Source organism: Bacteroides ndongoniae, from assembly GCF_900108345.1.
Lineage (GTDB): Bacteria > Bacteroidota > Bacteroidia > Bacteroidales > Bacteroidaceae > Bacteroides > Bacteroides ndongoniae.
The window spans coordinates 461,372-519,042 of the sequence record NZ_FNVV01000014.1 but is presented as its reverse complement, the minus strand read 5'-3'; the positions used below and the strand labels follow the sequence as shown (position 1 = coordinate 519,042).

General features: G+C 46.7%; 45 protein-coding genes and 6 tRNA genes (1 of these 51 cut by a window edge). 32 read left to right on the top strand and 19 right to left on the bottom strand.

Annotation, left to right across the window (positions count from 1 at the left end):
- The 11 genes from BQ5591_RS13100 to BQ5591_RS13050 form a co-directional block, all read left to right on the top strand.
- Positions 1 to 2,075, top strand: the 3' portion of a protein-coding gene (locus BQ5591_RS13100) for an ABC transporter permease (RefSeq protein WP_071149693.1). It extends 232 nt beyond the left edge of the window; 2,075 of the gene's 2,307 nt are visible here — the last part of the coding sequence; its start codon lies off the left edge, out of view; its stop codon occupies positions 2,073 to 2,075.
- Positions 2,076 to 2,201: 126 nt separating this feature from the next.
- Positions 2,202 to 2,879: an ABC transporter ATP-binding protein gene (locus BQ5591_RS13095; protein WP_022163804.1), complete on the top strand. Its 678-nt coding sequence runs from the start codon at positions 2,202 to 2,204 to the stop codon at positions 2,877 to 2,879.
- Positions 2,880 to 2,991: 112 nt separating this feature from the next.
- A complete protein-coding gene (locus BQ5591_RS13090; RefSeq protein ID WP_071149692.1) occupies positions 2,992 to 5,313 on the top strand; it encodes an ABC transporter permease in 2,322 nt (773 codons plus the stop codon).
- 163 nt (positions 5,314 to 5,476) lie between these two features.
- A complete protein-coding gene (locus BQ5591_RS13085) occupies positions 5,477 to 6,604 on the top strand; it encodes a TlpA family protein disulfide reductase (RefSeq protein WP_071149691.1) in 1,128 nt (375 codons plus the stop codon).
- Positions 6,605 to 6,664: 60 nt separating this feature from the next.
- Positions 6,665 to 7,930 carry an Nramp family divalent metal transporter gene (locus BQ5591_RS13080; protein WP_071149690.1) on the top strand — a complete coding sequence of 422 codons (1,266 nt, stop codon included), beginning with the start codon at positions 6,665 to 6,667 and terminating at the stop codon, positions 7,928 to 7,930.
- A gap of 45 nt (positions 7,931 to 7,975) precedes the next feature.
- Positions 7,976 to 8,431, top strand: a complete 456-nt coding sequence (locus tag BQ5591_RS13075; RefSeq protein WP_071149689.1) for a C-GCAxxG-C-C family protein — start codon at positions 7,976 to 7,978, stop codon at positions 8,429 to 8,431.
- A gap of 192 nt (positions 8,432 to 8,623) precedes the next feature.
- Positions 8,624 to 8,824: a winged helix-turn-helix domain-containing protein gene (locus BQ5591_RS13070; protein ID WP_022161699.1), complete on the top strand. Its 201-nt coding sequence runs from the start codon at positions 8,624 to 8,626 to the stop codon at positions 8,822 to 8,824.
- Between the two features lie 858 nt (positions 8,825 to 9,682).
- Positions 9,683 to 11,464, top strand: coding sequence for a translation elongation factor 4 (gene lepA, locus BQ5591_RS13065; RefSeq protein WP_022161698.1), 1,782 nt, complete (start codon positions 9,683 to 9,685; stop codon positions 11,462 to 11,464).
- An 86-nt stretch (positions 11,465 to 11,550) separates the two neighbouring features.
- Complete coding sequence (locus BQ5591_RS13060; RefSeq protein WP_071149688.1) at positions 11,551 to 12,726, top strand: cation:proton antiporter; 1,176 nt, start codon at positions 11,551 to 11,553, stop codon at positions 12,724 to 12,726.
- 277 nt (positions 12,727 to 13,003) lie between these two features.
- The gene (locus tag BQ5591_RS13055) at positions 13,004 to 13,369 is read left to right on the top strand and encodes a BlaI/MecI/CopY family transcriptional regulator (protein ID WP_071149687.1); all 366 of its coding nucleotides are present in this window, start codon (positions 13,004 to 13,006) and stop codon (positions 13,367 to 13,369) included.
- Positions 13,370 to 13,377: 8 nt separating this feature from the next.
- The gene (locus BQ5591_RS13050) at positions 13,378 to 15,090 is read left to right on the top strand and encodes a M56 family metallopeptidase (RefSeq protein ID WP_071149686.1); all 1,713 of its coding nucleotides are present in this window, start codon (positions 13,378 to 13,380) and stop codon (positions 15,088 to 15,090) included.
- Positions 15,091 to 15,116: 26 nt separating this feature from the next.
- On the opposite strand, the gene BQ5591_RS13045 is transcribed toward BQ5591_RS13050, so the two are convergent.
- From BQ5591_RS13045 to map, 5 genes are all read right to left on the bottom strand, one after another.
- Positions 15,117 to 16,436 (bottom strand): nucleobase:cation symporter-2 family protein, encoded by a 1,320-nt coding sequence (locus BQ5591_RS13045; protein ID WP_071149685.1) that lies wholly within the window; start codon positions 16,434 to 16,436, stop codon positions 15,117 to 15,119.
- 27 nt (positions 16,437 to 16,463) lie between these two features.
- Complete coding sequence (gene xpt, locus BQ5591_RS13040) at positions 16,464 to 17,030, bottom strand: xanthine phosphoribosyltransferase (protein WP_071149684.1); 567 nt, start codon at positions 17,028 to 17,030, stop codon at positions 16,464 to 16,466.
- Between the two features lie 51 nt (positions 17,031 to 17,081).
- Positions 17,082 to 18,581: a DNA recombination protein RmuC gene (gene rmuC / locus BQ5591_RS13035; protein ID WP_071150715.1), complete on the bottom strand. Its 1,500-nt coding sequence runs from the start codon at positions 18,579 to 18,581 to the stop codon at positions 17,082 to 17,084.
- A 32-nt stretch (positions 18,582 to 18,613) separates the two neighbouring features.
- The gene (locus BQ5591_RS13030; protein ID WP_083380978.1) at positions 18,614 to 19,510 is read right to left on the bottom strand and encodes a hypothetical protein; all 897 of its coding nucleotides are present in this window, start codon (positions 19,508 to 19,510) and stop codon (positions 18,614 to 18,616) included.
- Between the two features lie 69 nt (positions 19,511 to 19,579).
- Complete coding sequence (gene map / locus BQ5591_RS13025) at positions 19,580 to 20,434, bottom strand: type I methionyl aminopeptidase (protein WP_071149682.1); 855 nt, start codon at positions 20,432 to 20,434, stop codon at positions 19,580 to 19,582.
- Between the two features lie 211 nt (positions 20,435 to 20,645).
- On the opposite strand from map, the gene araJ reads away from it, so the two are divergent.
- Positions 20,646 to 21,788, top strand: coding sequence for an MFS transporter AraJ (gene araJ, locus BQ5591_RS13020; protein ID WP_071149681.1), 1,143 nt, complete (start codon positions 20,646 to 20,648; stop codon positions 21,786 to 21,788).
- 182 nt (positions 21,789 to 21,970) lie between these two features.
- On the opposite strand, the gene BQ5591_RS13015 is transcribed toward araJ, so the two are convergent.
- The gene (locus tag BQ5591_RS13015; protein WP_071149680.1) at positions 21,971 to 23,608 is read right to left on the bottom strand and encodes a WG repeat-containing protein; all 1,638 of its coding nucleotides are present in this window, start codon (positions 23,606 to 23,608) and stop codon (positions 21,971 to 21,973) included.
- Between the two features lie 312 nt (positions 23,609 to 23,920).
- Between BQ5591_RS13015 and BQ5591_RS13010 the strand changes: the two genes are divergently transcribed.
- Both BQ5591_RS13010 and BQ5591_RS13005 read left to right on the top strand, forming a co-directional pair.
- On the top strand, positions 23,921 to 24,331 hold the full coding sequence (locus tag BQ5591_RS13010) for a hypothetical protein (protein WP_071149679.1): 411 nt from the start codon (positions 23,921 to 23,923) through the stop codon (positions 24,329 to 24,331).
- Between the two features lie 9 nt (positions 24,332 to 24,340).
- Positions 24,341 to 24,751, top strand: a complete 411-nt coding sequence (locus BQ5591_RS13005) for a hypothetical protein (RefSeq protein ID WP_071150714.1) — start codon at positions 24,341 to 24,343, stop codon at positions 24,749 to 24,751.
- A 224-nt stretch (positions 24,752 to 24,975) separates the two neighbouring features.
- Here the strand turns inward: BQ5591_RS13005 and BQ5591_RS13000 are convergent, their stop codons facing one another.
- Positions 24,976 to 25,884: an RluA family pseudouridine synthase gene (locus BQ5591_RS13000; RefSeq protein ID WP_071149678.1), complete on the bottom strand. Its 909-nt coding sequence runs from the start codon at positions 25,882 to 25,884 to the stop codon at positions 24,976 to 24,978.
- A gap of 39 nt (positions 25,885 to 25,923) precedes the next feature.
- Positions 25,924 to 27,345 carry a 23S rRNA (uracil(1939)-C(5))-methyltransferase RlmD gene (gene rlmD, locus BQ5591_RS12995; protein ID WP_071149677.1) on the bottom strand — a complete coding sequence of 474 codons (1,422 nt, stop codon included), beginning with the start codon at positions 27,343 to 27,345 and terminating at the stop codon, positions 25,924 to 25,926.
- 206 nt (positions 27,346 to 27,551) lie between these two features.
- Between rlmD and ppdK the strand changes: the two genes are divergently transcribed.
- Positions 27,552 to 30,275: a pyruvate, phosphate dikinase gene (gene ppdK, locus BQ5591_RS12990; RefSeq protein WP_071150713.1), complete on the top strand. Its 2,724-nt coding sequence runs from the start codon at positions 27,552 to 27,554 to the stop codon at positions 30,273 to 30,275.
- Positions 30,276 to 30,352: 77 nt separating this feature from the next.
- On the opposite strand, the gene BQ5591_RS21690 is transcribed toward ppdK, so the two are convergent.
- From BQ5591_RS21690 to BQ5591_RS12970, 4 genes are all read right to left on the bottom strand, one after another.
- Entirely contained in the window at positions 30,353 to 30,889 is a 537-nt protein-coding gene (locus BQ5591_RS21690) for a DNA/RNA helicase domain-containing protein (RefSeq protein ID WP_071149676.1), read from the bottom strand.
- A gap of 8 nt (positions 30,890 to 30,897) precedes the next feature.
- The gene (locus tag BQ5591_RS21685) at positions 30,898 to 31,812 is read right to left on the bottom strand and encodes a DNA/RNA helicase domain-containing protein (RefSeq protein ID WP_205410640.1); all 915 of its coding nucleotides are present in this window, start codon (positions 31,810 to 31,812) and stop codon (positions 30,898 to 30,900) included.
- Positions 31,813 to 32,316: 504 nt separating this feature from the next.
- Entirely contained in the window at positions 32,317 to 32,925 is a 609-nt protein-coding gene (locus tag BQ5591_RS12975) for a thiamine phosphate synthase (protein ID WP_071149674.1), read from the bottom strand.
- Positions 32,926 to 33,081: 156 nt separating this feature from the next.
- The gene (locus tag BQ5591_RS12970) at positions 33,082 to 33,699 is read right to left on the bottom strand and encodes a superoxide dismutase (protein ID WP_071149673.1); all 618 of its coding nucleotides are present in this window, start codon (positions 33,697 to 33,699) and stop codon (positions 33,082 to 33,084) included.
- A gap of 170 nt (positions 33,700 to 33,869) precedes the next feature.
- Between BQ5591_RS12970 and BQ5591_RS12965 the strand changes: the two genes are divergently transcribed.
- From BQ5591_RS12965 to BQ5591_RS12930, 8 genes are all read left to right on the top strand, one after another.
- Positions 33,870 to 36,227 (top strand): ATP-dependent helicase, encoded by a 2,358-nt coding sequence (locus BQ5591_RS12965; RefSeq protein WP_071149672.1) that lies wholly within the window; start codon positions 33,870 to 33,872, stop codon positions 36,225 to 36,227.
- Between the two features lie 81 nt (positions 36,228 to 36,308).
- The gene (gene nspC, locus BQ5591_RS12960) at positions 36,309 to 37,448 is read left to right on the top strand and encodes a carboxynorspermidine decarboxylase (protein ID WP_071149671.1); all 1,140 of its coding nucleotides are present in this window, start codon (positions 36,309 to 36,311) and stop codon (positions 37,446 to 37,448) included.
- A 98-nt stretch (positions 37,449 to 37,546) separates the two neighbouring features.
- Positions 37,547 to 37,619, top strand: a tRNA-Gly gene (locus BQ5591_RS12955).
- 22 nt (positions 37,620 to 37,641) lie between these two features.
- Positions 37,642 to 37,723, top strand: a tRNA-Leu gene (locus BQ5591_RS12950).
- A 40-nt stretch (positions 37,724 to 37,763) separates the two neighbouring features.
- Positions 37,764 to 37,847, top strand: a tRNA-Leu gene (locus BQ5591_RS12945).
- Between the two features lie 12 nt (positions 37,848 to 37,859).
- Positions 37,860 to 37,932, top strand: a tRNA-Gly gene (locus BQ5591_RS12940).
- Between the two features lie 24 nt (positions 37,933 to 37,956).
- Positions 37,957 to 38,038: transfer RNA gene (locus BQ5591_RS12935), tRNA-Leu, on the top strand.
- Between the two features lie 25 nt (positions 38,039 to 38,063).
- A tRNA-Gly gene (locus tag BQ5591_RS12930) sits at positions 38,064 to 38,136 on the top strand.
- Positions 38,137 to 38,704: 568 nt separating this feature from the next.
- Here the strand turns inward: BQ5591_RS12930 and BQ5591_RS12925 are convergent.
- The 4 genes from BQ5591_RS12925 to BQ5591_RS12910 form a co-directional block, all read right to left on the bottom strand.
- Complete coding sequence (locus BQ5591_RS12925; protein WP_022162809.1) at positions 38,705 to 39,253, bottom strand: 30S ribosomal protein S16; 549 nt, start codon at positions 39,251 to 39,253, stop codon at positions 38,705 to 38,707.
- Positions 39,254 to 39,392: 139 nt separating this feature from the next.
- Positions 39,393 to 40,685, bottom strand: coding sequence for a Na+/H+ antiporter NhaC family protein (locus tag BQ5591_RS12920; RefSeq protein WP_071149670.1), 1,293 nt, complete (start codon positions 40,683 to 40,685; stop codon positions 39,393 to 39,395).
- A 92-nt stretch (positions 40,686 to 40,777) separates the two neighbouring features.
- On the bottom strand, positions 40,778 to 42,268 hold the full coding sequence (locus BQ5591_RS12915; RefSeq protein ID WP_071149669.1) for a UxaA family hydrolase: 1,491 nt from the start codon (positions 42,266 to 42,268) through the stop codon (positions 40,778 to 40,780).
- An 11-nt stretch (positions 42,269 to 42,279) separates the two neighbouring features.
- Positions 42,280 to 43,335, bottom strand: a complete 1,056-nt coding sequence (locus tag BQ5591_RS12910; RefSeq protein WP_071149668.1) for a LacI family DNA-binding transcriptional regulator — start codon at positions 43,333 to 43,335, stop codon at positions 42,280 to 42,282.
- Between the two features lie 256 nt (positions 43,336 to 43,591).
- On the opposite strand from BQ5591_RS12910, the gene BQ5591_RS12905 reads away from it, so the two are divergent.
- Complete coding sequence (locus BQ5591_RS12905; RefSeq protein ID WP_022162813.1) at positions 43,592 to 44,617, top strand: sugar kinase; 1,026 nt, start codon at positions 43,592 to 43,594, stop codon at positions 44,615 to 44,617.
- Positions 44,618 to 44,654: 37 nt separating this feature from the next.
- Positions 44,655 to 45,323, top strand: a complete 669-nt coding sequence (locus tag BQ5591_RS12900; protein WP_022162814.1) for a bifunctional 4-hydroxy-2-oxoglutarate aldolase/2-dehydro-3-deoxy-phosphogluconate aldolase — start codon at positions 44,655 to 44,657, stop codon at positions 45,321 to 45,323.
- A 110-nt stretch (positions 45,324 to 45,433) separates the two neighbouring features.
- On the opposite strand, the gene uvrB is transcribed toward BQ5591_RS12900, so the two are convergent.
- The gene (gene uvrB, locus BQ5591_RS12895; RefSeq protein WP_071149667.1) at positions 45,434 to 47,500 is read right to left on the bottom strand and encodes an excinuclease ABC subunit UvrB; all 2,067 of its coding nucleotides are present in this window, start codon (positions 47,498 to 47,500) and stop codon (positions 45,434 to 45,436) included.
- 150 nt (positions 47,501 to 47,650) lie between these two features.
- Here uvrB and BQ5591_RS12890 point away from each other — a divergent pair, with 150 nt between their 5' ends.
- The 5 genes from BQ5591_RS12890 to BQ5591_RS12870 all read left to right on the top strand — a co-directional run bounded on the left by BQ5591_RS12890 (position 47,651) and on the right by BQ5591_RS12870 (position 51,272).
- Complete coding sequence (locus tag BQ5591_RS12890; protein WP_022162816.1) at positions 47,651 to 48,949, top strand: phenylacetate--CoA ligase family protein; 1,299 nt, start codon at positions 47,651 to 47,653, stop codon at positions 48,947 to 48,949.
- Between the two features lie 121 nt (positions 48,950 to 49,070).
- Positions 49,071 to 49,496, top strand: coding sequence for an ACT domain protein (locus BQ5591_RS12885; RefSeq protein WP_022162817.1), 426 nt, complete (start codon positions 49,071 to 49,073; stop codon positions 49,494 to 49,496).
- Positions 49,497 to 49,618: 122 nt separating this feature from the next.
- A complete protein-coding gene (locus tag BQ5591_RS12880) occupies positions 49,619 to 50,422 on the top strand; it encodes an outer membrane protein assembly factor BamD (protein WP_071149666.1) in 804 nt (267 codons plus the stop codon).
- 59 nt (positions 50,423 to 50,481) lie between these two features.
- Positions 50,482 to 50,817, top strand: a complete 336-nt coding sequence (locus tag BQ5591_RS12875) for a DNA-directed RNA polymerase subunit omega (RefSeq protein WP_022162819.1) — start codon at positions 50,482 to 50,484, stop codon at positions 50,815 to 50,817.
- Entirely contained in the window at positions 50,817 to 51,272 is a 456-nt protein-coding gene (locus BQ5591_RS12870) for a DUF4293 domain-containing protein (protein ID WP_022162820.1), read from the top strand. The genes BQ5591_RS12875 and BQ5591_RS12870 overlap by 1 nt, the downstream gene beginning before the upstream one ends.
- Before the next feature lie 62 nt (positions 51,273 to 51,334).
- Here the strand turns inward: BQ5591_RS12870 and BQ5591_RS12865 are convergent, their stop codons facing one another.
- Both BQ5591_RS12865 and BQ5591_RS12860 read right to left on the bottom strand, forming a co-directional pair.
- Positions 51,335 to 52,024 carry a porin family protein gene (locus BQ5591_RS12865; protein ID WP_071150712.1) on the bottom strand — a complete coding sequence of 230 codons (690 nt, stop codon included), beginning with the start codon at positions 52,022 to 52,024 and terminating at the stop codon, positions 51,335 to 51,337.
- An 8-nt stretch (positions 52,025 to 52,032) separates the two neighbouring features.
- A complete protein-coding gene (locus BQ5591_RS12860; protein WP_071149665.1) occupies positions 52,033 to 53,829 on the bottom strand; it encodes a LysM peptidoglycan-binding domain-containing protein in 1,797 nt (598 codons plus the stop codon).
- A 207-nt stretch (positions 53,830 to 54,036) separates the two neighbouring features.
- Between BQ5591_RS12860 and uvrA the strand changes: the two genes are divergently transcribed.
- A complete protein-coding gene (gene uvrA, locus BQ5591_RS12855; RefSeq protein WP_071150711.1) occupies positions 54,037 to 56,880 on the top strand; it encodes an excinuclease ABC subunit UvrA in 2,844 nt (947 codons plus the stop codon).
- 255 nt (positions 56,881 to 57,135) lie between these two features.
- A complete protein-coding gene (gene ybaK / locus BQ5591_RS12850) occupies positions 57,136 to 57,609 on the top strand; it encodes a Cys-tRNA(Pro) deacylase (RefSeq protein ID WP_071149664.1) in 474 nt (157 codons plus the stop codon).
- The last annotated feature ends 62 nt before the right edge of the window (positions 57,610 to 57,671 follow it).

Genomic DNA, 57,671 nt, shown 5'->3' with positions numbered 1-57,671 from the left:
CGTTGGCGGGCGCCATCCTCGAAAGTTTCCCCAAGGAGGTGGAAGGAGCGACCTGCACCAACCGCTACTTGGCCTCGTGGCCGCTCTACTATGGCAGCCACCGCTTCGACGAGCGCAAGCTCTGTGCCGACTCGCTCTTCTTCCAGACAATGGGTATCGAGGTGTTGAGCGGCAACCCTGTGCAGGACCTCCAGCAACCCAACGTGGTGTATCTCTCGAAGAGCCTGGCCGAAAAGATGTTCGGCGGCGAGGAACCCATCGGAAAGGTCGTCAGCTACAACCACGAACGCGACCTGACCGTGCGGGGCACCTTTGTCGACCTGCCCGACAATACGACCGTGGGGGCCGACGCCGTCATCTCCCTGCCTCCCGCCTGGGCCGCCCAGCAGATGAACTACTCGTGGAACGGCGGCGACTCCTACTTTCAGTACGTGCGTCTGCGTCAGGATGTAGATGTAGAAGCCCTCAATGCCCGTATGGAGAAGATGGCTGAAAAATATCTGCCAGCCCGCGATAGCTGGAGCTACACCGCTTACATCCAGCCCCTGCGCGATACTTTCCGCCAGCAGGATGATGTCCGTCGGATGTTTACCATCATGCTGACCCTGGGATTGTCTATTCTCTTCATCACGGCTCTGAACTATGCTCTTATCTCTATTTCTTCGTTGAGCCGTCGAGCCAAGATGGTGGGTGTTCACAAGTGTAGCGGAGCCAGCGGAGGTGGTATCTTTGGTATGTTTATGCTGGAGACGCTAATGGTAGTGGTTTTGGCGCTGGTGGTGATGTTCCTCCTGCTGTGGGGCTTCCGCGACTTTGTAGAAGATACAGCCGCCACCAAGCTGACCAACCTCTTCGCCGGAAGTCGTTTGTGGGTACCGGCTGCTACGATTGCCCTGCTGCTGTTGGTGGGTGGCGTACTGCCGGGGCGGTTGTTTGCCCGCATTCCTGTGACTCAGGTGTTCCGCCGCTACACCGAAGGCAAGAAGGGGTGGAAACGTCCGCTGCTGTTCGTGCAGTTTGCTGGGGTGGCTTTCATCTGCGGACTGATGTGCATGGTGATGATGCAATACCACTTCGTCATGAGCAAGGACATGGGCTTCAGTACCGAGCGCATTGTAGGCACCTCTCTGCCCTTTAAAACGGCCAAGGAGTGCGACAACGCCTACAACTTCTTCCGCAGTCTGCCTTATGTCGAAGACCTCTCCTCCGCTTACGGCAACCCGTTGGAAGGATATAGCGGCTGTTTCATCACCGGAGAAAACGGCGAAAGCCTGTTCTCCGCCCGTTTCGATGCCTGCATGAGCAACTACTACGACCTGATGGGCATGAAACTGAAAGAAGGCCGACTGCCGCGCGATAACAGCGAGGTGGTGGTGAACGAGACTTTCGTCAATCTGATGAAGTGGGGCAATGATGCCGTCGGCCGCACCGTACATACGATGGGCGAGACCTCCACTGTGACCGGTGTGCTGAAAGACTTCCAAATCAACGGTTTCTATGCCGGACCGATGCCCTACATAAGCTTCCCGACCAAACAGTTCAACAACGACTTGCATTTTCTGCTGAAAGAGCCTTTCGCCGAGAACCTGCAACGCCTGACGAAGGATGCTGCCGAAGCCTTCCCCGACAAGACCATCGACTTCACTTCGATGGAAGAGGGCATGAATAGGATGTACAACCCCGTCCGTGTGTTCCGCAACGCTACAGTAGTGGCTGGCGTCGTGATGTTCTTCATCATGCTTATGGGATTGCTGGGCTACACAGCCGACGAAGTGCAGCGCCGAAGCAAGGAGATAGCCATCCGCAAGGTGAACGGTGCGGAAGCATCTTCCATCCTCAGCCTGCTGGGGCGCGATGTGCTTTGGGTGGCCGGCCCTGCGGTATTGGTAGGTGTAGCAGCATCGTGGTATGTCAACTCCCTGTGGATGGAGATGTTCAGCGCACAGGCATCTATGTCGGCTGTCGCCTATGTGTTGATAGGACTGATTGTGCTGGCAGTTATCATGGCTTGCGTATTGTGGAAGTCATGGCGCATAGCGAATGAGAATCCGGTGCTGAGCATTAAGAGCGAATAAACTATAATTTAATGAAGAATGAAGAACGAAGAATGAAGAATTTGCCCTGCGGCACGAATTCTGCTTTCCGAAATCTTCATTTCCAATTCTTCATTCTTCATTCTTAATTCTTCATTTTATACTATTATGATCGAAATCAACAACCTTAGCAAAGTTTTCCGTACGACGGAAGTAGAAACCGTAGCATTGAACCAAGTAAACCTTCATGTGGACGAGGGCGAGTTTGTAGCCATCATGGGACCGTCGGGCTGTGGCAAGTCCACCCTGCTGAATATCCTCGGTCTGCTGGATAACCCTACTTCGGGCAGTTATAAACTGTTGGGGCAGGAGGTAGCCGATCTGCGCGAAAAAGACCGTACCCGCGTCCGTAAGGGCAAGATAGGCTTCGTTTTCCAGAGCTTCAACCTGATAGACGAACTGAACGTATTCGAAAACGTGGAACTGCCATTGACCTATCTCGGCATCAAGGCTGCCGAACGTAAACAGCGTGTACACGACATTCTGAAGCGTATGGCCATCAGCCATCGGGCGCAGCACTTCCCCCAGCAGCTGTCGGGCGGACAGCAGCAGCGTGTAGCCATTGCCCGTGCTGTAGTGACCAATCCTAAACTGATACTGGCCGACGAGCCTACCGGTAACCTCGACTCGAAGAACGGTGCCGAGGTCATCAAACTGCTGAGCGAACTGAACAGCGAAGGCACCACCATCATCATGGTGACCCACTCGCAACACGATGCTTCCTTTGCCCACCGCACGGTGCATCTGTTTGACGGTAGTGTGGTGGCGAGCAATAAAAACCTGTAAATAAATGAAGAATGAAGAACGAAGAATGAAGAATTTGCCCTGCGGCACGAATTTTTCTTTCCTAAATCTTCATTTCCAATTCTTCATTCTTCATTCTTAATTCTTCATTAACATGAGACACCTATACTACACCCTACAGACCCTGCTCCGCGGACATGGCGGCACCGTGGAGAAACTGGTTTCACTTACATTGGGACTGGTGATGGGCGTGTTGCTCTTCGCACAGATAGCCTATGAGCTGAGCTTCGACCGCTTCTATCCGAACCCTGACACACTCGTCATGCTGCGCATGAGGAACGTGACCAAGGGAGTGCCCGAACCCGAATACAACTACAGTACCTACCGCCCCGCCGCGGCCGACCTCAGCGAGGCCTTCCCCGAACTGGTGGAGAGCGCTTGCCTGACCGCCGCTTTCTGGAAGCCCACCTTCTATAAGGACGACAAGAAACTGGAAGACATCCAGACCCTCTTTGCCGACACGGCCTACTTCGCCACCACCGGCCTGACACTGCTTCAGGGCAACCCGAACGACCTGAACCTGATGGGCAACGCCTTCATCTCCGAAAGCAAAGCCCGTGAGCTTTATGGTGATGAAAGCCCCATCGGCAAGGAACTTTCCGTGGAGAAGCTGTTCAACGTCACCATCCGCGGCGTTTATGCCGACGTGCCCGGCAACACCATCATGCCCCACGACCTGCTGCTGTCCATGGCTGCCATGGACTGGGGCTACGGGGCAGGAACATGGGGAACGAACAACTTTTACGGTATCTTGTTCCGACTGAAGCAGCCCGCCGATGTGGACGCCATGAACAGCCGCATTCAGAAGGCTGTGGAGCAATATACCGATACCCACCTGGGCGACGACGTGGTGACGGAGTACAGCGTATTGCCTTTATACAAGGTCTATCGTTCTTTGCCCGACAGCACGCGGCGGCTGGTCATCCTCGGCGTGCTGGGCTTCTCCATCTTCTTTGTTTCTATCCTGAACTATGTGCTGCGTGCGGTGGCCGCCATGAGCCGGCGAGCCAAGCTGGTGGGCGTACATAAGTGCAGTGGTGCCGACGGCTGGCATATACTCTCGATGTTCCTCTGGGAGACGGGGCTGCTGGTAGCGGCTTCCATCGTGTGTGGCGGGCTGTTGCTGTGGTTGCTGCACGAGCCGGTAGAAGAGCTGTTGGGCAGCCGCCTGACCGACCTCTTCACGTGGCAGACGCTCTACGTTCCGCTGGGCACGGTGCTGTTGCTCTTCCTCGTGGCGGGGGTAGTGCCCGGTCGAATCTATGCCCGCATCCCCGTGACGCAGGTGTTCCGCCGCTATACCGACGGCAAGCGTTCGTGGAAGCGGGGGCTGCTGACGGTGCAGTTCATCGGCGTGGCGTTCATCGGAGGGTTGCTGCTGACTACCGTGTGGCAGTATCACGACCTGATGACCCGCAGCGTGGGCTTCCGTGCCGAAGGACTGGCCATCGGAATCGTTACGGGCGACATCCAGCGGGCGCAAGGTGTGGCCGACGCCATCCGTCGTGAGCCTTATGTAGAGGCCGTGGCGGGCAGTGGAAACAATCTGCTGGCTCATTACAGCACCAACCGACTGACCGACAATCAGGGTAACTTTATCTGCCCCCTGCACTTCATGATGATAGAAAAGGAGATGCCCCAGGTGGTAGGCATGACGCTGCTCGAAGGCCATTGGCCGCAGCATCGGGGCGAAGCCATCGTAGGGCGCACTACGGTAGAGACGCTAAAGTGGGGCGATACCGCCATCGGCCGTCAGTTGCCCATCGACCTCTCCTGGTCGGGACTGGAAGAACCGGCCATCGTAACAGGCGTGGTAGAGGATGTACGCAACATGGGCTTCTTCCAGGAACAGACCTGCACCGCCTTCATCCTGAACGACCGCATCCGCACCTTCAACGTCCGCCTAAAGGCCCCGCTGGACGAGAACCTGAAGCGTCTGAACGCCTTCATCAAGTCCACTTATCCCAATCTGGCACTGGAGTTCACCACCTATCAGGACGTCCGCCGCGAGCAGAATGCCAGTGTTTCGGCCTTCCGCAACACGGTGTGGGTCACTACCGCCTGCATCATCCTCATCGTGCTGATGGGGCTCATCGGCTACGTCAGCGACGAGACGCAGCGCCGCAGCAAGGAGATTGCCGTCCGCAAGGTGAACGGTGCCGAAGCCTCCGACATCCTGCGTCTGCTCTCGGTGGACATTCTGAAGATAGCCGTCGTAGCCGTAGCAATAGGCATGGTAGCGGCGTGGTACGTCTCCGGACAGTGGATGCAACAGTTTGCCGACTGCCGTCTGCTTTCGCCCGTGTGGTATGTTCTGCTCGCCCTCCTGCTACTGGTGCTCGTCGTGGCAGTGGTGGTGCTGAAGGCGTGGCGGATAGCGAACGAGAATCCGGTGCTGAGCATTAAGAGTGAATAGGGGGGAGTTTTACTTTTTTTCGGGCACGGATTACATGGAAAGACACGGATTGTTTTATTCAACGCAAATTCCTGGCAAGAATCATCGGCCATACAATAAATCTCTGTAACTTTGACCCCCGATAACATCGTGGTTATTGATTTAAGTTAATAAGAACAGAGATATGAAAAATGTGTATATGATGCTGCTTGGTGCAGGCTTGCTGACTGCCTGCCAACCAGCGGCGAAGATGGATGTCAGCGGCATGCTGAATGGGATTGAAAGTGATACGTTGCTGGTCAACCACAGGCCGGTAGGCGAGGGGGAGGCGCAGCTCGATACGGTGCCTATGCAGAACGGGCAGTTTGCCTTCAATGTGGGCGACAGCGTGCTGAAGCAAGTCTACATCTACGCCAAACCTTCGGGCAACGGCGCTATCAGCATGCAGGCCTTAGGACTGATACTGCTGCCCGGTCGCCCCGTCACGGTGAGCGGCACGCTGGAGGATTACCGTTTGGGCGGCGACGCCTTCTACGAGGCTTGCAACGAGCTGAACGACCAGCTGCGCCCCTGCATCCTGAAGCTCGATTCGCTGCGTGAGGTATGTATGCAGATGGAGAAGGACGGGATTCCGTCCGACAGCATCCGCAAGGCTTATACGCCTTCACGAGAGTTCCTGGACCGTATGCAAGACCTGCGCTGCGACTTTATCCGGAGCCATGCAGATCAGGAGGTGGCCGTCTATGCGCTGTCGCGCGACTTGTCGATGCAGAGGGTAGGCGAGATGCTCGACGTAGTGGCCGAGCCTGTACGTACGGGGGTAATGGCGCCCTTGTATCGTCAGGTGAAGGAGGGTTACGACAAAGAGATGGAACGTCGTGCGGCAGCCGAGCGGGTGAAGGAAGGCAATCCGGCTCCCGACTTCACACTGAAAGATCTCAAGGGCAATGACTTTACGCTTTCTTCGCTTCGTGGCAAGTATGTAGTGCTCGACTTCTGGGGCAGTTGGTGCGGCTGGTGCATAAAAGGTGTGCCCGACATGAAGAAGGCTTACGCCAAGCATAAGGCCAAAGTGGAGTTTGTAGGCATTGACTGTCGCGACACGGAAGAAAAATGGCGTAAGGCCGTAGCAGAGCACGACATGCCCTGGCTGCACGTTCGCAACGAGGGAAAGCCCGATGTATCGGTGCTTTATGCCGTCCGTGGCTATCCGACAAAGATTGTTCTTAGCCCCGAAGGCACGATTCTGAAGATTGTGGTAGGCGAGGACCCCGAGTTTTACAGCTATTTGGATGAATTGCTGAATTCTTAAAAACAATTAGCCCCTGCCGTTGTTACACTATGATTAACGTTATGCTAATCTGTAGTTGATATGAAGAATATATGGAATGACTTGAAGCGGAAAGACCATAAACGTTATCTGGGTGGTCTGGATGTCTTCAGATACATCGGTCCCGGACTGCTGGTGACGGTAGGATTCATCGATCCGGGCAATTGGGCTTCGAACTTTGCGGCGGGCTCCGAGTTTGGCTATTCGCTGTTGTGGGTGGTTACGCTGTCCACGGTGATGCTCATCATCTTGCAGCACAATGTGGCGCATCTGGGCATCGTGACGGGGCTTTGCCTCTCCGAAGCGGCTACCCGATACACGCCGTCGTGGGTGTCGCGCCCCATTCTGGGCACGGCGGTGCTGGCTTCCATCTCGACCTCGCTGGCCGAGATTCTGGGCGGAGCCATCGCCTTGCAGATGCTGTTCGGCATCCCCATCGTATGGGGGGCGGTGCTGACTACGGCCTTTGTGCTGGTCATGCTGTTCACCAATTCGTACAAGAAGATAGAGCGGTCCATCATCGCATTTGTGTCCGTGATAGGGCTTTCGTTCATTTACGAGCTGTTTCTGGTCAAGATAGACTGGCCGCAGGCCGTGCAGGGGTGGGTGACACCTTCGTTCCCCGACGGAAGCATGATTATCGTGATGAGCGTGCTGGGCGCCGTGGTGATGCCCCACAACTTGTTTCTGCATTCCGAGGTCATTCAGAGCCACGAATACAACAAGCAGGACGACGCTTCTATCCGCAAGGTGCTGAAGTACGAACTGTTCGACACGCTGTTCTCCATGATTGTGGGCTGGGCCATCAACAGTGCGATGATACTGCTGGCGGCATCCACCTTCTATCAGGCAGGTGTGCAGGTCGAGGAACTGCAACAGGCCAAGTCGCTGCTCGAACCGCTGCTGGGCAACAATGCGGCAGTCGTCTTTGCCCTGGCGTTGCTCATGGCCGGCATCTCGTCCACCATCACCAGCGGCATGGCGGCAGGCTCCATATTTGCCGGCATCTTCGGCGAGTCCTACCACATCAAGGACAGCCACTCGCAGATAGGAGTGGTGCTCTCGCTGGGCATTGCCTTGCTGATGATATTCTTCATTGGCGACCCGTTCAAGGGGCTGCTTATATCCCAAATGGTGCTGAGCATTCAGTTGCCTTTCACGGTGTTCTTGCAGGTCGGCCTCACCTCGTCGCGCAAGGTGATGGGGCAGTATGTCAACAGCCGCTGGAACGCGCTGGTGCTGTATGCCATCGCCGCCGCGGTGACTGTGCTGAACCTGATGCTGCTGTGGGAGGTGATAGCCGGATAAGAAATGTGTAAAAAAACGAAAGTATAGAGTTATAAGGAGAAAACAATGGAATTGGAAGAACGTATCGGAAAGGCGGTCGAGCTTTTCAAAAGTGGTTTTAACTGCTCGCAGTCGGTAGTGGTAGCTTTTGCTGACATGTATGGCTTCACCGAAGAACAGGCATTGCACATGTCGGCATCGTTTGGCGGCGGCATCGGGCGCATGCGTATGACGTGTGGCGCGGCGTGTGGGCTGTTTATGCTGGCCGGACTGGAGAAGTGTGCCCTCGAAGGCAAGGACCGCGCCAGCAAGGCCGAAAACTACGCATTGGTGCAGCGGCTGGCCGAAGAGTTCAAGAAGCGGAACGGAACGCTTGTCTGCGCCGAACTGCTGGGGCAGAAGAAGCCCGAAATCAGTAGCATCCCCGAAGAGCGTACGGCCCAATACTACGCCAAACGCCCCTGTCCGCGCATGGTGGAAACTGCCGCCCGCATCTGGGTGGAACATCTGCAAGGGAAGTAAAAAAAGGCCAATATTGTGTTTGTTTTACCTCCATTTTCCGCTTTTTCTTACATTTTCAAGAAAAAAAAGAATGAAAATATGCTATATAACATAAAAATAGCTATATTTGCAGCAGAAATAAAATCTGAATCTGCCGTATAAAGGGAATTCAGACTTTATAAAGCATGTCTAACTAAACTAAAATTGAAGAAAATGTTAAAAGAAAAAGCAGGCGAAATTGCTGGAAAGATTTGGAATGCACTGAATGGAACCGAAGGACTGACTGCCAAGCAACTGAAGAAAGCTACAAAGTTGATTGACAAAGATATGTTCTTGGGACTCGGTTGGCTGTTGAGAGAAGACAAAATCTCTGCCGAAGAAGTAGAAGGTGAACTGTTCTTCAAGCTGATCTAAGCAGACGAGATTCATAAAAGTATTAAGAAAATGTGTTGATGCAACGTCTATTTTGTTGTCAACGCATTTTTTTTGCGCCCTTTTTCCGAAAAAACTTACTGTAATACTGTAACTGTAACGCGGTTGCCGTTGTTTTCTTGATTTTTGCACCCCCTTTTTGCCCCTTTTTTATTGCCTGAATTTTTTTGTATGATGCGTGCTGATATGTAGAAACGTACATATTTCGTTACATTTTTACCCGTTTGGCGTTACAGTATTACAGTTACAGTTAGATTTTTTTCGAGTATTCATCTTGATTCAAGTTGTTCCGACTTCTCCTGATTTGTATTGATTTTTCATTCAGACCCTAAAGTAGAAGAAGTGTTAAAAAATTTAATATTATATATTTATATATATTATATATATAAATATATAATATTACTCTTAACTTCAGTATGGTGGAAATCGAAATTTACCTAACTGTAACTGTAATACTGTAACGCCGGCAGTCGTCTTACGCCAAACGCCGTCTTCCGGTTGCTCATCACAGCCGATGGCAAATAAAAATAAACAATCACGGGCGAAAACGTATAAAACGCCTCCTACGCCCTGCCTTTCAACGAGTTAGCTTTATTAACACAAGAATCGCGTTTTATTAACATATTTTCACAGTATATCGATACCCCTTTTATGGTTCTCCGCTTGGTTGTATTTATCTTTGTTCCGGCAAGAGGGAAACAAGGGGGGATGTTGACGATTCGTTTGGATAGGACAGGATGCAGCTCGGAAGAAAAAATATTCAAAACAGGTTTCAATAGTTTGTACGCCTCTTAGCTTTTCACTATCTTTGCGAACCCAAAAAGAGAACTAGTTTAGAAGATGAAGAATATACGTAACTTTTGTATCATAGCCCACATTGACCATGGGAAATCGACTTTGGCAGACCGCCTGCTGGAATTTACCAACACCATCCAAGTAACCGAAGGACAGATGCTGGACGACATGGATCTGGAAAAGGAAAGAGGTATCACCATCAAAAGCCATGCCATTCAGATGGAATATGTGTACAAGGGCGAAAAATACATCCTCAACCTGATTGACACCCCGGGACATGTGGACTTTTCGTACGAAGTGTCGCGTTCGATTGCCGCCTGCGAAGGCGCGCTGCTCATCGTCGACGCATCGCAGGGAGTACAGGCACAGACCATCTCGAACCTCTACATGGCCATCGAGCACGACTTGGAGATCATCCCCGTCATCAACAAGTGCGACATGGCAAGCGCCATGCCCGAGGAAGTGGAAGACGAAATCGTAGAACTGTTGGGCTGTAAGCGCGAGGAGATTATCCGCGCATCGGGCAAGACCGGCATGGGAGTCGAAGAGATTCTGGCCGCTGTCATCGAACGCATCCCCCATCCCGAAGGCGACGAGAACGCCCCGCTACAGGCCTTGATTTTCGACTCCGTATTCAACTCCTTCCGCGGCATCATCGCCTATTTCAAGATTGAGAACGGCGTCATCCGTAAAGGCGACAAAGTGAAATTCTTCAACACGGGCAAGGAATACGACGCCGACGAGGTAGGCGTGCTGAAAATGGATATGGTGCCACGCGACGAGCTGCGCACAGGCGACGTAGGCTATATCATTTCGGGCATCAAGACCTCGCGCGAAGTAAAGGTGGGCGACACCATCACACACATTGCCCGCCCGTGCGACAAAGCCATCGCCGGCTTCGAAGAAGTAAAACCGATGGTCTTTGCCGGTGTCTATCCCATCGAGGCCGAAGACTTTGAAGACCTGCGTTCGTCGCTGGAGAAGCTGCAGCTGAACGATGCTTCGCTGACCTTCCAGCCCGAGTCGTCGCTGGCGCTGGGATTCGGTTTCCGCTGCGGATTCCTGGGCTTGCTCCACATGGAGATTGTGCAGGAACGACTCGACCGCGAGTTCGACATGAACGTCATCACCACCGTGCCCAACGTATCCTATAACGTGTACGACAAGCAAGGACACGTCATGGAGGTGCACAACCCCGGCAGCATGCCCGACATCACCATGATCGACCACATCGAAGAGCCCTACATCCGTGCGTCGGTCATCACGACCACCGACTACATCGGCCCCATCATGACCCTCTGCCTGGGCAAGCGTGGCGAACTGGTGAAGCAGGAATACATCTCGGGCAACCGCGTAGAAATCTACTACGACATGCCGCTGGGCGAAATCGTCATCGACTTCTACGACAAGCTGAAGAGCATCTCCAAGGGATATGCCTCGTTCGACTATCACCCCAACGGCTTCCGTCCGTCCAAGCTGGTGAAGCTCGACATCCTGCTGAACGGCGAACCCGTGGACGCCCTCTCCACACTGACCCACTTCGACAACGCCTACGACCTGGGTCGCCGCATGTGCGAGAAGCTGAAAGAACTGATTCCGCGCCAGCAGTTCGAAATAGCCATTCAGGCAGCCATCGGCGCCAAAATCATAGCTCGCGAAACCATCAAGGCCGTCCGCAAGGATGTGACCGCGAAGTGCTACGGTGGCGACGTGAGCCGTAAGCGCAAACTGCTCGAAAAGCAGAAGCGGGGTAAGAAACGCATGAAGCAGATCGGAAACGTGGAAGTGCCGCAGAAGGCGTTCCTGGCGGTGCTGAAGCTGGATTAATGCCCCCTTCACCCTGATAACCGCGAGGAGGATGCTCTCTTTCCATAGGACTGTCTTGGTGTCCTCCTCTTTTAATTATATTATAAATGAGAAAAGTTCTATCGTTTTCGGCCTTTCTGATGGCCGGGCTGCTAGTCAGCCAGTACCTCCCCCTGTGGGCGGGAGGAAGTTATGATGCGGTAAAGACCGCGTCGAATGTGTTGCTTTACGTCTGCCTTGGTTTTATCATGATCAATGTGGGGCGCGAGTTCGAAGTCGACAAGTCGCGTTGGCGGACGTATGCTCAGGATTACTTCATTGCCATGGCCACTGCCGCCATGCCTTGGTTTCTGATAGCACTCTATTACATCTTTGTCCTGCTTCCGTCCGACTGCTGGGGCAGTTGGGATGCGTGGAAGGAAAACCTGCTTTTAAGCCGTTTTGCCGCCCCCACTTCGGCAGGCATACTGTTTACCATGCTGGCGGCCATCGGGCTGAAACAAAGCTGGATGTACAAGAAAATACAGGTACTTGCCATCTTCGACGACCTGGACACCATCCTGCTGATGATTCCGCTGCAGATTATGATGATAGGTCTGAAGTGGCAGCTGCTGGCCATTGTCGTGATTGTGATGCTGTTGCTCTCCTTCGGGTGGAAGCAGATGGGCCGCTACGACTGGCGGCAAGACTGGAAAGCCATCCTCTGCTATTCGGTACTGGTGTTTGCCGGCACGCTGGGCATCTATGCACTGAGCAAGCACTTCTATGGTGAAGAAGGCAGCATCCACGTCGAAGTGCTGCTTCCGGCTTTCGTACTGGGCATGGTGATGAAACACCGCGAACACGATTCGCCAGCCGAACGCCGTGCGGCTACAGGCATTTCGTTTCTGTTCATGTTTCTGGTAGGAGTGGGGATGCCGCGCTTTCTCGGAGTCGACTTTGCCGAAGCATCGGCAGGCAGCCATTCGATAACCGGATCGCAGGAGATGATGTCGTGGGGAATGATTGCGCTGCATGTAGTGGCCGTATCGCTGCTGTCCAACATCGGCAAGCTGTTCCCCGTTTTCTTCTACCGCGACCGCAAGTTCAGCGAACGTCTGGCCTTATCCATCGGTATGTTTACACGAGGCGAAGTAGGAGCGGGAGTCATCTTCATCGCGCTGAGTTATAATCTGGGCGGACCGGCGCTGCTCATCTCCGTGCTCACCATTGTGCTCAATCTGGTGCTGACAGGCTTCTTCGTACTGTGGGTAAAGAAACTGGCTTTACGCAGCTACCGCTAACCCTATTCTGACCAACATACACTCTACACAGACTTACACACTCTCCCTCGATAGCCCCCTTCGAAACGACCGGCGGAAGGCTTAACACAGTGGGGGAGGTGTGTGGGGCTGTGTTTCTTTTTATAATACCTCCTTCTTTTTCTTCGGTTTACACGCTACTACTGCTAACTTTAGTTAAACTACTATTGTTATTAGTTGATTAACTAATACTATTAGTTGTTTGTTTGGAAATAATCTATATATTTGCAGCGTACACCAACGTTAAAACAATAAGATTATGAAACGACTGACCACTAAAGAAGAAGAAATCATGCGGATGTTTTGGGAGCACGGCCCGATGTTTGTACGCGAACTGCTGGCTTTTTACGAAGACCCTAAACCGCATTACAATACCGTCTCGACACTGGTACGCGGCCTCGAAGAAAAAGGCTTTGTGGGCTATAAGGCCTACGGAAACACCTACCAGTACTATCCCCTGATATCGGCAAACGACTACAAACGTTCGGCGCTGAACGACGTCATAGCCCACTACTACGGCAACTCGTTCGCCAACGTCGTGTCATCATTTGTGGAAGAAGAAGGCATGCCGCTCGACGAGCTGAAGGCGCTGATCGCACAGATTGAAAGCAAACGTAAAGCATAACCAGGACTATGGGAGCTTTTCTGTTCTATCTGTTCAAGTCGACGCTTTGCCTGACCACGCTATATTTCGTGTTCAGGCTATGTTTCCGCAGCGACACCCTGTTCCGCACCAACCGTCTGCTGCTGTTGGGCGGCACGTTGTGTTGCCTGCTGTTGCCATTCGTGCAACTCAGCATTCCGCAAGCCAGCCTGTGGCAAAAGCCCATGACAACGGTCGAAACACTGTTGACAGCCCCTTCCTCGGCATCGCCATCCATACGCCTGCATGCAGAGGGCACAGAAGCGGAACAGCCGCTTCCGCCGACAGCAACCGTCTCCGCACCGGCAACTGCCGCTCCTGCTGCATTCAGCGCCCTACGCCTGATTACATGGGCATATACGGGTGGGGTTCTGCTGACATTGGCTTTCTTTCTGCTGTCGATGCTACGGATGCGCCAGTTGTTCTGCTGCTATCCGTCCGAAAGACAGCAGGGCTTCCGCCTGATTGTCTGTCCGCTGAAAAAAGGTTCTTTCAGCTGGGGCCGTACAATCGTTCTTTCGCAAGAAGACTATCGGAACAACCGCGAGGCGATATTGCTGCACGAACAGATGCACCTGCACTATCATCACACGGCCGATCTGCTGTGGATGCAGGCCATCATCGTCCTCCACTGGTTCAATCCTGCCGCCTGGCTGCTGATGCGTGAGCTTCGCGAAGTGCACGAGTTCGAAGCAGACAACGGCGTGCTGCTACATGGCATCGATGCTACTCAATATCAACTGTTGCTCGTGAAAAAATCCGTCGGCACAAGGCTCTACTCTATGGCCAGCGGCTTTGGACACAGCAAGCTAAAACAACGTATCAATATGATGTTAAAGAAAAGAACCAATCGACTGGCACGACTGAAGCTGTTGCTCTTCGTGCCCGTGGTGTCGGGGACGCTCTATGCGTTTGCCCGGCCCGAAGTGAAGAATGCGGTAGAACAGATGGTGAAACCGCCCGTCGGCACACAGTCGCAGGACACTGTCCGACTGGACGAGCGCGAGCTGCTGGAGCAGTATTTTGCACGGAAGTTCAAGGAAGGGGGCGGTACTGTTGCTCCTGAATCTGGAAAAGCAGCACACCGGCTGTTGGTCAACTTGCGCAATCAGGTTATGATAGACCAGGAAGGAACGCCGACTGATTGTGCAGACTTCATCCGCAAGCATCTGACCGAGGTACTACGAAAAGACTATCAGCAGGCTAAACAGTCGGGGCAACCGTTCCGGTCCAGTTTGGAGATAATCTACGACCGTGGCTCTTCGGCCGAAGCCATGCGCCTGTATCTGTACACAGTCAAGGAAGTTTATCGCCAACTACGTCAGGAAGCAGCCTCCGAACTGGGCACTACAGACGAAGCGGTGCTGGACAAGGCATTCCCCATCCTGGTTACTTTTGCACAACCGAAAAAGTTCAGAAAAACAGATGCTGCCGAAAAGCTTCCAATGAAGATAACCCTGATAGCTCCCGACGGTCCGAGCAAGACGTTGAGCAACTTCACATTGGACGAACTGCGCAACGAAGTGGAAGACTTCCGAAGCAAACATGGGGAGACAACCGTGTCGTTGAAAGTAGAACGGGACGTACCGATGGGTATGGTGATGGATGTGAAAGGAATCCTCCGGCAAGCGTATGTCACCCGGCTGAACTATTCGTCTGCCAAGGCCTCTTCCACTGTTGAAGAAACGGTGAAGAAACCTTGACCGACAGGCTGATACGGATGATAGGATTACTCCTTAATCCGTATCAAGGCATTCGCCACGATGGCGGTCAGTCCGCCCGTGGTGATGCCTGAAGCAAAGATATTACGCAAGGTATCGGGCAGCTGGCAAAGAATCTCCGGAACCAGTTCCACACTCAATCCCAACGAGAAACTGACCGCAATGACCAGCGTAGTCTTGCGGTTCATCTCCTGCGAAGCAATGATGCGGATGCCGGCAGCCGCCACGGTGCCGAACATCAGCAGCGTAGCACCGCCCAATACCGGTTCGGGCATCAGCGAGAACACCAGCCCTACTGCCGGAAACAGCCCAAGCAGAATAAGGAGTCCGGCAATGTAATAGCCCACATAACGGCTGGCTACTCCCGTCAGCTGAATCATGCCGTTGTTTTGCGCGAATACCGAATTGGGGAAAGCACAAAGCATACCCGAGATCATCGAATTGAAGCCGTCGGCAAAGATACCGCCCGAAGCACGACGGATAAACACTTCACCTTCAACCGGCTCGCCGGATATCATCGAATTGGCCGTAATATCGCCATAGGCTTCGATGGCTGTAATCACAAAAATCAGTGCCAATGCCAATACAGCCGACAGACTGATGTCGAGTCCGAAACGGAAAGGGTGGGGAATGGTAACCCCTCCGAAACTCTGTACCGAGCTGAAGTCGATCATCCCCATCAGCCAGGCTACTACATAACCTGTGGCTAGTCCGATGACGATAGAACTCATACGCAGGTACCGGTTGCTGCTGCGGTTGAAGAACAGAATCAGCACCAACACCAAAGCTGCCAGCCCCACGTAGCGCAAACTACCGAAGCTGCCGTCGGCCTGAGCCGCCGCACCGCCACCACAAGCCGTAATACCTACCTTGATAAGACTCATACCAATCAGTGTAACGACGATGCCCGATACGAGCGGAGTGATGATTTTACGTGTATACTTCAGCAGCCGGCTGATAATCATTTCGACCGAAGCAGCAGCCATACACGAGCCGAACACCAACGCCAAGCCACCGGTAGTACCAGCAGCTATAATGGGGCCAATGAACGAAAAACTGGTACCCTGTATGCAGAGCAATCCCGTACCGATAAAACCGAAACGCCGGCACTGTACAAAAGTAGCGATGCCCGAAGCAATGAGCGCCATCGAAACCAGATAACCGGTCGTTTCCGTATCCAGCTTCAGCGCACCCGAAATAATGAGCGGCGGAGTAATGATAGCCACAAAAATAGCCAGCAGATGCTGCAACGCAGCAAAAAAGGCTTCACGCAAAGGTGGACGGTCGTTCAGGCCATAGATAAGCCCGTTCTTGTTTTTCTCTTCCATTACCAATGACAAAGAACGATGACAGGTTTATCTGATTTTAATCTCACAGTTGTCCAGACTCTCGATAATAGCCAGACTCTCTACATGAATGCCTGCCGCACGCAGCTCGTCGCCTCCATGCTGGAAAGCCTTTTCGATGATGAATCCCATACCTGTCAGTTCGGCTCCCGCCTGCTGAACCAGGTCGAGAATACCTTTGGCTGCATTACCGTTGGCCAGAAAATCGTCGATAAACAGCACTTTGTCGCCGGGGCAAAGAAAATCGCGACTGACACAGACATCGTATGTACGTTGTTTGGTAAACGAAAAAACTGAAGTAGTCAGCATATTCTCCATCGTACTGGGCTTTTTCTTTTTTGCAAAGACTACAGGCAATTCGAGCAGATAGCCAACCATGATTGCCGGAGCAATTCCACTAGCTTCAACTGTGATGACTTTATTGATCGGGGTAGATGCAAAGCGTCGTACAAATTCTACACCGATACTTTTCATCAGGATAGGATCCATCTGATGATTGATGAAGTTATCTACTTTCAATATTCCTCCGGGGAAACAGCGTCCGTCACGAAGGATGCGGTCTTTCAAGGCTTTCATTGTTCTTGTCTATTGTTTTTTAGTTGATTATACGATTTTGTAAAACAGATGCTATAAGCGGTCTATTGTTTCAGGTGTATCAGCTCCGGTATCCTCTGTCTGGTCTTCTTCACGGGGCAGAAGACGGGGGGAGATGCGTTTCTTGGGCGTCAGGCTCATGCCACGCAGTTGTTCGGCTTGGCGTACCACACTACCGGCACCATCAGAAAGCTGGTTCAGCGCCTTGTCGTAATCTTTCTGCAAGCTACCCAAACGGTCGCCGATGCTTAGGAAAGTATCGGTAAAGCCCGCAATCTTTTCGTAGAGCGACGTGCCGCGCTTGATGATGGCCTGCACATTCTTCACCTGATTCTCACGCTTCCACAGGTCGAGCGACAGACGCAAGGCACTGATCAGGTTGGTAGGGCTCATCAGCACCACTTTCTTGTTGTAGGCATACTCCCACAGATTGGCATCACTCTGCACAGCCAGCAGGTAAGCTCCTTCCGTCGGGATGAACATCATGACGAAGTCGGGAGCTTTGACGTCGTAGTGCGAATAATCCTTCCGACTCAATTCGTCAATGTGTGTACGGACTGACTGGAGGTGCGCTTTCAGGCAACGGGCCTGTTCTTCCTTGTCTTCGGCAGCCGTATAGGCAGCATAGGCTGAAAGGGAAACTTTGGAGTCGATAATCATCTCGCGGTCGTCGGGATAGCGGACGATGATGTCAGGTTGCATACGCTGGCCGCTTTCATCGTTGGTCAGAACTTCGCCGCGTTCGTCTCGCAGAAATTCCTGACGGACATAATGCTCGCCTTCGATAAGGCCTGATGCCTGCAACAGTCGCTCCAAAATGACTTCTCCCCAGTTACCTTGCATCTTCGAGTCACCTTTCAGGGCACGGGTCAGATTGTTGGCCTCTTCACTCAGGCGGTTGTTCAGTTCTACCAGATCCTTGATGCGTTCGCTCAGCGAGAAGCGTTCTTTGGCTTCGGTATTGTACACCTGCTCCACCTTTTCACGGAAATCCTTCAGATTCTCGCCCAAGGGACGGAGCAGATTTCCGATGTGCTCGGCATTCAACCGCTTAAAGTCGTCGGCCTTGCTTTGGAAGATGCGGTTGGACAAAGCTTCGAATTCGGCATTCATCCGACGATGCAACGCCTCGGCTTCTTCTTTTTGTTCGGCCAGCCGTTTCTCCAACTGCTGACGCTGTTCGGCCAAGCGTTCGGCAAACTGCTGTTCGCGGTTGTTGTTCTGTTCGTTGAACAAGCGTTCCTGCTCGGCCAGACGGTTGGCAAAAAGGCGTTCTTGTTCGGTCAGGCGTTCGCCAAACTGTTTTTCCTGTGCAGCCAGCCGTTCGGCGTTCTGCTGGCCGATGGCTTTCAGACGTTCTTCGGCAATCGCCTTCTCGCGTTCGATGCGTTCGTCGGTCGTTCGGTTCAGCAAGTCTTCACGCTGCTGTGCGGCCTCAAGCTGTGCTTTCAAGGCAGAGGCTTTACGCCCTGCAATCAGCATTCCGACACCTGTTCCGACGCCCAGCCCTATAATCAGTAATACGATTTCCATAATATGCGACAGTATATCGTTTATAAAGCCAATCAATGACGGTTAGCCTGTGGTTGCAAGGCTTGCCGCATCTTCTCAATCAGTTCGGGAGTTTCGGTAACAGGCTTACGAGTCAGCAGAAATGCGAAGTTTTCGGCCAATATCTCTTCAGGATTGATGATGTAGTCGGTATTCCTTCCTACCTGTTCAAAGAAGTTCTCCGCATCCTTTATCCCGTATACCACCGTTTTTCCGTCTTTCTGCTCCGCCTTATCGTTCTTCAGAGGCATCAGGCCAATCGTCAGATAATTGAAGAAGCTGCCTCCTTCGTATGGTTTGTTGGCATAAATCAGCATTGCACAGGGGCGTTCTTCTCCTTTGACACGAAAACGGGCATAACTGTCGAAGCGGTTGACGTCGGGATTGGTAATCACTACATCACGCAAATCGGCCGGAACTTCGAATTCTTCAGGCGCAATGCTGAAACCAATCAGCTTGTACATCTTCTCACGAAAATCCGGATTATTGCGTGTCAGCACATGAAACAGTTCGTGAGCCAGCAGATAACTTGCCTGTTGGGGCTTCATACGGGATATCTGTTCTTCCACTACGATGTAGTCCATACGGGTATATCCGCCTGCACCGCCTTCTTCGGCCATGGTTGTTTTCAGTATCCTGATTTCCTGCGGAAGAGACAGCGACAGGTTCAATGCCTTGATATGACTGTTCAGCGTGTCGGCCGCTTCCTGCATCCGTTGTTTGTCTTCCTCGCTCCAGTCGCGTGCCTGATCGGCAATGAAGCGTATCAGTTCCTGCCGGGTACCGCCTTTTCGGCCCAATCGGGCTTCGTAATCGAAACGGCTCCACTGACGGGTGGTAGCGTCTTCCTGCGAAAGCAACGTACGAGCCTGTTCAGCATCGATGTAGTGCAATTTGATCTGTGCGCACATATCCGTTGCACAAAGACTGAGAGATAGAAGTGCTGTCGTTAGAAATCTTTTCATGCGAAGTGTTCCTCCTTATTCAGTCAACACTTCGTTTCCATCCTCCGTAATCAGAATCATACTTTCCCACTGGGCCGAAGGCAGACCGTCGTCGGTACATACCGTCCATCCGTCGGCTTCGTCGATAAAGACCTCGTAACTGCCCATGTTGATCATCGGCTCAATGGTAAACGTCATGCCTGGTACAATGAGCATACCGGTTCCGCGACGTCCGAAGTGCTCTACATCCGGTTCTTCGTGAAACTTGATGCCTACACCGTGTCCGCACAGGTCGCGCACCACACTGTATCCGTTTTTCTCGGCATGCTCCTGTATGGCTGCTCCTACATCACCCAGACGAGCCCAGGGCTGCGCCGTCTGTACACCTATGTCGCGGCACTCCTTAGTCACCTGAACCAAGCGTTTCATTTCCGGGCTGACTTCACCAATCAGATACATGCGCGAAGCGTCCGAGTAATATCCCTTATAAATAGTAGAGACATCCACATTGACAATATCGCCGCTTTTCAAGAACTCCTTCGTGCTGGGTATGCCGTGACACACCACATCGTTGATGCTGACGCATACGCTTTTGGGAAAGCCTTCGTACATGAAAGGTGCAGGGATGGCATCATGATCGGTCGTAAAGCAATAGACCATGTGATCGATTTCGGCAGTGGACATGCCTTCACGAATATTCTCGGAAATGTAGTCGAGTAGGGCGGTATTGATTTTGGCACTTTCGCGAATACCGGCCAATTGTTCTTCGGTACGCAGCATGTGACGTTGGGGCAATCTGTAGCCTTCCCGTTTATAATGTTGGATCTTAGCTTCTACTTCGTCGGAATAATTTTTAGGAGTAAACCGGGCTCCTTTGATCAGTTTTTTCATTGTGCGTAGTTTTTTATGATGCAAAGGTACATAATTTTGCAAATAGTTATTGCGCACTCTGCCTGCAAATCGCTCCTTTCATTTTATAAATTCAGAATGGCGTGTGTACTCGGCAAATTATTTTTTTGACATAAAGCATTCGCTGTTAGCAAACAAAACTGTACTTTTGCGCCCCGAAAAAAGATTGCAGGTAAATAACAGGATTTAGAAAATGAAGAAAAGTCTGATAGCTTTGGCTTTTGGCACGTTGGGATTAGGCATCGCAGAGTTTACCATGATGGGAATTCTGCCTTATGTAGCCCAGGATTTAGGTATCAGTATTCCGATGGCAGGACATTTTATTTCGGCATATGCCTTGGGGGTGTGCTGTGGTGCTCCGATGTTGCTTCTGGCACGTAAAAGGCCACTGAAACAAACGTTGATGGTCTTGGTTTCGCTAATGATTATAGGTAACCTCTGCGCATCGGCGGCTCCCAACTATTGGGTACTGATGGCCGGTCGATTTATCTCGGGCCTGCCGCATGGAGCTTATTTCGGAGTGGCCTCTATCGTAGCCGGGAAACTGGCCGATGAAGGAAAAGGTTCGGAAGCCGTGTCCATTATGATTGCAGGCATGACTGTTGCCAATCTGTTTGGTGTGCCGCTGGGCACTTCGCTGAGCCACACCATTTCGTGGCGCGTCACTTTCCTGTTGGTTGCATGTTGGGGACTGATTACCTTATATTATATATATCGCTGGGTTCCCCGTGTTGAAGGGTTGAAAGATACCGGCTTCAAGGGACAGTTCCGCTTCCTGAAAACGCCTGCTCCCTGGCTGATACTCGGAGCTACGGCACTTGGCAATGGCGGTGTATTCTGCTGGTACAGTTATGTCAATCCGATGCTGACCGAAGTAGCCGGTTTCCGGACGGAAAGTATGACTGCTCTGATGGTACTGGCCGGCTTTGGCATGGTGGTGGGTAACTTAGTGAGCGGACGCATGTCCGACCGCTATACACCCGGCAAGGTAGGTACCGTGGTTCAGGCCATGATCTGCGTGGTTCTGTTGCTGATATTCTTCCTTTCGCCCAATCCGTGGTGTGCAGCCATACTCATGACGCTGTGTACGGCCGGTTTGTTCGCCGTCTCCAGTCCCGAACAGGTACTGATTATCCGTGTAGCTCCCGGAGGCGAGATGCTGGGAGGTGCCTGTGTGCAGATAGCGTTCAACCTGGGCAATGCCATCGGTGCTTACGTAGGTGGTCTGGCCGTCAGTGGCGGTTACCGTTATCCTGCCTTGTTCGGAGTTCCTTTTGCGTTTGTAGGCTTTCTGTGCTTCCTGACTTTTTATAAAAAGTATCAGCAGAGGTATTAAGTTGCTTCCATTCCTTTTTGCTGAATAATATCCAAAGATGAATGATAAAATAAATTCTCAATCATTGGGGATTATTGCCTAGTTTAGTATCGAAGGTTGCCTACATTCGACCTGAACGCTTTAATCAATTATTCGGTATAAACTCTATTAAGTATTTATTTAATTTCAAAATATTCATAAATTCACTCATTTAATATTTTGCCATTCGTATCTATATAATACCAGTCGGGACTATCCCAGTAATGTTTTTCATCTTTAGAATCGGGAGAGGATTTACTTTTTCCTGAAAATGTAACCTTTGCCTTGCCATTCTCAAAAGGAAAGGCAAATTTGAATTGGGGCTTTAGAACTACATTCCCTAAAGAATCAGCGAAACCGATCAGTCCGTTTTTGTCCATTATGCGAAACAGGCCTTCCCGAATTTTATCCGGTCCATTGTCATACTGGAATACATAATACAGTTCTTTGCCCTGACTGTCCAGGCAGACAATCCGAGCGTCTTGTTTGTTTTCGTATGCGAAAACTAAATTTTTGACGCGATTTATTTGACAGAATTTATACTTGCCGTATGGCACAATGGTATCGCCCCGTTCATTCAAAAAGCATACGGGGACACCTGTTTCAAGATCTTTCTCAAATGTATGGGCAATCAGCTTGCCTTTTGTCTTCCTGAAAAAAACGTTCATGGTCCATTTGGACTCCATGTATTTGTTTTTGCCATAAAAACTGATGGCAGGTGTCCACCGCGGCATACCTTTGATAATATCCATTACTTGCGCGTCCCACTCCTGTATGCCACAACTCCGGAAAACATTTACTTCGGACACTTCTCCATACGAATTTATTTTTGCATTATAAAACCCTCTTACCTGTTCTTTATTACCCAACAACTTTGGGTCATACACAAGCCTTTCCTCTATATAATCTTGTATTGCAACAGGATTTCCGTCCCGGAAACGAGAAGGTGATTCCCATTCCACAAAGCAATGTTTCTGTTCTTCTTTCCAAATACTGTCTTTTCTTACTCGGTCTCTATAGTGTTGTGGCAGAAATGGGACATATACCGTAAATAGACATTCCATCCGCTTCCCATTCTTGTCCCGACATGGTAGGCAGTGGGGAAGTTCTTTGGTCAATCTGATGACTTCCTTGTCGAAGTCTTTATGTTTGGTTGTCAAAATATTGATAGCACGTGGCAATCCCAAAGTATCAATGGAAAACATCACTACGGAATAACCTGCTATATTCTTTTTCAGTAACTCTTCCGGGTATTTCATTTGGGAAACATAGTATTTTGTCAGATCATAATTCCACCCTGCCCATCGAGGAGGTTCTATTGCAGATAAATCTTTAACAGGTTCTCCGGTTATCTTTGCCACACCCTTGTTCCAAATATCCTCTTTGCGCCAGATACTGTCCAGCCGTTCTTCGTTCTTACGCTGTCCTTCAATACTGTTGTCTGTTACACATTTGACAGAACCAACACCAATCGTCAAGCTGTCCGGCAAATACTGAAAAACCAAAGTGCTATCTGTAAGTTCTTGAATGATATACTTTTTCCTTGACTCAAAAACCTTAATTGTATCTCCACATAAAGAATAAGAATAAAATATTTCTGTTTTCTTCTCATCATATAGAAAAGTCTTTTTCCATCCTGCATCACGAAATTCCATCTCCATAGCATATTGCTTGCCCTTGGGTAGTTGTACATTCCAGATTTTATTTTCCAGCAATGCGGATATGTCTGTATAATCGCTGTTTTGTGCGGCAAGTTCACTGATAACGACTAATGAAAACAATATGAGCAGAAGCTTTTTCATAATCTTTCATCTTGATGATACTCAAAGATACGGAAAAGAAATAACCTAACCAATTGTTGGACTATTCCTTTCTCATTAAGTTTAAGCAAATTAACTCATTCTTTTCTGCTTAGGACAGTATTATCGATTAGGAACCATTCTTTTACTCTAATCTGCTTTAGAATGCTTCTATACGACTAACCTGGCTACAATGTTTTTCCTCTAACTCTTTAATTCTCAAAATATGTTACATTAATCTATAACAATTCTGCAAATATTCCAGAGTTTTTTTGTAAGTTTGCCCAAACTATAAACCTTTAATTGTAGATAAAGATGAAAACAATGAATTACGTAAAAATATGTATGCTGTGTGTGTTTACTCTGCTTTTAACAGCTTGCGGCAAGGATGACAACGACAACAGCATGGATGCCCGACTGTGCCGGACGTGGATAGAGGAGTATACGGAAGATAACATAACCTATACGCATCAGCTCATTTTTACACAGGCCGGATACTCCGGTCAGGAACTGAAAAAGAAATATGACCATACCACAAGTACGGCCAATACAGAAACACGCGATTTCACCTGGAAGTGGAAAGACAGCTCGATGGAGTGCCTTGTATTGAGCTACGGAGCAGGCGAAATCAAGTATCTGGAGAATGTATGGATACGCGAACACTACCTGAATGGGAAACTGGGTGGTGAATGGATTATGATGACAGATGCAAACTACATGAAATAAATGCTTTATATGAAAACTGCCGTTCAATATTTCAGACTGTGCATCATGTGCATGTCGCTGCTATTGCTGGCGTCGTGTGCACAAGATGATGAAACGATTTTTGATTCTGTAACGGGGTATACGTGGGTAGGGGACCTCGGATTTACAGACGAGTTTGGAGAGCCTCTGGAGAGTGGACTTTATTTTGACTACAGTGGCTTTGGCACAGACGATCAGTGCTATTACGATGATCCGAGCGGCATTATTGTCTGTTCGTTGCCTTTCCGATGGAAAATAGAAGACGGAATATTGTCTTTGGATTACGGCAATCAGTATCCTCTGCTGGAAATACGTGATGTCTATGTGACATGGGAAAAGATTACCGGTACCTTGTACGTAGACGGTTATGTAGAAAGAGGTGTTACCTTATATAAATACTGATTGCATAAGGGGGATGGTAATACTTACCATTCAGCAGATACATTTTAGGCACGGATTACACGAATAAGCGCAGAAGAAAAATCTGCCAGTCTTCGTGTAATTCGTGCCTAACTGTTTAAAAGCAGTGCAACAGGCTTTGCACTCGCAGTGCAATAGTTAGTGCACTCACTGTGCAATACCTACTGCACTCATAGTGCAACAGTTACTGCACTCGTTCCAGCCAGTTACTTTTTTAGGAACAGCTTCTTGAAGTCGGCCGGGTAGGGAGTTTCGAACTCCATTTCCTCGCCTGTAACAGGATGATAGAAACAAAGCTTGAATGCGTGCAGAGCTAATCGTCCGATAGGATTCAAATCTTCCAGGCCATACCGTCCGTCACCGATAATGGGATGTCCGAGGTCCTGCATGTGGACACGGATCTGATTCTTTCGTCCGGTCTCCAAGTTCAATTCGAGCAACGAAAAATTATTGGCCCGCTTAATCGTGCGATAATGGGTAATGGCTTCCTGTCCGCCGTCGTCCGTCGGACTTGAGTAAACGTACAGCTTCCGGTCTGTCAACCACGAACGTACCGTTCCGGCATTCTGCTCCATATCGCCGGCCACTACAGCTACGTAGCGACGGTCGAATACAATCTTGTGCCAGTTGTCGCGCAGTGTGTGCTGCGTCTTCTCATCCTTGGCAAACATCATCAGGCCCGAAGTGTCACGGTCCAGCCGATGCACAATGTATACCCGATTCTGTCTGCCCGAGCGCTTCACGTATTCGTTCAATATGGTATAAGCCGTCCGTTCCTTCTGACGTTCGGTGTTGACCGAGAGCAATCCCTGCATCTTTTCAATAACGATCAGATAAGCATCCTCGTATACGATTTTCACCAGCTTGTTGTGGAATTCTTTTTTCCCTTTATCGCGGCTGATCTGAACCTTCATGCCCGGCTTCAGCGGGAAATTGTACTGGGTTGTAATGACACTGTCCACATACACCACCCGCTTGCTTAACAGCGTTTTCAGTTTGGTCCGGCTGGCCTGAGGCATTTTGGCTGCCAGAAATTCCATCAGTTCGGCAGGTTCGTTCACTCGATAGTCGGTATACTGCGTACGGGCTCTGGCTACTAATTTTTCTTTTGTCACGGCTGATTGACTTTTTTAGGTTTATTGAAAAGAAATTTCTCACTTTCTGCGCTCCAGCAGCACCACATTCTCTACATGATGCGTATGCGGGAACATATCTACCGGCTGAATGGCTTTCACTTCGTAATCAACGTCGAGCAATTGCAGGTCGCGTGCCTGTGTCGCCGGGTTGCAGCTGACGTAGACAATACGCTCGGGCTTGGCAAACAGGATAACGTTGATGACATCCGGATGCATACCTGCGCGGGGTGGGTCGGTGATGATGACGTCGGGACGTCCGTACTGATTGATAAAGTCCTGAGTCAGCATGTCCTTCATATCACCTGCAAAGAACAGTGTATTATCGATTCCGTTGATTTCGGAATTGGTCTTGGCATCCTCGATAGCTTCGGGAACGTATTCAATACCAATCACCTGACGGGCCTGGCGTGAAACGAAGTTTGCAATAGTACCGGTACCCGTATAGAGGTCGTAAACAAGTTCGTTACCGGTCAGTTGAGCAAAGTTGCGTGCTACTTTATACAGATTGTACGCCTGTTCGGAATTGGTCTGATAAAACGACTTGGGACCCACCTTAAAGCGCAAGCCTTCCATTTCTTCGTAAATATGGTCGTTACCTTTGAACGTATATACGTCGAGATCGGTAATCGTATCGTTGCACTTATTATTAATAATGTATAGAAGCGACGTTATTTCGGGGAACGTGTCGGCTACGTATTGCAGCAGCTGTCTGAAACGTTCCATTTCTTCCTCCTGCTCAATCTTGCATACCACGATTACCATCAGTTCGCCGGTGGTAGACGTACGTATAATCAGGTTGCGCAACATGCCTTCGTGCGTACGCAGGTTGATAAAAGAATAGTTATGCTCGTAGGCATAATCGCGTATCGCATTGCGGATGCGGTTGGATATGTCGTCCTGCAACCAGCACTTTTCAATGGCCAGCACCTTGTCGAAAGCATTGGGGATATGGAATCCGACCGCATTCATCTGTTCGTAGACAACATTCTGCTGCACTTCTTCCGAAGTAAGCCACCGTTTGTTGGAGAACGTATATTCCAGCTTGTTCCGATAGAACATTGTTTTCTCGGAACCCAATATAGGGGATACTTCCGGCAACTTGATTTTACCGATCCGTGTCAGGTTGTCGGTCACCTGTTTCTGCTTATACTTGATCTGTTCGGAATAGGGAAGTATCTGCCACTTGCAACCGCCGCATACGCCATAATGCTGGCAGAACGGGACTGCCCTGACCGGCGAATAAACATGGAACTTTACCGCCTCGGCTTCTGCATAATGATGCTTCTTACGTTTAATCTGCAGGTCTACAACGTCGCCAGGCACTACATAAGGAACAAATACAACCAGGTCGTCGACTCTTGCAATGGCTTTTCCTTCGGCAGCCACATCTGTAATTTCTACCTTTTCCAATAAAGGCAGTTCTTTTCTCTTTCTTGCCACTTTTACTCCATTCTAATAAATTCGTCGACAAAAATAGATATTTTTTCTGGAATAATCTCTATGAACTGAAATATTAAATATTGCAATGTCGAAATTGCATTTTGATAGAAGTTTTTTGTAGAAAAAGTTTTCTAATATGTAAAATATCCTTAGATTTGCGAACAGAAAATGATAAGAACACAATCAAAAACTTTAAATTTTTTATTATGGACAAAAAAAGAGTTTATACCTTTGGTAATGGTCAGGCAGAAGGAAAAGCCGACATGCGTAACCTTTTGGGTGGCAAAGGCGCCAATCTTGCCGAAATGAATTTAATAGGCGTTCCGGTTCCTCCTGGTTTCACAATCACAACAGAAGTTTGTACCGAATACTATGAGATGGGCCAGGAAAAGATTGTAGCTTTGCTGAAAGACGAAGTGGAAAAAGCCATTGTACATGTAGAAACTTTAATGCGTTCCAAATTTGGTGATGTAGAAAATCCGTTGTTGGTTTCCGTACGTTCGGGTGCACGCGCTTCAATGCCCGGTATGATGGATACTATTCTGAACCTGGGATTGAACGACGAGGTTGTTGAAGGACTGACTCGCAAGACTGGAAATGCCCGTTTTGCATGGGACTCATACCGTCGTTTTGTTCAGATGTATGGTGACGTTGTACTCGGTATGAAACCGACTAACAAAGATGATATCGACCCATTCGAAGCCATCATTGAAGACGTAAAACATGCGAAGGGTGTAAGACTGGACAATGAACTGGAAGTTGAAGACCTGAAAGAACTGGTAAAAAGATTCAAGGTTGCCGTAAAAGAACGTACCGGAAAAGACTTCCCGACTTGTGCTTACGAACAGCTTTGGGGTGCCATTTGCGCCGTATTCAATTCCTGGATGAACGAACGCGCCATCCTGTACCGTAAGATGGAAGGAATACCCGACGAGTGGGGTACAGCCGTTAGCGTACAGGCCATGGTATTCGGAAATATGGGCGACACATCAGCAACAGGTGTTTGCTTCAGCCGTGATGCCGCTACAGGAGAAGACCTGTTCAACGGTGAATATCTGATTAACGCACAGGGTGAAGACGTTGTTGCCGGTATCCGTACTCCGCAACAGATCACTAAGATCGGTTCGCAACGTTGGGCCGAACTGGCAGGTATCAGCGAAGAAGAACGTGCTTCCAAATATCCTTCTATGGAAGAAGCAATGCCCGAAATCTACAAAGAACTGGATGCACTGCAAACAAAACTGGAAAATCACTATCGTGATATGCAGGATATGGAATTCACAGTTCAGGAAGGCAAATTGTGGTTCCTCCAGACACGTAACGGAAAACGTACCGGTGCAGCAATGGTTAAGATTGCCATGGACTTGCTCCGTCAGGGAATGATTGACGAAAAAACGGCACTGATGCGTTGCGAGCCTAACAAGCTGGATGAATTGCTTCACCCGATATTCGATAAGACTGCCTTGAAGCAAGCCAAAGTGCTGACTCGCGGTCTGCCGGCATCTCCGGGTGCAGCTTGCGGACAAATCGTATTCTTTGCTGATGATGCAGCCGAATGGCGTGCTGCCGGCAAGCGTGTTGTGATGGTACGTATCGAAACTTCTCCTGAAGATTTGGCTGGTATGGCAGTTGCCGAAGGTATCCTGACTGCACGTGGTGGTATGACTTCACACGCAGCCGTTGTAGCTCGTGGTATGGGTAAGTGCTGTGTATCAGGTGCAGGTGCTCTGAACATCGACTACAAAGCCCGTACAGTAGAAGTAGACGGTATTGTTCTGAAAGAAGGTGACTTTATCTCTCTGAACGGTAGTACAGGTGAAGTATATAAAGGCCAGGTTGAAACTAAGGCTGCAGAACTTTCGGGTGACTTTGCCGAACTGATGCAATTGGCTGACAAATATGCCAAACTGAAAGTACGCACCAATGCTGATACTCCGCACGATGCAACCGTAGCCCGCAACTTCGGTGCTGTAGGTATCGGACTTTGCCGTACGGAACATATGTTCTTCGAAGGCGAAAAGATTAAGGCTATGCGTGAAATGATTCTGTCTGAAGACGCTGAAGGACGCCGCAAAGCACTGCAAAAGATTTTGCCGTACCAGCAAGCCGACTTCAAGGGTATCTTCAAGGCAATGGCAGGCTATCCTGTAACAGTTCGTCTGCTCGATCCACCTTTGCACGAATTCGTTCCCCACGATTTGAAGGGACAACAAGATATGGCCGATGCTATGGGTGTAAGTCTGCAATACATCCAACAGCGTGTAGAAGCTCTGTGCGAACACAACCCGATGCTGGGTCACCGCGGTTGCCGTTTGGGTAACACCTATCCGGAAATCACACAGATGCAGACACGTGCTATTCTGGGTGCCGCACTTGAACTGAAGAAAGAAGGCGTAGAAACTCATCCTGAAATCATGGTGCCGCTTACCGGTATCTTGTACGAATTCCAGGAACAGGAAAAAGTAATCCGTTCGGAAGCAGCCAAGTTGTTTGAAGAAATGGGTGACAGCATCGAGTTCAAGGTTGGTACAATGATCGAAGTTCCGCGTGCTGCTTTAACAGCCAACCGCATTGCATCATCTGCCGAGTTCTTCTCATTCGGAACAAACGACTTGACTCAGATGACATTCGGTTACTCACGCGACGATATCGCTTCCTTCCTGCCGGTTTACCTGGAGAAGAAGATTCTGAAAGTAGACCCGTTCCAGGTTCTCGACCAAAACGGTGTTGGTCAGCTTATCCAGATGGCTACAGAAAAAGGCCGTGTAGTTCGTCCCGACCTGAAGTGCGGTATTTGCGGTGAACATGGTGGTGAGCCTTCATCTGTTAAGTTCTGCCACAAAGTTGGTTTGAATTATGTAAGCTGCTCTCCGTTCCGTGTGCCTATTGCACGTTTGGCTGCGGCGCAAGCTGCTATTGAGGAAGCATAAGCAATATAGAATAATATTTGATTTAGGCTGTAACAAACTGTTTATCAGGTGTTACAGCCTATTTTTTAAGAATTAGACTATATTTCTTCCAGACCTATGGATCTAAAATATTTATATGTGCCGTCATAAAACTCAGGAAGTCTTGTCGCGTCTTCAGGAAATCCGCTAGAGATATAATTATGGTTACCCTCCGGAACACAAATAACCATACCAATACGAGCACGTGTTAGTAACACCCGGTAAGCATTCAACATATACTTTCTTCGTTCAAGGCTACTTTCTGTTTTCCCTGTTTCTTCACGCCAAGCAGTCTTTCCATTGAAATTGTAAAACTTCCATTTCATATTATCACATCTCACATCAGCATCCCATAAAACACAAGTATAATCCAATTCCAATCCTTGAACTTGAATTTCTGTTGCCGCATCTTCGAGATAGTTTGATGAACGAACATCATCCCTATCCTCCAAAAACCAATGAACAGCATTTTCATCTCCTTGCTCAAGTATATGAATAGCCAATGGTTTAAAACGCGCTGCAGCTTTGCTGACAAGTACGCCAGCTTTTTGCGAACCTCTTGTTTTACTACGCAACCAAGCCCTAGCTTTGTCCATGTCTCTCGTTAATACAATTGGGTAATGTTTTCTAATTTTCTCATACCACATTGAAGCATCAGGATTGAATGAAAGTAAAGATAAACAGCTCCCTCATCTTCTATAAATTCATTTCCATCCTGATAGGATTGCTTTACTGCCACATCCAAACCAACAAGAGTTTTTCCCGCACCAGGCACACCTGTAACAAAACAGATACTTTTTTGTCTATTATCCCGGCTTTTCCTGATTACACCGAGTATATACTCTATTGTCTTATCTGTTGATACTTTGTCTGCTTCATGTCTTGTAATATCTTCTACGCTATGGTTTTCGTAAAGTTTCTTAGCAGCTTCAATAATGGTTGGCGTTGGAGAATAGGGGCTTATAATCCAATCAGCACCTAGACTTGGATCTTCATTCAGCGCACCTGAATGTATAAAAACATTTGAAATAAGCTGCTGTAATCCAGTAACGCCTGTTACTAATGGATTGTATATAGAATCATCATAGACTGAAGAAACAAAAACATTCGAACTTGTATCTAATTTAGTTGGAACTAAAATAGGAACAATGGTTCTATTCTGACTCAATAGATGAAAGTTTTTCAAATCCAAAGCATAGTCCAAAACCTGTTCGATGTTAGATTGAAGTACATTCTTTTCTCCAATCTTAAATTCAATACAAAAAATCAATCCTCTAAGTAAAAGAACCACATCAATTCGTTTTCCTAATCTAGGAATATCATACTCAAATATCACATACCCATTTTCATCTCTCCACAACAACAAAACATTCTGCATAATTTCTATCTCACTTAACCATGCTTCATTTGTGGTTGTAATAGAGCAACCATGATAATTGCTGATAAATGTTCCTAATAGTGTCTTTGGAGACATCTTACAGAAATCCTGAATAGTAGAATGAAATAGGCAACGTATCATAATGGTCTTAACGGTATTGATTTGAGTTTATTAAAGTATTCGAATTGCAAAAATAATAAATATATCTATTATTTAGATAATCAGAAGTTTAGATATATGTAGCACCATAATTTACCGTCTCTTTACTCATCAGTCTTCCAACAAGCATATCTACATTCGTATAAGGATTGAGTTTAAGAATCGGCGCATCGGTTTTTTAAATATTTTCTGTTCTCAACCAGCATGCATTGATCATACCTTCAAGTAATTTGTCCTTAACCAACGGGAAAGGAGAAACAGATATTTTACTTTTCCATCCAATATCCGTGTTTGCATAAAATATTAAGCTGCGGAATTGTACGCAAAAAAATCCTTGTTGTCACCATAAAACAAGTCACACAGGTCTATAAAAAATAATAACAACCCAGTCTCATCACCTTCGCACACTATTCTTATAATATATTTACTATGACGTTTATTTAAAATCCCCCCCTTCTTTTAACCCATTAATCCACCGATTTCAAATCAATCAGCCATCTCCTTCAAATGCTTGAAGTGCTGTATGACCTTTATATAATCGCGATCAGAGCAAGCATTGAACTTATTCCATAAGTCACCCATAATCACAGCTCCACCAAATCCGAAATCTTTTATTTCCAGAATGTTATCAGGATTAATACCACCAAAAGCCATTACTTTACTATCTATAATCTTTTCCTTTGCAGCCAACCGAAGTTCTTCGGCAGTAAAGGCGGATGCTACATCAGCTTTGGTTATACAATCGAATATAGGACTCAGGAACACATAGTCATAAAAATGTTTCTTGTTTTTCAGTTCTTCGATAGAATGACAGGTACAACTGATATTGCCAGCATAGTCGTGAGGCTCCTGAGGATTGCGTGCATTCAAATGAATACCTGACAAATTAAATTCATTCTGCAAATAGAAATGCTCGTGAGTCACAATGCGCTTATGATATTTTTCAGGAATCAGAGTAAGCAAGCGCTCGGAATACATAGCGGGGGTTGCAGGTTTTCGCAAATGCAGAATATCTAGGCCCTCTTCAAAAAGAGCTGTAATTATTTGATCTTCTTCTACAAAAAATGTAGGTGGTGTTACAACAATAAGTTTCATATTTACTTGTTTGCTGAAATGTTAAGTTTAGCAAAGTTAGCAGATTCTTATCTATCAGACAATCTTTTGCCCCAAGGCATATCAGATATGCCTGTTAATAGAAAACGCACCCGAAGCAGTTGTATGCTAACGGGTGCGCGTTACAGATTAGAAATATCATTTCAGTCTTTTCTCCACAACTTCCCAATCAATGATATCCCACAAAGCTTTCAAATGATCGGCGCGCCGGTTCTGATAGTCCAGATAATAAGCGTGTTCCCAAACATCGAATGTAAGCAAAGGGGGGAGACCTGATCGGAGAGGATTACTGCCATTCGCTTCTTTGGTAATGTGCAGTTTACCCTGTTGGTCGGCGGAAAGCCAAGCCCATCCTGAACCAAAAAGTCCGGTAGCCGCAGCTGTAAATTCTTTCTTGAAATCTTCAAAACTGCCAAAATCCCGGTTTATAGCTTCGGCCAACGGTCCAGTCGGCTCGTGACGTTTAGGAGTTGGAGAGAATTGCAAGAAATAGAATGTGTGATTAAGTACTTGTCCCGCATTGTTAAACACCGGACCATCAGGAGCTGTGGCAACAATCTCTTCGAGGCTTTTCCCCTCGAATTCTGTTCCCGGAACCAAATTATTCAGATTGTTTACATAAGTTTGCAGATGCTTCCCGTAATGGAAGTCGATAGTAGCCTGACTGATTACAGGTTCCAATGCATTGTGTGCATAAGGAAGTGTGGGCATTTCGAACATCATAATAGTTGCTGTTATTAAAGTGGTGAGTATCATATCTAATTATTATTTTAAGGCTTGTCTTCATAAGACCAAAAAACTTAATACAAATATAAGAAAAGCCTTTGTAATAACAACATGATAGCCAAGGAAAAGTTCACGGCTATTTGAAGCTTTTTCGTATCTTTGCACTGTTTTTATGTTTTATCGGATGATTGTGACAAGCTATGTCAGACTATATAAATGAATTGAACGACAGCCAGCGAGCGGCTGTTCTTTACAACGAAGGTCCGTCGTTGGTGATTGCCGGAGCCGGATCAGGAAAAACCCGTGTACTTACATACAAAATAGCATGGTTGCTGGAGAACGGTTATCAGCCATGGAACATTCTGGCACTGACATTTACAAACAAAGCAGCCCGGGAAATGAAAGAGCGTATTGCCAAACAGGTCGGTACCGAAAGGGCACGATATTTGTGGATGGGAACCTTTCATTCCTTGTTCCTGCGCATTTTGCATGCCGAAGCATCTCATTTAGGGTTTACATCTCAGTTTACCATTTACGATACAGCCGACAGCAAAAGCCTGATCCGTTCCATCATCAAAGAGATGCAACTTGATGAAAAGAACTATAAACCGGGAATGATACAAGCCCGCATCTCCAATGCCAAAAACCATCTTGTATCGCCATCAGACTATGCCCGAAACAAAGAAGCCTACGATGGTGACTGCATGGCTAAAGTACCAGCCTTGCGCGACATTTATCGCCGCTACTGGGAACGTTGCCGGCAAGCCGACGCCATGGACTTTGACGATCTGCTGTTCTATACGTTTTTGCTTTTTCGTGATCATCCCGATGTACTAGCACGCTATCAGGAGCAATTCCGCTACATTCTGGTAGACGAGTATCAGGACACAAACGTGGCACAACACAGCATAGTGATGCAACTGGCCAAGAACCATCAGCATGTGTGTGTAGTAGGAGACGATGCCCAAAGCATCTATTCATTCCGCGGGGCCGATATCGATAATATTCTTTATTTTACCAAAGCATATCCGGGTACCAGAGTGTTTAAACTGGAACAGAACTATCGCTCTACCCAAAGCATCGTGTCAGCAGCCAATAGCCTGATCAGCAAAAATATGCGCCAGATACACAAAGAGGTGTATTCGAAGAAAGACCAAGGAGATCCCATCAGTGTATTTCAGGCATACAGCGATGTAGAAGAAGGCGAAATCGTAATCAATAAGATTGCAGAATTGCGCCGCACTCAAGGATACGGTTATGCTGACTTTGCAGTTCTTTACCGTACGAATGCCCAAAGCCGTATCTTCGAAGAAGCCATGCGCAAGCGTAATATGCCTTATCGCATCTACGGCGGCCTTTCCTTTTATCAGCGTAAAGAGATAAAGGACGTGATTGCCTATTTCCGCCTGGTTGTCAATCCAAACGATGAAGAAGCCTTCAAGCGTATCATCAATTATCCCGCCCGAGGGATAGGCGACACAACAGTAGGTAAAATCATAGCTGCCGCTACTGATAATAAAGTAAGCTTATGGACAGTGCTATGCGAACCGTTGAGCTATGCATTGAACTTCAACAAAGGAACGGTCAGCAAACTGCAAAAGTTCCGCGACCTGATAAACGATCTCATAAAAGATCTCACACAGAAAAATGCCAGCGAACTGGGTGAAGATATCATCCGCAATTCCGGCATCATCAATGATGTGTGCCAAGACAATTCTCCGGAAAACCTGAGTCGGAAAGAAAACATCGAGGAGCTGATGAACGGTATGAGAGATTTTTGTGCCGAAAGACAAGAGGAAGGAAACGAACACATATCCTTAAGCGATTTTCTATCGGAAGTATCGTTGCTGACCGATCAGGATTCTGACAAAGACAGCAATGATGAGAAAATTACATTAATGACTGTCCATTCGGCCAAAGGGCTTGAATTCCGGAATGTTTTTGTCGTCGGCATGGAAGAAAATCTTTTTCCAAGCAGCATGGCAGGCGATTCGCCGCGGGCACTTGAAGAAGAACGGCGCCTGTTCTACGTTGCTATCACACGTGCTGAAGAGCATTGCTACCTTTCCTATGCCAAAACGCGGATGCGTTACGGAAAAACAGAATTTGGAAGTCCGAGCCGTTTCCTGTATGATATAGATACCAATTACCTGCGATTGCCCCAGAATTTGCTGCTCGAACGGCAGATAAATAATAGGGGAGGAGACTTTAGAAGCAGTTCAAACAATGCGTTCCAACCATCGGCTCGTCCGGTTGGCAGTTCGTCGGCTGCATCTTTCTCTGGCGAAACACCTATGGCTTCACGTAAAAGACTGATAGGTTCTTCCATGCCCCGTAATTTAAGACGAGTGGATCCCATCCAGCCTTCTTCGCCCTCTTCCGGCAGCCCAACAGCCCTGCTACACGAGGGACAGTTTATCGAGCACGAACGCTTTGGCCGTGGTGAAGTTCTGAAAGTGGAAGGAGTAGGGGACAATGCCAAAGCGACCATCCGCTTCCAGCATGCCGGAGACAAGCAATTGCTGTTGCGTTTTGCCCGTTTCAAAGTGATAGAATAAAACAAAGAAGACTACACTTTGACATAGAGACTAAAATCAGATAATAAGTACAAACCGAATCATATTCTAAAAGCTGAAAAAATGATAGATTTCACCCTTTTTCCTTCGCCTTGCTATATTATGGAGGAGGAACTGCTGAGAAAGAATCTCACATTAATAAAGAGTGTGGCCGAACGTGCCGGAGTAGAAATAATCCTTGCTTTCAAATCGTTCGCCATGTGGCGCTCTTTCCCCATATTCCGCGAGTATATCGACCATTCAACAGCCAGCTCCGTTTACGAAGCCCGTTTGGCTTTCGAAGAGTTCGGCAGCAAGGCGCACACTTACTCGCCCGCTTACACCGAAGCAGACTTTCCGGAAATAATGCGTTGCAGCAGCCACATCACTTTCAATTCACTGTCGCAGTTCAGCCGGTTCTATCCGATGGTATTGGCCCAAGGGGAATGCATTTCGTGCGGCATCCGCGTAAATCCGGAGTATTCGGAAGTAGAAACCGAACTGTATAATCCGTGTGCGGCAGGCACTCGTTTTGGAGTGATAGCCGACCAGCTCCCCGACCAACTGCCTCAAGGCATCGAAGGCTTCCATTGCCATTGTCATTGCGAATCGTCTTCTTACGAATTGGAGCGCACACTCATTCATCTGGAAGAGAAATTCTCGCGTTGGTTTCCCCAACTGAAATGGTTGAATCTGGGAGGCGGCCACCTGATGACCCGCAAAGATTACGATGTGGAACACCTGATAAGCCTGCTGCAAGGTCTCCGGAAGCGCTATCCCCACTTGCGCATTATACTTGAACCTGGATCAGCCTTTACGTGGCAGACAGGAGTGCTTTCGTCCGAAGTAATCGACATCGTCGAAAACCGTGGAATACGTACAGCCATTTTAAATGTCAGCTTTACGTGCCACATGCCCGACTGCCTGGAGATGCCTTACCAGCCAGCCATTCGCGGAGCACAAATGGGCGAACAAGGTCCTTACATCTATCGCATGGGAGGCAACTCTTGCCTGAGCGGAGACTATATGGGATATTGGAGCTTCGATCATGAACTGAAGATTGGCGAACGAATTATCTTCGAAGACATGATACATTATACCACCGTCAAGACAAATATGTTCAACGGAATCCATCATCCGGCTATTGCCATGTGGAGTAAAAACGGCGAAGCTAAGATATTCAAAGTTTTTTCTTACGAAGATTATCGTGACAGAATGAGCTGATTATCAACGGAATGGATTCCAACTTGAAATTATTTCGCAAAAAAGTGGCCGAAATGTTTGCTAGTTTAAGGAAAATGCCTACCTTTGCAACCGCAATCGCGGAAATAGCTCAGTTGGTAGAGCACAACCTTGCCAAGGTTGGGGTCGCGAGTTCGAGTCTCGTTTTCCGCTCAAGATGATTGCAATGACCTATGCCCAGGTGGCGGAATTGGTAGACGCGCACGTTTCAGGTGCGTGTGTCGAGAGGCATGCAGGTTCGAGTCCTGTTCTGGGCACAAGGTTATGTGATCGTTGTTCTTTGAAAAGATGTCGCATGGAGAGATGGCGGAATTGGTAGACGCGCTACTTTGAGGGGGTAGTGACAATAATGTCGTGGGAGTTCGAGTCTCCTTCTCTTCACGTATCTTTAATGCGGAAATAGCTCAGTTGGTAGAGCACAACCTTGCCAAGGTTGGGGTCGCGAGTTCGAGTCTCGTTTTCCGCTCAAGATATAATTGCAAAAACTTATGCCCAGGTGGCGGAATTGGTAGACGCGCACGTTTCAGGTGCGTGTGTCGAGAGGCATGCAGGTTCGAGTCCTGTTCTGGGCACTATTTTTAAAGAGTTGATGCAATTGCGGAAATAGCTCAGTTGGTAGAGCACAACCTTGCCAAGGTTGGGGTCGCGAGTTCGAGTCTCGTTTTCCGCTCATATTTTTCTGTATTGATTTAGCCTAATTTAAAATTGAAAGATTTTAAATTAGGCTTTTTCTTTTTTCCGAAAATACCCACACACACTCAAGATCAGCAAAGTACCATAATTCATACATACCCATACATTCCATCAACAACCCAACACAAAGAGGGATATTAAACACCCTAAAGAGGCACTTTAGCAAGCCCAAGAGGGACTTTAGCGGCTCAAAGAAGCACCTTACAGCACAAAGAGAAATATCCGCCCCTGACGAAGCATAACCCCGCCAATCCCAAGCATTCTTTCTGCAAAATTAAAAACAAAGAAAAAGTCAGCAATCAGCCTGTCTGAACCTTCCTAACTAGAAAAATATATTTTCTCAGTTGGGCAATAATTTTTCTCCAGTTAGAGAAAAATCGGGGCACTAAAACATCCCATTTAGCTTAAGGTAAAAAAATAGCGCATATCCTTTAGGAATATGCGCCGTAATTTTTTCTCTTCTCATCAATCTCACTCCTTCTTCCGAAGGAAAAGAAGAGATTTTAGTTTTAATCCATATAAAAGCACTTCTGCCTAATAAAAAATTATTCAGCAGCAGCTTCTGTTGCGCCTTCTTCGCTTGCGTTAGCAGCTTCCTCGTTCTGAGCTTCTGCAGCAGCCTTAGCAGCTTCTTCTGCAGCTTTCTTTTCTGCCAATGCTTTAGCCTTTGCTTCGTTTACCTTCTTCTCAGCTTCCAGACGTGCCTTAGCTTCAGCTTTCTTAGCCTCTTCATCCTTAGCCTTCAAAGCAGCCAAACCGCTTTGCTTGTTGTTCTTCCAAGCTTCAAATTTAGCTTCAGCTTCAGCTTCGCCAAATGCGCCTTTTGCTACACCACCCAAAAGATGCTTCTTCATGTAAACACCTTCGCGAGAAAGGATGTTACGAACAGTGTCAGTGGGCTGTGCACCTTTCAATACCCAGTCAAGGGCACGATCAAATTTCAAATCTACTGTGGCCGGATTGGTGTTAGGATTGTAAGTACCAATCTTTTCGATAAATCTACCATCACGTGGTGCTCTTGCATCTGCAACTACGATAGCGTAAAAAGCATAGCTCTTACGTCCGTGTCTCTGCAATCTAATTTTTGTTGCCATTTAATTAAAATATTTTTTAGTTAATGATTTGAATAATGCTACTAACTCGTAATAGCGGGCGCAAAGGTAGTTATTTTATTTGGAATAGCACAGCGTTTTTCCTCCTTTTTTCATAAAAACATTCCGATAACTTTCTGATTTATGAATATCTACGAGGATATCTGATCAGAATGGCCAATAATGCACAGATGCCCATACAAAACGGATAATACAAATTACCGATAATGGAAAGGGGAGAAAGTCCCGCCAGTTCTGCAGCAATCAGCATTTGTGCTCCATAGGGAATGATTCCCTGGACGAAACACGAAAAAGTGTCCAGAATACTGGCTACTTTTCTTCTGTCAAGATGAAAACGAATGGCTATGTCTTTTGCTATCGGCCCTGTCGTAATGATAGCAATGGTATTGTTGGCCGTACAAAGGTTGGCTATGCTGACCAGCGCTGCAATGCTGAGTTCCGCTCCACGCTTCCCTTTGACATGACGGGTCAGACGGCCAATTATAAAATCAATACCCCCGTTATAGCGAATAGTCTCCAGCATTCCGCCGGCCAGCAACGTGATAATGATCAATTCGCCCATACCTGTTATTCCATCGCCCATCGAACGGGTCCAGTCGAATAGGGTAGTACCGGTCATGACTCCTATAATACCTGTAGAAGCAATGCCAAGAAGTAACACCAGCATAACGTTGACTCCCGCCACAGCCGTAACCAGGACAATCAGATAAGGAATCACCTTTAGCCATTCGATAGTTACCGCCTGCTGAGAGAACGATAATGACATTCCCTGATAGATATAGTAACACAAGACAATCAGCGCCGCCGGAACCACAATCATACAGTTCACCCGGAATTTATCACGCATCACACAATCCTGCGTCTTGGTAGAAGCAATGGTTGTATCGGATATAAACGAAAGATTGTCTCCAAAAAAAGAGCCGCCTACCACAATGGCAGTCATATAAGACAAATCTATCCCTGTTTTTTCTGCCAGCCCGGCCGCCACAGGCGTCAAAGCGACAATTGTTCCAACACTGGTGCCTATGGAAAGAGAAATGAAACACGCCGCAATAAAAATACCGGCCAGCAGCAGATTGCCCGGCAAGACAGATAAGGTCAAGTTAACTGTTGCATCAATGGCTCCCATCTGCTTGGCACTTTGCGCAAAAGCACCGGCCAAAATAAAGATCCATATCATCAACAGTATATTCTTATTGCTGGCTCCTACCGAAAACTGATAAATTCGCTGCTCCAGATTCAAACCACGCGTAATGGCTATGGCATAACAGGAAGAGACAAGAAATGCAACCGTAATGGGCACCTGATAAAAGTCGTTCACCAAAAGCGAGGTCACCAAATAGATGCATAGAAAGACCATCAAAGGGCTTAATGATAACCATCCACCTTTAGCCTTTGTAGTTGTATTTGTCATTCCGAAAACATTTTCTTTATTACAAGATGAAGGACTGGTCGGGGAAGGTAGTTGTAATCATGAATCTTCCCAACCAGTCCATATACAATCATTTATAACGTAACTCCCGTCTTAAAAATCGCAATTTCCTTATATCCCTTCTTTTCGTTATTGACAAATTCGCCGCTTGCCACTTTTATAATGAAATCAATAAAACGACGGCAGGTTTCTTCGATCGGTTCATCTTCAACGATTACACCGGCATTGAAGTCAATCCATTGCGGTTTTCTCTCAGCCAAGTCTGTATTTGTCGAGATTTTCACTGTAGGTACATAAGTCCCGAAAGGAGTTCCGCGTCCTGTTGTGAAAAGAACCATATGACACCCGCACGAAGCCAAGGCGGTAGCAGCCACCAGATCGTTTCCCGGAGCAGAAAGCAAGTTTAGCCCTTTCACCTTCAAGCGTTCGCCATAAGGGAGTACACCTTCGACATAGCTTTTACCGCACTTTTGCGTACAGCCCAAAGCCTTGTCTTCCAACGTAGAAATACCTCCGGCCTTATTGCCCGGCGAAGGATTCTCGCCAACAGGTTCTCCGTGACTCAAGAAGTATTCTTTAAAATCATTAATCAGCTTTACAGTCTGTTCGAACAGCTCCTTCGTACGGCAGCGATTCATCAATATGGTTTCAGCACCAAACATTTCGGGTACTTCAGTCAATACACTTGTACCTCCCTGTGCAACCAGGAAGTCCGAAAACAGGCCCAACAAGGGATTTGCCGTAATACCGGAGAATCCGTCCGAACCACCACATTTCAGCCCGACACGTAATTCACTCAACGGTATATCAGTACGCTCGTCCTGACTGGCACGACTATACAGCTCACGCAGCAATTTCATTCCCTCCTCGTATTCATCACCCACTTTCTGCACAACCATAAACTTAACGCGGTCTTCATCATACTGGCCTATAAACTCGCGGAATACGTCAGGCTGATTATTCTCGCATCCCAGCCCTACAACCAGCACTCCACCCGCATTAGCATGCAGCACGATATCGCGCAATATTTTTTTCGTATTCTCATGATCATCGCCCAACTGCGAGCAGCCGTAATTATGAGGATAGGCAACAATCGCATCAACCCCTCTGCAACCGGTTTCCTGCCGCAGGCTCTCTGCCAGCTGACCGGCAATCCCGTTCACACATCCTACAGTCGGCACAATCCATATTTCGTTTCGTATACCTACATCACCGTTTTTACGGCGATATCCCTTAAAGGTAAGTCCCTGCTGCGGTATGTCCAACGACGCATCGATAGGATTATATGTGTATTCCAGCAAACCGGACAAATTGGTTTTAATATTACACTCGTTCATCCAGTCTCCCTGCTTTTGCGCTTTACACGTGTGACCTATCGGATACCCGTATTTTATCACATCTTCACCCTGCTCAAAATCTTTCAGGGCAAACTTATGTCCTGCCGGTATGTCTTCATTCAAACAAATATCAATACCATCCACAGAAATTGTTTCTCCGGCCTTAAGCGCGACAATAGCCACTGCAACATTATCAGCCTTGTTGATTTTCAGATATTTGGTTTTCATATCCTCTGATTTTATTTATTGTAATAGAATTCTATATTTTCTTTCGTCAACAAATCTATCGGCATGAAATATTCTCTTGCCACCTCCTTTTTCAAGATGAGATAATCACATAATGCCTTAATTCCATTAAATCCTTGCAAAGTAGGCTGTTGGGCTATGAGGAAAAATATACTTCCCTGTTTCAGACACTCCACATTGCGCTGCAACAAGTCATATCCCATAAGATTAAAATCGCTCATGGCATGTTTTTGCAGGTATTCCCCAATAATGTAAGCTTTGGAATTGAAAGTAATGCCATTTTTTACATCGGGATGAAGACGGAAAAAATCATCTAACATCTTGTTGTCTTCCGTATCATATTTCGCGTGCAAGTTCAGTTCCAGAATCTGACAGGAAGGATGATATTGGTTCATATACTTACGGAATCCGATTTCTCGGCGCTCCTGCTGATTGGATCCGACAATACCGTCATTGATCTTACGGAATATGACAATGGACTGCACTTCTTTACCCGCAAGCAGCATCAATATACGTGCAGAAAAATATCCGCTCTGATGCGAATTCTGCCCAAAGAACGAAAGGGCAGGTTCTTCTTTTATATTCGAGTCTATATATATATAAGGTATATGACGCTCCGACAGTTCATCCGTAAATGGTTTAGTATACTGTGGGGCAGTCGGTGCAACCATTACTCCGTCGGGATTTGTATCTAAAATCTGTAGTGCAGCCGTTTCGAATGAATGATAATCGTAAGGGTCATAATACAATATATCCGCATTTATATTAAAATCCGAATAAGTTTCCAACGCCTGCCTTATACCAGCTTCTACATCGGTCCAGTATTCTCCTTCTTCATGTTGTGGCAATAAGCAAGTAAAAGCATATTTCTTATTGGAAGCCAATGCACTGGCATACATATTAGGTTGATAGTCCAACTGTTTCAATATCTCTTCCACCCGTTTACGGCTTGCTTCAGACACACCACTTCTGCCATGTATTACACGGTCGACCGTACCTACTGATACATCAGCCATTTTGGCTATATCTTTTATTCTAACCCTTGTCATCTTGATTTTTTTGTCTTTTTATGCTGATTTGTGCCCGTACACAATAATAATCTAAAAATTATCGACACAAATATACGATAATTTTTTGTATTTCAAAAAAAGTTGTACCTTTGTGCTCGCACACGGAAGTTAGAAACAGGGAATACCTGATCGATCTTATCGTTCAATGATTCAACTCTTTAACTGCCGTTATGAGAGATAATATAATAAATTGAAAGACACTTAATTATTATATATTTAATAAAATAGAAAAATTATGGGAAAGAAAGTCGTTACATTAGGTGAAATTATGCTGAGACTGTCTACTCCGGGCAATACCCGATTTGTTCAGTCGGACTCTTTTGATGTAGTATATGGAGGGGGTGAAGCCAACGTAGCTGTCAGCTGTGCTAACTACGGACATGACGCTTACTTTGTAACCAAACTGCCTAAGCATGAAATTGGCCAATCGGCAGTAAATGCGTTGCGCAAATATGGTGTAAAGACTGACTTTATAGCTCGTGGCGGCGACCGTGTAGGTATCTATTATTTAGAGACCGGAGCTTCCATGCGTCCCAGTAAAGTAATCTACGACCGTGCACATTCGGCTATTGCAGAAGCCAATCCTGAAGATTTTGATTTTGACGAAATCATGAAAGGAGCAGACTGGTTCCATTGGTCTGGCATCACTCCGGCCATTTCGGACAAGGCAGCTGAATTAACACGTCTGGCTTGCGAAGCTGCCAAGCGACACAATGTTACAGTATCCGTAGACCTGAACTTCCGCAAAAAGCTGTGGACAAAAGAAAAGGCTCAGTCTATCATGAAACCTTTGATGAAATATGTAGATGTTTGCATCGGTAACGAAGAAGACGCAGAACTCTGCTTAGGATTTAAACCCGATGCTGATGTTGAAGGTGGAAAAACAGATGCAGCCGGATATAAGGGAATCTTCAAAGCCATGGCTGAAGAATTTGGTTTCAAATATGTTGTTTCTACATTGCGCGAATCTTATTCAGCTACTCACAACGGCTGGAAAGCAATGATCTACAACGGTAAAGAATTCTACGAATCCAAACATTATGATATCAACCCGATTATCGACCGCGTTGGAGGAGGCGACTCTTTCTCGGGTGGAATTATCCACGGCTTGCTGACCAAGCCCGATCAAGGTTCGGCTCTTGAATTTGCTGTTGCCGCATCTGCATTGAAGCATACGATCAATGGTGACTTCAATCTGGTATCTGCTGAAGAAGTTGAAGCACTGGCAGGCGGTGATGCAAGCGGACGAGTACAAAGATAATAAGTGATAAAAGCTGATAACATAAAATCATAAGAAAATGGCTAAATTTGATAAGATTGCAGTGCTAAATAAAATCGGTTCAACAGGTATGGTTCCGGTTTTCTATCATAAAGATGCTGAGATTGCAAAAAAAGTAGTAAAAGCTTGCTATGAAGGTGGTGTACGTGCTTTCGAGTTTACCAATCGTGGTGATTTTGCCCATGAAGTATTTACCGAAGTGGTAAAATTCGCCGCTAAAGAATGCCCGGAAATGGCTTTAGGCGTAGGTTCCATTGTTGATCCTGCTACAGCTGCCCTCTACTTGCAATTGGGTGCAAACTTTATTGTAGGTCCGCTGTTCAATCCTGAAATAGCAAAAATCTGTAACCGTCGCCTGGTTCCTTATACCCCTGGATGCGGTAGCGTATCAGAAGTTGGATTTGCTCAGGAAGTAGGTTGCGATCTCTGCAAGATATTCCCGGGAGATGTTCTTGGCCCGAAACTGGTAAAAGGCCTGTTGGCACCTATGCCATGGTCCAAGCTGATGGTTACAGGAGGAGTAGAGCCGACACAGGAAAACCTGACCTCTTGGATCAAAGCCGGTGTATTCTGTGTAGGTATGGGTTCTAAGCTCTTCCCCAAAGACAAAATTGCCGAGGAAGACTGGGGTTACATTACCAACAAGTGCAAAGAAGCTTTGGGCTACATTGCAGAAGCCAGAAAATAAGCATTAGCTATAAAGAATATTAATTCATTTTGTTTAAAGGTGTTTCTAAAGGGACGAAGGCTGTGTTCAAATAAACCGATTACATCGTTTATTTTGATACAGCCTTTTGTCTATTTGTTTTTGAGCAGTTCTTCCAGAGAAAGCACCTCATCCCGATATTGGGCAGCTTCTATAAAATCCAATCTCTTAGCAGCCTCTTGCATTAATTTCTTTGTACGCTCAATGCTCTTTTCAAGTTGGGCACGAGTCATGTATTGAACAATAGGGTCGGCAGCCATGTGAGCATTTGCTTCCTGTTCCATATACGGACGTGGAGAAGCTGTAGAAGCTTTCTCGCGCGGAACAGATACTGCGGTGGTGGCATCTGGATTTTCGGACGACGCTGTAAAAACATTCAGATTTGCAGCTTTCCTGATTTGCTGTGGCGTAATTCCATGCTCTTCATTATACTTCAACTGCTTTTCGCGCCGGCGGTTGGTCTCGTTGATGGTAAGTTGCATACTTTCCGTTATACGGTCGGCATACATAATAACCATTCCGTTCACATTACGCGCCGCACGGCCTGCTGTCTGTGTCAACGAACGATGCGAACGTAAAAAGCCCTCCTTGTCAGCATCCAGAATGGCAACAAGAGAAACTTCAGGCAAGTCCAAGCCTTCGCGCAAAAGATTTACCCCGACTAACACATCGTATTCACCTTCACGCAACGCACTCATAATCTTGACCCTCTCGAAAGTCTCAACATCGCTATGAATGTAGCTGCACCTGATATCGTTGTTCAACAGATATTCGGTTAATTCTTCTGCCATACGTTTTGTAAGGGTAGTGACCAACGTCCGTTCGTTTCGTTCAATCCTTATCTGTATTTCCTCCATCAAATCATCAATCTGGTTATGACTGGGACGTACTTCTATGACAGGATCCAACAACCCGGTAGGACGAATAACCTGCTCCACAACAATACCTTCCGACTTTATCAATTCATAATCCGCCGGAGTCGCACTGACGTAAATAACCTGCTTAGCCATCGCCTCGAATTCATCGAATTTCAGTGGACGATTATCCATTGCGGCAGGAAGCCGGAAACCATATTCCACCAGGTTTTCTTTTCGTGCACGGTCGCCTCCATACATTGCCCGGATTTGGGGCACACTGACATGACTCTCATCAATGACAATCAGGAAGTCATCCGGAAAGAAGTCCAATAAACAATAAGGACGGGTACCAGGAGCACGCCCGTCAAAATAACGCGAATAGTTTTCAATTCCGGAACAATGCCCCAACTCACGAATCATCTCCATATCGTAAGTAACACGTTCTTGAAGTCTTTTGGCTTCCAATGCACGTCCTTGTTCTTCAAACCATTGTACCTGTTTGTGCAGATCATCCTCTATCTCGTGAATGGCTCGCAAAGTGGCCTCTTTGGTTGTCATAAAAAGATTGGCCGGATAAATTTTATAAGAATCAAATTTACCTAATACAACTCCACTCACAGGATCCACTTCCTCAATGCTGTCTATTTCATCTCCCCAGAAAATGACACGCAACAGATTATCCGCATAAGCAAGGAATATGTCTATCGTATCTCCCTTTACACGAAAGTTTCCCCGGTTCAAATCAATATCATTACGTACATAAAGACTATCAACCAAACGGCGCAAAAAGACATTGCGGCTGAAATTCTTACCCTGCACAACTTCAATGACATTATTATAAAAGTCCGCAGGATTTCCCATACCATATATACACGAAACCGAGGAAACTACAACAACATCTTTCCGGCCGGAAAGCAATGCAGAAGTAGCAGCAAGCCGCAGCTTGTCAATTTCGTCATTAATGGCAAGGTCTTTTTCTATATAAGTATCCGAAGAAGGCAAATAGGCTTCCGGCTGATAATAGTCATAATAAGAAACGTAATACTCTACGGCATTATTCGGAAAAAAGTTCTTAAACTCACTATAAAGCTGTGCTGCCAATGTTTTATTATGGCTCAACACCAATGTCGGCTTATTAACGTTAGCTATAACATTGGCTATCGTAAAAGTCTTTCCCGAACCCGTAACGCCAAGTAAAGTCTGTGCGGGGAGACCCTGAAGTACACCTTCTGTAAGTTGGGCAATAGCTTCCGGCTGATCTCCTGTAGGCTGATAAGCTGATGTCAGTTCAAATTTATTCATTTTCTTCTTTTATAGACAGCAATATTCGGCAAAATCTTTGATATATACAAAAAAAATCGTTTCTTTGCGATGATAATCAACCCAAAATCTTATCTGAATAGGATTTTGCGGAAAATCTAATAACCATTAATGTTAATACAACAAAGCACAATGATTTGGAACGAAAACATTGAATGCATGGATCGTGAAAACCTCCGTAAGATTCAAAGCATTCGCCTGAAGAAAACCGTAGAGCGCGTATATCACGATACTCCTTTTTATCGTAAAAAAATGCAGGAACTGGGTATAACTCCAGATGATATAAACGACATCAGCGATATTGTAAAACTACCGTTTACCACCAAGTATGATTTAAGAGACAACTATCCGTTTGGACTATGCGCAGTACCGATGAGCCAGATTGTACGTATACATGCTTCTTCCGGTACGACCGGAAAGCCTACCGTAGTAGGATACACGCGCAAAGACCTTTCGGTATGGGCCGAATGCTTGTCACGTGCTTTTACAGCATACGGAGCAGGTCCTTCTGACATATTCCAGATTTCGTACGGATACGGTCTGTTTACCGGTGGACTCGGCGCACACGCTGGCGCTGAAAACATAGGTGCTTCGGTTATTCCTATGTCCAGTGGAAATACAGAAAAACAAATTACGCTAATGCACGACTTTGGCTCAACTGTATTATGTTGTACGCCTTCGTATGCTCTATATCTGGCAGACGCCATTAAAGACTCAAAACTTCCGCGCGAAGAATTTCGCCTGAGAGCTGGAGCTTTTGGAGCAGAGCCTTGGACTGAGAACATGCGGAAAGACATCGAAGCCAAATTAGGCATTAAAGCGTATGATATTTACGGCTTGAGCGAGATCGCCGGTCCTGGAGTAGGGTACGAGTGTGAGTGCCAGAACGGTACTCATCTAAATGAAGACCATTTCTTCCCGGAAATCGTAGATCCCAAAACACTGGAGCCTGTAGCTCCGGGAGAAACGGGAGAACTAGTATTTACGCATCTGACCAAAGAAGGCATGCCTTTGCTTCGCTATCGCACTAAAGATTTGACTGCCCTGCACTACGACAAATGTCCATGCGGACGTACATTGGTACGTATGGATCGAATCCTAGGACGTAGCGACGATATGCTTATCATCAGAGGAGTAAACGTTTTCCCCACTCAAATTGAGTCTGTTATACTTGAAATGCCTGAATTTGAGCCACACTACCTGTTATTAGTAGACCGAAAGAACAATACGGATACGATGGAATTGCAGGTTGAAGTCCGCCCAGAGTTCTACTCGGATGAAATAAACAAAATGTTGGCCATGAAAAAGAAGCTGACAGCCCGTTTGCAAAGTGTATTGGGACTGGGAGTAGATGTTCGCCTGGTAGAGCCAAGAAGCATAGAGCGCAGCGTCGGAAAAGCTAAAAGAGTAATCGACAACAGAAAACTTTAAATCGCTTTCGATCGAAGAAGAATCACCCGATTGTTCCATTCGGGAAGATTCTTCCCGATCATAAGTTGAAATAAATGGGAAACATAACGGTAATATCAACTTTTTATTTTCAGTTAATAAAATGGTAGCAAAACAACTTTCGATTTTCTTGGAAAATAAGTCTGGCCGTCTGACAGAAGTGACAGAAGTTCTGGCCAAAGAAGGAGTAAACTTGTCTGCCCTCTGTATTGCAGAAAATGCAGACTTCGGCATCTTACGTGGAATTGTCTCCGAACCGGACAAAGCATATAAGGCTTTAAAGGATAATCATTTCGCAGTAAATGTTACAGATGTAATAGGAATCAGTTGCCCCAATATCCCCGGGTCACTGGCCAAAGTATTACGCTATTTGTCCGATGAAGGAGTCTTTATCGAATATATGTATTCATTTGCCAATGGCAATACTGCCAATGTGATTATCCGGCCTAACGATATGGAAAATTGTATCCGCGTGCTGACAGAAAGAAAAGTCGACCTGTTGGCCGCAAACGACCTGTACCGCTTATAGAAAATAAAAGGGCATTTATCCTCAAAAATGCCCTTTCTATCGGGTTTTTGAAAAATTAATGCTGGTATCGTTGCTTTATTCGGCACTAACCTCTATCTTTGTGCATTATTTGAATAAAAGTAATGAAAAAGAACATATTAATAATTTTGCTGTCAGCTTTGCTACTGCCCTCATGCGGAGAATACAATAAATTACTGAAAAGTACTGATTATGAGTACAAGTATGAAGCTGCAAAGAATTACTTTGCCAAAGGGCAATATAACCGTGCTGCAACTTTGCTTAATGAATTGATCGCCATTCTGAAAGGTACAGATAAAGCAGAAGAATCCCTGTATATGCTGGGAATGAGTTATTATAATCAGAAAGATTATCAGACTGCCGCACAAACGTTTATTCAGTACTACAACGTATATCCTCGTGGTATATATACAGAGTTGGCACGTTTCCATGCCGGAAAAGCTCTCTATCTTGACACTCCAGAACCCCGTTTGGATCAGTCTGGCACCTACACTGCCATACAGCAACTTCAGATGTTTATGGAGTATTTCCCGCAAAGTGCAAGAAAGGAAGAAGCCCAGAATATGATATTTGCCTTGCAAGACAAGCTGGTTATGAAGGAATATCTTTCAGCCAAGATGTATTACAATTTAGGCAATTATCTCGGAAACAACTACCTTTCATGCGTAATTACCGCACAAAATGCCCTTAAGGATTATCCTTATACCAACCTTCGTGAGGACTTGTCGATACTTATCTTACGTGCCAAATACGAAATGGCCATCAACAGTGTAGACGATAAAAAGCCCGAGCGCTATCGTGAAACGGTAGACGAGTATTATGCTTTCAAAAATGAGTTTCCCGAAAGCAAATATCTGAAAGATGCAGAACGCATTTTCCAAGAGTCAAGAAAAGTATTAGGTGAATAAAAAACACCTATCAAATAATACAAAGAAATACGTGAATTTTAAATTAGATAAAAAGATTTATGGATTACAGAAAAACGAATGCTCCAACAACTACGGTAACCCGTGACATGATGGAATTGTGTGAGGATACCGGTAATGTGTATGAAACTGTTGCGATCATAGCCAAACGCGCTAATCAAATCAGCGTGGAGATCAAAAATGACCTCTCCAAGAAATTGGCCGAATTCGCTTCTTATAACGACAACTTGGAAGAAGTATTCGAAAATCGCGAACAGATTGAGATCTCCCGTTATTATGAGAAACTGCCTAAACCGACCTTGATAGCTACACAGGAATATATCGAGGGAAAGATTTATTATCGTAATCCGGCTAAGGAAAAAGAAAAATTACAGTAATGATACAGCGCATCCAATCCGTCTATCTGCTATTGGTGACGATTTTATTGGTCATGACGGCTTTTATGCCAATAGGGTATTTCATCGAAACAGACAATATTACGACTCATATCTTCAAGCCATTAGGCGTATCACTTGCGAATGGAGAGTTTCAATCCACATGGGGATTGTTCGGTATACTGATATTGAGTGCCATCATAGCTTTCGGCACTATATTCCTTTATCGTAACCGCATGCTGCAAATACGCATGACAATCTTCAGCAGCATCTTGCTGGTTGGCTTTTATATTGCCTTTCTGGTATTTATGTTCGTATTGAAAGAAGATTTAAATGCAGGTTTCCATTTAAAATGGGCCTTAAGCTTGCCCGTTATATGCATCATATTGAATTACCTTTCATTCCGTGCCATTTATCGGGACGAAGTAATGGTAAGAGCTGCAGATAGACTAAGATAAAAACAATTTTCAATTTTATAAAAGAGGCACGAATGTTGAAAAACAAATTCGTGCCTCTTTTATTATCTTTTCAAGTCAAACAAATAGGTGATTTTAGCAGATATCACACCATGCGCCGAACGGGAAAAATAATCTTTCTTTGTACTATGATAGAAGTCCGATAATGCATAATAGTAACGCCCTTCCAGCAGAAAATTCCCAATACCAGTACGTATTTCAAGTCCGGCACCACCTGCAATACCATAGTCAAACTTATTTTCTACAGGCTTGTCATGCTGTTCTACCGTGATACCCGAATAATTATCCCAATTATCACTCATTGTATAGCTTTCACTCAAGAAAAAGCCAATTTGCGGACCAGCGTGAATAAAGAACTGCACTCCTCTTTGTTCTTTTCCGAAAGCCAGATGAGCCAGGAAAGGGATTTCCACATAATTCATCTTACGCGTATATTGCAGCTCCGGATAATCTTCGTAGAATTCATCCCAACCGTGCTGTGAGAAGTTTATTTCAATCTGTGCTCCACAAATCATCTTAAAATATCGCTCGGAAATATATCTGGCAGTGATTCCGCCTGTCATTCCCATCAGATTTTTTTGTCGTACGCTCGGCGAGAAAGTCACACTGTTCAGATTGACACCTCCGTTAATACCTATGGCAAAATTATGCCGTTGTTCACCGACCTGCGCATGTACAGGTACAGCACATGCTCCCATCAATAAGGTCGTACCGATTATTGTTTTCAGTTTCATCACACAATTCAATCAAAATCAAGTTTCACCAGCTCATAATTCTTTGTAAAACGGACAAAGAAAACTTTTTTGTTTACAAATCCTCCCCAATTGTTGACACGCTGGAATTTGAACCCTGTCTGTATAGGTGCAAAATCCATTCTTTGAAGATTATTCTCCAATTCGCTTCCGTAGCGTGCCAGTCCTTTAAGGAAGAAATAGCCTGTATCAAATCCTAACATTCCATATTTGGGATAACGCTCATCCATATCTTTTCCATACCAGCGCCGATAATTACGTGTGAAGTTCTTGGCTGCAGGGAACAGATCGTTCGTATAGAAAGAGGAATAAAAGTATGTATCCAACTCAAAAAATGATTCCAGATGATCCTTGGTATATGTCTGCCATTCCGGATAACCAAACATGTGAATACTGAATTCCGGATTCTCGCGAACCAGTAGAGTTAGTTGGGGCAAACATTTGATTAAAACCAGATTGCTTCCGGATGTCGGAATGAATATATTCTCCCGGCCAGTCTTAAGCGCACTTTTCAACGCTTCCACCGAAGCATCCTCATCCAGGGTAGCCATCGGAATAGAGCGGTTACGCAATTCATCTTTCAGGCCTTTGATGAAATCCGCCTTATCTTTGGTTTTGCTATTCGCCTCGATAAAGATTACGTTTGCATTGGGGAACTGACGAACAAAGTGATCATATACTTCCGAATACAGATAAGATTGGGGAGTATTAATCTGATAAATAGCCGGATTACGGAACACCGTATTGTCTTTCGAAGTAAACGGAATAACCAGACGGATATCATTTTTCTTCGCAAAATCAGCCAACGGCTTGATTTGCTGCTGCTGCAGCGGACCGAATATAATATCCATATTCTTCATTTCGTTTTTCGAAAGAATATCATTCAGCGAATTTACATTCGCTCCGGAATTATACGTATAAAGGTCAATCGAAGTACCACTGCGTTTTAAACTATCGACAGCCATCAAAAAGCCTTCGTAATACTCTACCATTCGGGCCGACTCGCTACGCGATGCAGCATCGGGCAAAAACGGAAGAATAACAGCAGCCTTAATCGTACTGATACGTTCCGCTTCCTTTTTGTTTTCACTGAACAGTTCGTTGTTGGTCGGTATCGTCTGTGGCTTTGCATTTCCGGCATTTGCAGTTGTAGTAGGATAGGGGATGCACAAGAACGAACCCTTCTTTATCTTGTTTTTCCCTTTCAATTCCGGATTTGCTTCAATCAGTTCTGCCTCGGTAATGCCGTATTCCTTGCTGATGCTGTAAATGGTTTCTTTCCGCTTTACCTTATGCATATCACGGCAGCGAGATTGTACAGCAGCCGGAATTTCACTGGCAACATCAGCTGTTTTAGATGAATTATCAATATCCGAAACAACCGGAGTTTCGTCTGGAGCCGGAATCCGGATAACCTGTCCGATACGGAAATTTTCAGCACTCAGTCCCGGATTGGCATCGCAAATAGCTTTTGCAGAAACATTGTATTTCACTGTCAGCCGATATAAAGTCTCACCGGCTTCAATGGTATGGAATGTTTCTTTCTGGCTGCCTGTTGTGTTTCGTGGAATGCGCAGTGTATGTCCTATATAGATTTTCTCATCGCTGCCAGGATTCATTTTTACGATATCAGCCTGGCTGACGCCATACATGCTGGCAATAGAATACAGACTTTGTCCTTTTTCAATAGTATGCAATATATAAGTCTGGTTTTCTTGTGCGTTTACTGTCAATCCGCAGATGCAGGCCAATAAAAACAAGCAGACACTCCGGTTAATCGTTCTCATCTATTACTAATTATATCGATAGTTACATTTAATATTTCCCAAACCTAATGCAAAGTTAAGAATATTATGTCATTTCAGCCAAAAGAATGAGTTAAGAAATAATATTCTACTTTCCAAAGCCGAAAAATAATCCATTTAAAATGATATTCGGATGGAAACGCTTATTTTTGCATGAAGTTTATAGCCGATTTAAACCCTATTTATCACATGCAAGAAGAATCTGAATATATCAATGTATATGGTGCCCGGGTGCATAACCTGAAAAATATTGATGCGGAAATTCCCCGAAACAGCCTGACGGTAATTACCGGACTTAGCGGAAGCGGTAAATCCTCACTGGCTTTCGATACGATTTTTGCTGAAGGACAACGTCGTTACATCGAAACGTTTTCAGCTTATGCACGCAACTTCTTAGGCAACTTGGAACGCCCCGATGTCGACAAGATTACCGGATTAAGCCCCGTAATATCCATTGAGCAGAAAACCACCAATAAAAATCCACGCTCCACTGTCGGAACAACAACCGAGATATACGATTACCTGCGCCTTCTCTATGCCCGTGCCGGTGATGCATATTCTTACCTGTCGGGAGAGAAGATGGTAAAGTACACCGAAGAGCAGATTCTGGACCTGATATTGAAAGATTACAAAGGAAAGAAAATATACATTCTTTCTCCGCTGGTACGCAACCGGAAAGGACATTATAAAGAATTGTTCGAACAGATCCGCAAAAAGGGCTATCTGTATGTACGGGTCGACCAAAAAATCTGTGAAGCCCTTCCAGGCATGAAACTGGACCGTTATAAGAATCACGATATAGAAGTTGTCATAGAAAAACTGATTGTTTCAGAAAAGGATGATAACCGTCTGAAAAGCAGCCTATCTACAGCGATGAAGCAAGGCGATGGACTGATCATGGTTTTGGATGCTGACAACGAAACGGTCCGCCATTACAGCAAGCGTCTGATGTGTCCTGTCACAGGGCTCTCTTACCGTGACCCGGCACCGCATAATTTCTCTTTCAACTCCCCTCAGGGAGCTTGCCCCAAATGTAAGGGATTGGGTGTCATCAGCCAGATAGATATTGACAAAGTAATCCCCAACCGCGAACTGTCCATTTACGAAGGAGCTTTAGCCCCCGTAGGGAAATACAAGAACAGTATGATATTCTGGCAAATAGATGCCTTGCTGGAGAAATACGAAGCTAACCTGAAAACTCCTGCGAAAGATTTGCCGGACGAAGCCATCGAAGAGATTCTTTACGGTTCCGACGAACGCATAAAAATCAAAAGCTCATTGATCGGTACATCTTCCGACTATTTTGTAACGTTCGAAGGGGTTGTAAAATACATCCAGATGCTGCAGGAAAAAGATTCCTCTGCCACAGCCCAGAAATGGGCCGAACAGTTTGCCAAGACTGCCGTCTGCCCCGAATGTCAGGGAGCCAAACTGAACAAGGAAGCTCTTTCGTTCCGCATCCACGACAAGAACATCTACGAACTTTCCAGCATGGATATCAAGGATTTGTACGAATGGTTACAGAATGTAGATCCATACCTGGACAGTAAGCAAAAACAGATTGCAGCCGAAATCCTGAAAGAAATACGGACACGGCTCAAATTCCTGTTGGATGTAGGTCTCGACTATCTGTCCCTGAACCGCAGTGCCGTCAGCCTTTCCGGAGGTGAAAGCCAGCGTATTAGACTGGCCACTCAGATAGGTTCGCAACTGGTCAATGTCCTCTATATCTTAGACGAACCCAGTATCGGACTTCATCAGCGCGACAACCAGCGCCTGATACATTCATTAAAGGAACTGCGCGATTTAGGCAACACAGTTATTGTCGTCGAACACGACAAAGACATGATGCTGGCTGCTGACTATGTCATCGACATGGGACCCAAAGCTGGCCGCTTGGGTGGAGAAGTCGTTTTTGCCGGTACGCCACAGGAAATGCTACGTACCCACACCCTGACTTCTCGTTACCTCAACGGCGAATGTGCCATCGAGGTACCTGCCGAGCGCCGCAAAGGCAACGGACACAGCATCTGGCTGCGTGGCGCCAAAGGCAATAATCTGAAAAACATTGATGTAGAATTTCCTTTAGGCAAGCTGATCTGCATAACAGGCGTGTCCGGAAGTGGAAAATCTACTTTGATTAACGAAACATTGCAGCCCATTCTGTCGCAGAAGTTCTACCGCTCACTGCAAGACCCGCTGGCATACGACAGCATCGAAGGTCTGGAGTATATCGACAAGGTTGTCAATGTAGACCAGTCGCCATTAGGACGTACCCCACGTTCCAACCCAGCCACATACACCGGCGTATTTTCCGACATCCGCAACTTGTTTGTAGGCCTGCCCGAAGCCAAGATCCGTGGTTACAAGCCCGGCCGTTTCTCGTTCAACGTCAGCGGAGGACGCTGCGAAGCCTGTCAGGGAAACGGATACAAGACCATCGAAATGAATTTCCTGCCAGACGTATACGTACCCTGCGAAGTATGCCACGGTAAACGTTACAATCGGGAGACACTCGAAGTACGTTTCAAAGGAAAATCCATCGCCGACGTTCTGGACATGACCATCAACCGCGCAGTCGAATTCTTTGAGAACGTTCCGCAAATACTGAACAAGATAAAAGTAATACAGGAGGTCGGATTGGGCTATATCAAGCTGGGACAATCGTCCACAACCCTGTCCGGTGGCGAAAGCCAGCGCGTCAAGCTGGCGACGGAACTGTCCAAACGCGATACGGGTAAAACCCTGTATATTCTGGACGAACCGACTACCGGTCTGCATTTCGAAGACATTCGTGTACTGATGAACGTGCTGAACAGACTTGTCGACAAAGGCAATACGGTCATTGTCATCGAGCACAATCTGGATGTTATCAAGATGGCCGATTATATTATCGACATGGGTCCCGAAGGAGGGAAGGGGGGAGGCCAGGTCCTGTCTTGTGGCACTCCGGAAGAAGTGGCCGAAAGCCCTAAAGGATTCACGCCCCGATTCCTCAAGGAAGAGTTGGAACTGGCAAAGAAACAGAAATAAGATTTCCCGCCGGTGTTCAATTTATGATAAATATAACTCAACTTTGATTTCGTCGATTTTCTATTCGCAAGCTCAAGTTGCAGTTGACGAATTCACAAGTTGACGAATAAACAAGGCGTTTGCAGCAAGCCGTCTCAAGCGGCACTTCATCAAACAGGGCATTCCGAGCCTTGCAAACCTGTTGGCTGAAGCCTTGTAAACTAATAAGTTGAGCATTTGCAAAACGTAAAAATGTAACATAAAGGATAAAACGAAATGAAAATCAATAAGACCAATGCCGCAAGGCTACTAGACAAGGCTAAAATAGCCTACGAATTAATTCCTTACGAAGTGGACGAAGCAGATCTCAGCGCCGTCCATGTGGCAGCCAGCCTGGGCGAAGACATCAATTGTGTATTCAAGACCCTGGTGCTCCATGGCGACAAGTCCGGTTACTTTGTCTGCGTCATTCCCGGCGAAAATGAAATCGACCTGAAACTGGCCGCCAAAGTATCGGGCAATAAAAAGTGCGACCTGATACCGGTCAAGGAACTGCTTCCACTGACTGGCTACATACGCGGCGGCTGTTCTCCCATCGGTATGAAAAAACAATTTCCTACCTACATTCACGAAACATGTATGCAGCATCCATACATTTATATCAGTGCCGGTGTCCGTGGCCTGCAGCTGAAGCTGGCTCCACAGGACCTTATCAAGGAAGTACGGGCAGAAGTATGTACACTGTTCTGATATTCATGTACAATGAAAAGTATTCCGATTGTCCAGGCACCTTCTATTGACATTAACTTCTA

What these genes read in the sequence shown, in the direction of transcription:
- BQ5591_RS13095 (WP_022163804.1), top strand. Translation starts at nt 2,202, where the DNA reads ATGATCGAAATCAACAACCTTAGCAAAGTTTTCCGTACGACGGAAGTA.
- BQ5591_RS13090 (WP_071149692.1), top strand. Translation starts at nt 2,992, where the DNA reads ATGAGACACCTATACTACACCCTACAGACCCTGCTCCGCGGACATGGC.
- BQ5591_RS13085 (WP_071149691.1), top strand. Translation starts at nt 5,477, where the DNA reads ATGAAAAATGTGTATATGATGCTGCTTGGTGCAGGCTTGCTGACTGCC.
- BQ5591_RS13080 (WP_071149690.1), top strand. Translation starts at nt 6,665, where the DNA reads ATGAAGAATATATGGAATGACTTGAAGCGGAAAGACCATAAACGTTAT.
- BQ5591_RS13075 (WP_071149689.1), top strand. Translation starts at nt 7,976, where the DNA reads ATGGAATTGGAAGAACGTATCGGAAAGGCGGTCGAGCTTTTCAAAAGT.
- BQ5591_RS13070 (WP_022161699.1), top strand. Translation starts at nt 8,624, where the DNA reads ATGTTAAAAGAAAAAGCAGGCGAAATTGCTGGAAAGATTTGGAATGCA.
- lepA (WP_022161698.1), top strand. Translation starts at nt 9,683, where the DNA reads ATGAAGAATATACGTAACTTTTGTATCATAGCCCACATTGACCATGGG.
- BQ5591_RS13060 (WP_071149688.1), top strand. Translation starts at nt 11,551, where the DNA reads ATGAGAAAAGTTCTATCGTTTTCGGCCTTTCTGATGGCCGGGCTGCTA.
- BQ5591_RS13055 (WP_071149687.1), top strand. Translation starts at nt 13,004, where the DNA reads ATGAAACGACTGACCACTAAAGAAGAAGAAATCATGCGGATGTTTTGG.
- BQ5591_RS13050 (WP_071149686.1), top strand. Translation starts at nt 13,378, where the DNA reads ATGGGAGCTTTTCTGTTCTATCTGTTCAAGTCGACGCTTTGCCTGACC.
- BQ5591_RS13045 (WP_071149685.1), bottom strand. Translation starts at nt 16,436, where the DNA reads ATGGAAGAGAAAAACAAGAACGGGCTTATCTATGGCCTGAACGACCGT.
- xpt (WP_071149684.1), bottom strand. Translation starts at nt 17,030, where the DNA reads ATGAAAGCCTTGAAAGACCGCATCCTTCGTGACGGACGCTGTTTCCCC.
- rmuC (WP_071150715.1), bottom strand. Translation starts at nt 18,581, where the DNA reads ATGGAAATCGTATTACTGATTATAGGGCTGGGCGTCGGAACAGGTGTC.
- BQ5591_RS13030 (WP_083380978.1), bottom strand. Translation starts at nt 19,510, where the DNA reads ATGTGCGCACAGATCAAATTGCACTACATCGATGCTGAACAGGCTCGT.
- map (WP_071149682.1), bottom strand. Translation starts at nt 20,434, where the DNA reads ATGAAAAAACTGATCAAAGGAGCCCGGTTTACTCCTAAAAATTATTCC.
- araJ (WP_071149681.1), top strand. Translation starts at nt 20,646, where the DNA reads ATGAAGAAAAGTCTGATAGCTTTGGCTTTTGGCACGTTGGGATTAGGC.
- BQ5591_RS13015 (WP_071149680.1), bottom strand. Translation starts at nt 23,608, where the DNA reads ATGAAAAAGCTTCTGCTCATATTGTTTTCATTAGTCGTTATCAGTGAA.
- BQ5591_RS13010 (WP_071149679.1), top strand. Translation starts at nt 23,921, where the DNA reads ATGAAAACAATGAATTACGTAAAAATATGTATGCTGTGTGTGTTTACT.
- BQ5591_RS13005 (WP_071150714.1), top strand. Translation starts at nt 24,341, where the DNA reads ATGAAAACTGCCGTTCAATATTTCAGACTGTGCATCATGTGCATGTCG.
- ppdK (WP_071150713.1), top strand. Translation starts at nt 27,552, where the DNA reads ATGGACAAAAAAAGAGTTTATACCTTTGGTAATGGTCAGGCAGAAGGA.
- BQ5591_RS21690 (WP_071149676.1), bottom strand. Translation starts at nt 30,889, where the DNA reads ATGGACAAAGCTAGGGCTTGGTTGCGTAGTAAAACAAGAGGTTCGCAA.
- BQ5591_RS21685 (WP_205410640.1), bottom strand. Translation starts at nt 31,812, where the DNA reads ATGATACGTTGCCTATTTCATTCTACTATTCAGGATTTCTGTAAGATG.
- BQ5591_RS12975 (WP_071149674.1), bottom strand. Translation starts at nt 32,925, where the DNA reads ATGAAACTTATTGTTGTAACACCACCTACATTTTTTGTAGAAGAAGAT.
- BQ5591_RS12970 (WP_071149673.1), bottom strand. Translation starts at nt 33,699, where the DNA reads ATGATACTCACCACTTTAATAACAGCAACTATTATGATGTTCGAAATG.
- BQ5591_RS12965 (WP_071149672.1), top strand. Translation starts at nt 33,870, where the DNA reads ATGTCAGACTATATAAATGAATTGAACGACAGCCAGCGAGCGGCTGTT.
- nspC (WP_071149671.1), top strand. Translation starts at nt 36,309, where the DNA reads ATGATAGATTTCACCCTTTTTCCTTCGCCTTGCTATATTATGGAGGAG.
- BQ5591_RS12925 (WP_022162809.1), bottom strand. Translation starts at nt 39,253, where the DNA reads ATGGCAACAAAAATTAGATTGCAGAGACACGGACGTAAGAGCTATGCT.
- BQ5591_RS12920 (WP_071149670.1), bottom strand. Translation starts at nt 40,685, where the DNA reads ATGACAAATACAACTACAAAGGCTAAAGGTGGATGGTTATCATTAAGC.
- BQ5591_RS12915 (WP_071149669.1), bottom strand. Translation starts at nt 42,268, where the DNA reads ATGAAAACCAAATATCTGAAAATCAACAAGGCTGATAATGTTGCAGTG.
- BQ5591_RS12910 (WP_071149668.1), bottom strand. Translation starts at nt 43,335, where the DNA reads ATGACAAGGGTTAGAATAAAAGATATAGCCAAAATGGCTGATGTATCA.
- BQ5591_RS12905 (WP_022162813.1), top strand. Translation starts at nt 43,592, where the DNA reads ATGGGAAAGAAAGTCGTTACATTAGGTGAAATTATGCTGAGACTGTCT.
- BQ5591_RS12900 (WP_022162814.1), top strand. Translation starts at nt 44,655, where the DNA reads ATGGCTAAATTTGATAAGATTGCAGTGCTAAATAAAATCGGTTCAACA.
- uvrB (WP_071149667.1), bottom strand. Translation starts at nt 47,500, where the DNA reads ATGAATAAATTTGAACTGACATCAGCTTATCAGCCTACAGGAGATCAG.
- BQ5591_RS12890 (WP_022162816.1), top strand. Translation starts at nt 47,651, where the DNA reads ATGATTTGGAACGAAAACATTGAATGCATGGATCGTGAAAACCTCCGT.
- BQ5591_RS12885 (WP_022162817.1), top strand. Translation starts at nt 49,071, where the DNA reads ATGGTAGCAAAACAACTTTCGATTTTCTTGGAAAATAAGTCTGGCCGT.
- BQ5591_RS12880 (WP_071149666.1), top strand. Translation starts at nt 49,619, where the DNA reads ATGAAAAAGAACATATTAATAATTTTGCTGTCAGCTTTGCTACTGCCC.
- BQ5591_RS12875 (WP_022162819.1), top strand. Translation starts at nt 50,482, where the DNA reads ATGGATTACAGAAAAACGAATGCTCCAACAACTACGGTAACCCGTGAC.
- BQ5591_RS12870 (WP_022162820.1), top strand. Translation starts at nt 50,817, where the DNA reads ATGATACAGCGCATCCAATCCGTCTATCTGCTATTGGTGACGATTTTA.
- BQ5591_RS12865 (WP_071150712.1), bottom strand. Translation starts at nt 52,024, where the DNA reads ATGAAACTGAAAACAATAATCGGTACGACCTTATTGATGGGAGCATGT.
- BQ5591_RS12860 (WP_071149665.1), bottom strand. Translation starts at nt 53,829, where the DNA reads ATGAGAACGATTAACCGGAGTGTCTGCTTGTTTTTATTGGCCTGCATC.
- uvrA (WP_071150711.1), top strand. Translation starts at nt 54,037, where the DNA reads ATGCAAGAAGAATCTGAATATATCAATGTATATGGTGCCCGGGTGCAT.
- ybaK (WP_071149664.1), top strand. Translation starts at nt 57,136, where the DNA reads ATGAAAATCAATAAGACCAATGCCGCAAGGCTACTAGACAAGGCTAAA.